The organism is Brevundimonas sp. ALps5 (genome assembly GCF_058681645.1).
The window spans coordinates 229,868-285,816 of the sequence record NZ_CM178744.1 but is presented as its reverse complement, the minus strand read 5'-3'; the positions used below and the strand labels follow the sequence as shown (position 1 = coordinate 285,816).

At 69.0% G+C, this 55,949-nt stretch carries 52 protein-coding genes, 1 tRNA gene and 1 pseudogene (2 of these 54 running past the window's edge); 22 read left to right on the top strand and 32 right to left on the bottom strand.

All coding sequences use genetic code 11. The features are described 5' to 3' along the window. The 6 genes from ACW172_RS01175 to ACW172_RS01150 form a co-directional block, all read right to left on the bottom strand. Positions 1–1,759: the 5' portion of an acyltransferase family protein gene (locus ACW172_RS01175; protein WP_492033373.1), read on the bottom strand. It extends 56 nt beyond the left edge of the window; 1,759 of the gene's 1,815 nt are visible here — the first part of the coding sequence; its start codon is at positions 1,757–1,759; its stop codon lies beyond the left edge, outside the window. Positions 1,760–1,837: 78 nt separating this feature from the next. After that, on the bottom strand, positions 1,838–2,353 hold the full coding sequence (locus ACW172_RS01170; protein WP_492033372.1) for a hypothetical protein: 516 nt from the start codon (positions 2,351–2,353) through the stop codon (positions 1,838–1,840). Further along, positions 2,353–5,094 (bottom strand): hypothetical protein, encoded by a 2,742-nt coding sequence (locus ACW172_RS01165; RefSeq protein WP_492033371.1) that lies wholly within the window; start codon positions 5,092–5,094, stop codon positions 2,353–2,355. Before ACW172_RS01165 ends, ACW172_RS01170 begins: the two co-directional genes overlap by 1 nt. Continuing rightward, positions 5,091–5,630: a hypothetical protein gene (locus ACW172_RS01160; protein WP_492033370.1), complete on the bottom strand. Its 540-nt coding sequence runs from the start codon at positions 5,628–5,630 to the stop codon at positions 5,091–5,093. Before ACW172_RS01160 ends, ACW172_RS01165 begins: the two co-directional genes overlap by 4 nt. A gap of 90 nt (positions 5,631–5,720) precedes the next feature. Next, on the bottom strand, positions 5,721–5,966 hold the full coding sequence (locus ACW172_RS01155; RefSeq protein ID WP_492033369.1) for a hypothetical protein: 246 nt from the start codon (positions 5,964–5,966) through the stop codon (positions 5,721–5,723). Positions 5,967–6,054: 88 nt separating this feature from the next. Continuing rightward, on the bottom strand, positions 6,055–6,585 hold the full coding sequence (locus tag ACW172_RS01150; protein ID WP_492033368.1) for a DUF4402 domain-containing protein: 531 nt from the start codon (positions 6,583–6,585) through the stop codon (positions 6,055–6,057). Between the two features lie 278 nt (positions 6,586–6,863). Here ACW172_RS01150 and ACW172_RS01145 point away from each other — a divergent pair, with 278 nt between their 5' ends. From ACW172_RS01145 to ACW172_RS01130, 4 genes are all read left to right on the top strand, one after another. Then, positions 6,864–7,514 (top strand): response regulator, encoded by a 651-nt coding sequence (locus ACW172_RS01145; RefSeq protein ID WP_492033367.1) that lies wholly within the window; start codon positions 6,864–6,866, stop codon positions 7,512–7,514. Between the two features lie 97 nt (positions 7,515–7,611). Beyond that, on the top strand, positions 7,612–8,100 hold the full coding sequence (gene coaD, locus ACW172_RS01140; protein ID WP_492033366.1) for a pantetheine-phosphate adenylyltransferase: 489 nt from the start codon (positions 7,612–7,614) through the stop codon (positions 8,098–8,100). Then, a complete protein-coding gene (locus tag ACW172_RS01135) occupies positions 8,097–9,017 on the top strand; it encodes a peptidylprolyl isomerase (RefSeq protein ID WP_492033365.1) in 921 nt (306 codons plus the stop codon). Before coaD ends, ACW172_RS01135 begins: the two co-directional genes overlap by 4 nt. A gap of 23 nt (positions 9,018–9,040) precedes the next feature. Next, entirely contained in the window at positions 9,041–10,033 is a 993-nt protein-coding gene (locus tag ACW172_RS01130; protein ID WP_492033364.1) for a peptidylprolyl isomerase, read from the top strand. Between the two features lie 4 nt (positions 10,034–10,037). Here ACW172_RS01130 and ACW172_RS01125 read toward each other — a convergent pair whose 3' ends face one another. Then, complete coding sequence (locus ACW172_RS01125) at positions 10,038–11,195, bottom strand: Ppx/GppA phosphatase family protein (RefSeq protein ID WP_492033363.1); 1,158 nt, start codon at positions 11,193–11,195, stop codon at positions 10,038–10,040. Between the two features lie 147 nt (positions 11,196–11,342). On the opposite strand from ACW172_RS01125, the gene hspQ reads away from it, so the two are divergent. Further along, positions 11,343–11,657 carry a heat shock protein HspQ gene (gene hspQ / locus ACW172_RS01120; RefSeq protein ID WP_492033362.1) on the top strand — a complete coding sequence of 105 codons (315 nt, stop codon included), beginning with the start codon at positions 11,343–11,345 and terminating at the stop codon, positions 11,655–11,657. A gap of 62 nt (positions 11,658–11,719) precedes the next feature. Next, a pseudogene (phhA, locus tag ACW172_RS01115) lies at positions 11,720–12,596 on the top strand (phenylalanine 4-monooxygenase). A 3-nt stretch (positions 12,597–12,599) separates the two neighbouring features. Here the strand turns inward: phhA and ACW172_RS01110 are convergent. Genes ACW172_RS01110 through ACW172_RS01085 form a run of 6 tightly spaced genes read right to left on the bottom strand, consistent with a single transcriptional unit; the run spans position 12,600 to position 19,271 of the window. Further along, complete coding sequence (locus ACW172_RS01110; protein WP_492033361.1) at positions 12,600–13,889, bottom strand: MFS transporter; 1,290 nt, start codon at positions 13,887–13,889, stop codon at positions 12,600–12,602. Positions 13,890–13,892: 3 nt separating this feature from the next. Continuing rightward, positions 13,893–15,230 carry an N-succinylarginine dihydrolase gene (gene astB, locus ACW172_RS01105; RefSeq protein ID WP_492033360.1) on the bottom strand — a complete coding sequence of 446 codons (1,338 nt, stop codon included), beginning with the start codon at positions 15,228–15,230 and terminating at the stop codon, positions 13,893–13,895. Next, positions 15,227–15,586: a hypothetical protein gene (locus tag ACW172_RS01100; protein ID WP_492033359.1), complete on the bottom strand. Its 360-nt coding sequence runs from the start codon at positions 15,584–15,586 to the stop codon at positions 15,227–15,229. The genes astB and ACW172_RS01100 overlap by 4 nt, the downstream gene beginning before the upstream one ends. Next, positions 15,583–17,001, bottom strand: coding sequence for a succinylglutamate-semialdehyde dehydrogenase (astD, locus tag ACW172_RS01095; protein ID WP_492033358.1), 1,419 nt, complete (start codon positions 16,999–17,001; stop codon positions 15,583–15,585). The genes ACW172_RS01100 and astD overlap by 4 nt, the downstream gene beginning before the upstream one ends. A gap of 8 nt (positions 17,002–17,009) precedes the next feature. Beyond that, on the bottom strand, positions 17,010–18,017 hold the full coding sequence (locus ACW172_RS01090; RefSeq protein ID WP_492033357.1) for an arginine N-succinyltransferase: 1,008 nt from the start codon (positions 18,015–18,017) through the stop codon (positions 17,010–17,012). Positions 18,018–18,020: 3 nt separating this feature from the next. Further along, a complete protein-coding gene (locus ACW172_RS01085) occupies positions 18,021–19,271 on the bottom strand; it encodes a hydrolase (RefSeq protein WP_492033356.1) in 1,251 nt (416 codons plus the stop codon). Positions 19,272–19,373: 102 nt separating this feature from the next. Here ACW172_RS01085 and ACW172_RS01080 point away from each other — a divergent pair, with 102 nt between their 5' ends. The 3 genes from ACW172_RS01080 to ACW172_RS01070 are packed head-to-tail and all read left to right on the top strand — an operon-like array spanning position 19,374 to position 20,714. Next, positions 19,374–19,916 (top strand): hypothetical protein, encoded by a 543-nt coding sequence (locus ACW172_RS01080; RefSeq protein ID WP_492033355.1) that lies wholly within the window; start codon positions 19,374–19,376, stop codon positions 19,914–19,916. Position 19,917: 1 nt separating this feature from the next. Further along, positions 19,918–20,256: an arsenate reductase (glutaredoxin) gene (arsC, locus tag ACW172_RS01075; RefSeq protein WP_492033354.1), complete on the top strand. Its 339-nt coding sequence runs from the start codon at positions 19,918–19,920 to the stop codon at positions 20,254–20,256. Next, a complete protein-coding gene (locus ACW172_RS01070; protein ID WP_492033353.1) occupies positions 20,253–20,714 on the top strand; it encodes an SMI1/KNR4 family protein in 462 nt (153 codons plus the stop codon). Before arsC ends, ACW172_RS01070 begins: the two co-directional genes overlap by 4 nt. A gap of 33 nt (positions 20,715–20,747) precedes the next feature. Here the strand turns inward: ACW172_RS01070 and ACW172_RS01065 are convergent, their stop codons facing one another. The 3 genes from ACW172_RS01065 to ACW172_RS01055 all read right to left on the bottom strand — a co-directional run bounded on the left by ACW172_RS01065 (position 20,748) and on the right by ACW172_RS01055 (position 27,173). Then, positions 20,748–24,983, bottom strand: a complete 4,236-nt coding sequence (locus tag ACW172_RS01065; RefSeq protein ID WP_492033352.1) for a translocation/assembly module TamB domain-containing protein — start codon at positions 24,981–24,983, stop codon at positions 20,748–20,750. Beyond that, positions 24,980–26,770, bottom strand: a complete 1,791-nt coding sequence (locus ACW172_RS01060; protein WP_492033351.1) for an autotransporter assembly complex protein TamA — start codon at positions 26,768–26,770, stop codon at positions 24,980–24,982. Before ACW172_RS01060 ends, ACW172_RS01065 begins: the two co-directional genes overlap by 4 nt. A gap of 145 nt (positions 26,771–26,915) precedes the next feature. Further along, positions 26,916–27,173, bottom strand: a complete 258-nt coding sequence (locus ACW172_RS01055) for a hypothetical protein (RefSeq protein ID WP_492033350.1) — start codon at positions 27,171–27,173, stop codon at positions 26,916–26,918. Between the two features lie 196 nt (positions 27,174–27,369). On the opposite strand from ACW172_RS01055, the gene ACW172_RS01050 reads away from it, so the two are divergent. Then, positions 27,370–27,446 (top strand) — tRNA-Lys (locus ACW172_RS01050). Between the two features lie 79 nt (positions 27,447–27,525). Here ACW172_RS01050 and ACW172_RS01045 read toward each other — a convergent pair. Then, on the bottom strand, positions 27,526–29,136 hold the full coding sequence (locus tag ACW172_RS01045) for a pectate lyase (protein WP_492033349.1): 1,611 nt from the start codon (positions 29,134–29,136) through the stop codon (positions 27,526–27,528). 111 nt (positions 29,137–29,247) lie between these two features. Then, positions 29,248–32,712, bottom strand: coding sequence for a trifunctional glycoside hydrolase family 18/polysaccharide deacetylase/glycosyltransferase family 2 protein (locus tag ACW172_RS01040; protein ID WP_492033348.1), 3,465 nt, complete (start codon positions 32,710–32,712; stop codon positions 29,248–29,250). Between the two features lie 185 nt (positions 32,713–32,897). Here ACW172_RS01040 and ACW172_RS01035 point away from each other — a divergent pair, with 185 nt between their 5' ends. Then, positions 32,898–33,065: a hypothetical protein gene (locus ACW172_RS01035; RefSeq protein WP_492033347.1), complete on the top strand. Its 168-nt coding sequence runs from the start codon at positions 32,898–32,900 to the stop codon at positions 33,063–33,065. Positions 33,066–33,070: 5 nt separating this feature from the next. On the opposite strand, the gene ACW172_RS01030 is transcribed toward ACW172_RS01035, so the two are convergent. The 4 genes from ACW172_RS01030 to uvrA all read right to left on the bottom strand — a co-directional run bounded on the left by ACW172_RS01030 (position 33,071) and on the right by uvrA (position 37,686). Continuing rightward, positions 33,071–33,604, bottom strand: a complete 534-nt coding sequence (locus ACW172_RS01030) for a hypothetical protein (RefSeq protein ID WP_492033346.1) — start codon at positions 33,602–33,604, stop codon at positions 33,071–33,073. Beyond that, positions 33,601–34,071 carry a hypothetical protein gene (locus ACW172_RS01025; RefSeq protein WP_492033345.1) on the bottom strand — a complete coding sequence of 157 codons (471 nt, stop codon included), beginning with the start codon at positions 34,069–34,071 and terminating at the stop codon, positions 33,601–33,603. The genes ACW172_RS01030 and ACW172_RS01025 overlap by 4 nt, the downstream gene beginning before the upstream one ends. A 52-nt stretch (positions 34,072–34,123) precedes the next feature. After that, on the bottom strand, positions 34,124–34,588 hold the full coding sequence (locus ACW172_RS01020; RefSeq protein ID WP_492033344.1) for a hypothetical protein: 465 nt from the start codon (positions 34,586–34,588) through the stop codon (positions 34,124–34,126). Between the two features lie 146 nt (positions 34,589–34,734). After that, positions 34,735–37,686 carry an excinuclease ABC subunit UvrA gene (gene uvrA / locus ACW172_RS01015; protein WP_492033343.1) on the bottom strand — a complete coding sequence of 984 codons (2,952 nt, stop codon included), beginning with the start codon at positions 37,684–37,686 and terminating at the stop codon, positions 34,735–34,737. Positions 37,687–37,816: 130 nt separating this feature from the next. Between uvrA and ACW172_RS01010 the strand changes: the two genes are divergently transcribed. Both ACW172_RS01010 and ACW172_RS01005 read left to right on the top strand, forming a co-directional pair. Continuing rightward, on the top strand, positions 37,817–38,065 hold the full coding sequence (locus ACW172_RS01010) for a hypothetical protein (RefSeq protein WP_492033342.1): 249 nt from the start codon (positions 37,817–37,819) through the stop codon (positions 38,063–38,065). Continuing rightward, positions 38,062–38,346 carry a type II toxin-antitoxin system RelE/ParE family toxin gene (locus tag ACW172_RS01005; RefSeq protein WP_492033341.1) on the top strand — a complete coding sequence of 95 codons (285 nt, stop codon included), beginning with the start codon at positions 38,062–38,064 and terminating at the stop codon, positions 38,344–38,346. The genes ACW172_RS01010 and ACW172_RS01005 overlap by 4 nt, the downstream gene beginning before the upstream one ends. Before the next feature lie 3 nt (positions 38,347–38,349). Here ACW172_RS01005 and ACW172_RS01000 read toward each other — a convergent pair whose 3' ends face one another. Next, complete coding sequence (locus ACW172_RS01000; protein WP_492033340.1) at positions 38,350–38,790, bottom strand: hypothetical protein; 441 nt, start codon at positions 38,788–38,790, stop codon at positions 38,350–38,352. Positions 38,791–38,918: 128 nt separating this feature from the next. Between ACW172_RS01000 and ACW172_RS00995 the strand changes: the two genes are divergently transcribed. Continuing rightward, positions 38,919–39,047, top strand: coding sequence for a hypothetical protein (locus ACW172_RS00995; protein WP_492033339.1), 129 nt, complete (start codon positions 38,919–38,921; stop codon positions 39,045–39,047). A 67-nt stretch (positions 39,048–39,114) separates the two neighbouring features. Then, positions 39,115–40,602: an ATP-binding cassette domain-containing protein gene (locus tag ACW172_RS00990; RefSeq protein ID WP_492033338.1), complete on the top strand. Its 1,488-nt coding sequence runs from the start codon at positions 39,115–39,117 to the stop codon at positions 40,600–40,602. Between the two features lie 280 nt (positions 40,603–40,882). Here ACW172_RS00990 and ACW172_RS00985 read toward each other — a convergent pair whose 3' ends face one another. The 4 genes from ACW172_RS00985 to ACW172_RS00970 form a co-directional block, all read right to left on the bottom strand. Then, complete coding sequence (locus ACW172_RS00985; RefSeq protein WP_492033337.1) at positions 40,883–42,466, bottom strand: EAL domain-containing protein; 1,584 nt, start codon at positions 42,464–42,466, stop codon at positions 40,883–40,885. Positions 42,467–42,572: 106 nt separating this feature from the next. Continuing rightward, complete coding sequence (locus tag ACW172_RS00980) at positions 42,573–43,010, bottom strand: flagellar basal-body protein FlbY (protein ID WP_492033336.1); 438 nt, start codon at positions 43,008–43,010, stop codon at positions 42,573–42,575. After that, positions 43,007–43,336, bottom strand: a complete 330-nt coding sequence (locus ACW172_RS00975; RefSeq protein ID WP_492033335.1) for a rod-binding protein — start codon at positions 43,334–43,336, stop codon at positions 43,007–43,009. Before ACW172_RS00975 ends, ACW172_RS00980 begins: the two co-directional genes overlap by 4 nt. 2 nt (positions 43,337–43,338) lie before the next feature. Then, the gene (locus ACW172_RS00970; RefSeq protein WP_492033334.1) at positions 43,339–44,454 is read right to left on the bottom strand and encodes a flagellar basal body P-ring protein FlgI; all 1,116 of its coding nucleotides are present in this window, start codon (positions 44,452–44,454) and stop codon (positions 43,339–43,341) included. Positions 44,455–44,634: 180 nt separating this feature from the next. Here ACW172_RS00970 and ACW172_RS00965 point away from each other — a divergent pair, with 180 nt between their 5' ends. The 3 genes from ACW172_RS00965 to gltX all read left to right on the top strand — a co-directional run bounded on the left by ACW172_RS00965 (position 44,635) and on the right by gltX (position 47,312). Next, positions 44,635–45,072 carry a flagellar assembly protein FliX gene (locus tag ACW172_RS00965; RefSeq protein WP_492033333.1) on the top strand — a complete coding sequence of 146 codons (438 nt, stop codon included), beginning with the start codon at positions 44,635–44,637 and terminating at the stop codon, positions 45,070–45,072. Positions 45,073–45,274: 202 nt separating this feature from the next. Next, entirely contained in the window at positions 45,275–45,691 is a 417-nt protein-coding gene (dksA, locus tag ACW172_RS00960; RefSeq protein ID WP_492033332.1) for an RNA polymerase-binding protein DksA, read from the top strand. A 286-nt stretch (positions 45,692–45,977) separates the two neighbouring features. Further along, entirely contained in the window at positions 45,978–47,312 is a 1,335-nt protein-coding gene (gltX, locus tag ACW172_RS00955) for a glutamate--tRNA ligase (protein ID WP_492033331.1), read from the top strand. A gap of 63 nt (positions 47,313–47,375) precedes the next feature. Here the strand turns inward: gltX and ACW172_RS00950 are convergent, their stop codons facing one another. Both ACW172_RS00950 and ACW172_RS00945 read right to left on the bottom strand, forming a co-directional pair. Next, positions 47,376–47,669, bottom strand: a complete 294-nt coding sequence (locus ACW172_RS00950) for a DUF8200 family protein (RefSeq protein WP_492033330.1) — start codon at positions 47,667–47,669, stop codon at positions 47,376–47,378. Between the two features lie 124 nt (positions 47,670–47,793). Then, positions 47,794–48,396, bottom strand: coding sequence for an LOG family protein (locus tag ACW172_RS00945; protein ID WP_492033329.1), 603 nt, complete (start codon positions 48,394–48,396; stop codon positions 47,794–47,796). A gap of 92 nt (positions 48,397–48,488) precedes the next feature. Between ACW172_RS00945 and ACW172_RS00940 the strand changes: the two genes are divergently transcribed. Then, on the top strand, positions 48,489–49,256 hold the full coding sequence (locus ACW172_RS00940; RefSeq protein ID WP_492033328.1) for a hypothetical protein: 768 nt from the start codon (positions 48,489–48,491) through the stop codon (positions 49,254–49,256). Positions 49,257–49,384: 128 nt separating this feature from the next. On the opposite strand, the gene ACW172_RS00935 is transcribed toward ACW172_RS00940, so the two are convergent. The 3 genes from ACW172_RS00935 to ACW172_RS00925 form a co-directional block, all read right to left on the bottom strand. Then, positions 49,385–50,632 (bottom strand): NAD(P)/FAD-dependent oxidoreductase, encoded by a 1,248-nt coding sequence (locus ACW172_RS00935; RefSeq protein ID WP_492033327.1) that lies wholly within the window; start codon positions 50,630–50,632, stop codon positions 49,385–49,387. 255 nt (positions 50,633–50,887) lie between these two features. After that, complete coding sequence (locus ACW172_RS00930) at positions 50,888–52,177, bottom strand: acetyl-CoA C-acyltransferase (RefSeq protein WP_492033326.1); 1,290 nt, start codon at positions 52,175–52,177, stop codon at positions 50,888–50,890. A gap of 36 nt (positions 52,178–52,213) precedes the next feature. After that, positions 52,214–53,827 carry a DHA2 family efflux MFS transporter permease subunit gene (locus tag ACW172_RS00925; protein ID WP_492033325.1) on the bottom strand — a complete coding sequence of 538 codons (1,614 nt, stop codon included), beginning with the start codon at positions 53,825–53,827 and terminating at the stop codon, positions 52,214–52,216. A gap of 53 nt (positions 53,828–53,880) precedes the next feature. Between ACW172_RS00925 and ACW172_RS00920 the strand changes: the two genes are divergently transcribed. The 3 genes in view from ACW172_RS00920 to ACW172_RS00910 are tightly spaced (at most 19 nt apart) and all read left to right on the top strand, a layout consistent with a single transcriptional unit that may run on beyond the window. Next, positions 53,881–54,531, top strand: coding sequence for a TetR/AcrR family transcriptional regulator (locus ACW172_RS00920; protein WP_492033324.1), 651 nt, complete (start codon positions 53,881–53,883; stop codon positions 54,529–54,531). Then, positions 54,528–55,640, top strand: a complete 1,113-nt coding sequence (locus ACW172_RS00915; RefSeq protein ID WP_492033323.1) for an HlyD family secretion protein — start codon at positions 54,528–54,530, stop codon at positions 55,638–55,640. Before ACW172_RS00920 ends, ACW172_RS00915 begins: the two co-directional genes overlap by 4 nt. A gap of 19 nt (positions 55,641–55,659) precedes the next feature. Further along, positions 55,660–55,949, top strand: partial view of a pectinesterase family protein gene (locus tag ACW172_RS00910; protein WP_492033322.1) — the 5' end (the start) only. The gene runs 835 nt beyond the window's last position; only the first 290 of its 1,125 coding nucleotides appear in the window; the start codon lies at positions 55,660–55,662; the stop codon falls past the right edge of the window.

Below are 55,949 nucleotides of genomic sequence, written 5' to 3'. Positions count from 1 at the left end.
CGACCCAGCCGACGAGGACGAGGGCGTAGACCCGCTCCCACCAGCCGACGTTGGACGGGTTCACCGTGCCCGGCAGAACCAGATGATAGGTCATGACGGTCAGACCTGTCATCACCACGAAAACCCCGATCAGGAAGGCTTTCAGCCGCGACAGCTCGCGGCTGCCGGCCAGGCCCCAGAGCAGCAGCAGGGGCGCGACCTGAATGCCCAGACCCATGTTGATGTACATGTGCCGGGGGTCCGGATAGGGGAACAGGGTCGACAGGGCGAGGCCCGTTCCGGCCAGGACGAAGACGATCGCCGTCAGCCAGCCGGCGATATGGGCCCGGGTGATGGCGATCACGGCCAGGCCGAAGCCGACGCCCGCGAACCCGGCCATCACGCCCGCGACGAAGACGCCCCAGTTGAAGATCCGGGGCATGGGCGACGAGGCGCCGCCCAGCTCGCTGAGATACTGTCGCGCATTGTCGAAGCCGGGGTAGGCGAGGATGGCCATGCCGACAACGGCCAGGGCCAGCAGGGGCGCGAAGACCCCGATCCCCAGCAGGATGCGGCGGCGGCGATAGCGGGTCACGGCCAGGCCCGAGAACAGGCCGCGGCCGGGCAGGGGCTTGAGACCCCAGATGGGACGCAGCAGGGGGACGCGGCGCACGATCTCATAGATCAGCAGGCTGCCGCCGATGGTGATCGCGATCAAGGTCGGGGCCTCGACCCAGACCGGCAGGCCCGCGGGCCTGATCAGCCAGATGGCGCAGACCAGTACCGTCTGGTGCGCCAGATACAGGGTGAAGACCGCCTCGTTCAGATAGGTCTGGACCGGACCGGTGGTGTTCCGAAGGTAGAGGCTGGCGAAGCCGAGGGCCGCGACGATCACCGACCACTGGTCCAGGGCCACGACCAGATTGCGCGGGATGCCCCAGAAGGCGCCGCCGCCGGGGTGGGCGACCTGAAGCATCATCAGGGGCAGGGCCACGGCCGCCACGCCCAGGCCGACCCAGCGGAACCGCTGGAAGTCGCGCCAGATCGATTCCTGCCGCACGGCCAGGAAGCCGAACAGGAAGGCGGCCAGGGACTGGGCGTGGTTGTACCAGTCCCAGACGATGTTGTTGGTCAGGCCGAAGTGCGGGAACAGCCAGCACCGCACCACCATCAGATAGAGGGCGGGCAGCGCCAGCAGCCGCCAGCCACTGAGCGCCGGGCCGATCTTCGCCTCGGCCCAGGCGATCCAGCCGGGCCGGTTGAGCAGGGCCACGACGATGAAGCTGTAGACGGTGATGTAGAGGACGAACCACAGATGGTTCAGCGGCACCCCGTCGGCGATCCCCGCGGGGCTGAACTCGTGCCACAGCCAGGCCGGATAGCTGATGGCCTCGTGCGACTTGTCCATCGCCTCGATCCACGACTGGATCGTGACCAGCACCAGCACCCCGAACACCAGCGGCGGGCCGAGACGGGCGAGGCGCAGCTTCGCGACCTCGGCGGGCGTCTTCCTCAGGGTCATGAAGCGCAGAGCCGCGCCGGAGACCAGGAACAGCAGGGTCAGCCGCCAGGGATTGGTGATCAACACCCCCTCGCGAATCCACTCCAGCGTATGGGCGCTGTGGACGTGCCAGTCGTAGGGGCCGTAGGCGAGGCCCACGTGATAGACGATCAGCAGGGCGAAGGCGGCGATGCGCAGCCAGTCCAGATCGTGCCGACGCGTGGACGCCGGGGCGGCCGAGGCGGGGCGGGAATCCGGACTTGGAGCGAGGGTGGTCACGGCCCCCCTATGAGCGAGCCGACCGGGCCTGTCCACGCGCCAGAATGTTTCGAGGGTTTGGCGGCTGCCGCGCGCCTTCTATTCGTAGTCGATGTTGACCGGGACGGCGGTTTGGACGTCGGTGATGATCATGCCGTGGGCGGTGGTCAGGACGCCGGAGATGCGCAGACGATCGTGGCCCTCGGCGTTCAGGCGGCCGGTCATGGTCTTCGAGACGTCGCCGACGGTCTCGCTCCAGACCTGAAAGCCGGAGATGACGCCTTCTGATAGCTGGGTGTCGATCGTCGCGGGCAGCTGGATCCGGTAGACGCGGCCAGGATCGCCGGTGATGTCGATCACCGCAGGGGCGTCGGAGGTGTCGCCGTCCGCGCCGGTGTTCGTCCCGTTGGGCGCCGCCGCCTCATCGACGTTGCGGCGGGTGGCCACGAAACTCATCGACTGGACGTTGCTGAGGGTCAGGGCGCGCTCCACCTGGATGGCGCCGGTCGCGGTTGCGCCGCGGCTCTGGGCCAGTACGGGGCCGGCCGGGATCACGAGGATCAGGCCCAGGGAAGCGATCAGGGCGCGGTTCGGGGTCTTGCAGGGCATGCGCATCAGGTTGTTCCTCCCTGGATGATACTGACCACGACGGCTCCGGCGCGGACGAAGCCGCCGTCGGCAGGCAAAACGACGACGGGCGCGTCGACCAGGGTCATCCCCAGATCGGCGGCCTGCTGCGGATCAAGCTGGATTCTGTAGCGGCCGGGCGGCACGTCTTCGATGAAGACGATCCCGGCGTGGTCGCTGCGGGCCACGATGGGCGCGCTGTTGGTGTCTGGGGCCGTTTCCGGAACGAGCTGAAGATTGACCGCCGCCAGAGGCCTGTCCTGCACGCCGTCGCGGCGTAACAGGACGGTCAGCTCGACCTCGCCCGACTGCTGCAGCGGCAGTTCGACCCGGGTGGTGCGGCCCGGACGCGGCACGGTGCGGATCACGTCCGCCTGGCCCAGCAGGAAGGGATCGTCGATCCCCTCCAGATTGACCCGCATGGAGGCGGCGGCCCCGTCGCCGAGACCCGAGACGAAGATCCGGCCGTCCGCGTCGGTCACGGCGGCGCCCGCCGGGGTTTGGACGATGATTTTAGGGACGCCTTTTTCTTCGGGCTGGCGGCGACCATCGCCGTTGGCGTCGACAAAGGCGTCGATGGCCATGGAGCCGCCTGCCGACACGCCCGGCCGGACCATGTGATATCCGCCGCGCGCCGGATCGAAGGCGAAGCCGAAGCCGAGCTGGAGGCCGACCTGCCATTCGCCGGACCGCGTCTCCCAGGCGCTGCTCAGGGCCACGTCGAAGTGGCGGGCGCGCCAGAAGGCGGCGGCCTGAAGGGTCGTGGCCTCCTGCTCGCCCAGACTCTGGACGGCGCTGAGGCGCAGGGTGCGGCGCTCCGACAGCTGGACGTCGGCGGTCATATAGGCGCTGTCCAGATCGGTCCGGGGGGAGATCGTCCAGGTCAGGCCGCCGCGAAACTGGGCGCGGGCGGCGACCAGGGTGGCGACGTCGGCGGCCCCGATGAGGGCCCTTTGCCGGGTCGCCGGGGTGGTGGCGTCCTGCCAGGCCAGGCTGGTCGAGAGGTAGTAGCGGTCGACGGGCGCCGAGGTGCGGAATTCGGCATTGGTCTCGCCCGTGCCGTCGATCCGCTCCAGTCGACGCAGGTCCAGCGACAGCGGCAGACTGAACGTGTCGCGCACCCGCCACTGCATATCGGCGCGAAAGTCCGTGGCGCGGCGCAGCAGGCTGTCCTGGGTGGCGCCGACCTGACGCGTCTCGTCGACGAAGCCGTCGCGGTATTCGGCGTGGCGGCTGACGATGGACACGCCGAACGGCCGCGCCGCCAGACCCAGCATGGCTGCCGAACCGCCCTGGCTGTCATGGGCCGCGTCCAGCTGGGCCGCGACGCCCCAAAGGGACCCGCGAACCCCGGCCAGACCAATGGAGCGCTCGTCAAAGCCGGCGGGGGCGTATCGGGCCAGACCGCCGCTGACGGTCAGGGCGGTGGTGATTCCGTAGTCGAACAGGGCCTCGAGCCGTGCCTCGCCCTGGCTGTCGTCGGGCATCGGGTCGGGCTTGATCTCGAACACGGACCGGTCCTGCTGGATGGCGGCCAGACGGACGACCAGCTTGCCCGGCTCCAACTGACCCGAGCCGAAGTTGATGCGGCGGACCTCTTCACGGGTCTGACCCTGCGGTCCGTAGAAGACCAGACGGATGGTGTTCAGCCCGAAGGTCAGGGGCACGTCGAGGAATTCGTAGCGGCCCTGATCCGGCGTGGACCGGGCGGCCTGAAGCACCTCGTTGACGTAGAGCTCGACTTCCTCGCCCAACGGCAGCTCACCGCGCAGGTTCAACGGGGTGGCCAGGTCGACCGTTTCCAGCGGCGCGGTGGAGTAGACGAAGCCCCGGCCGCCGTAGCTGCCGGCGCCGAGCGACATCGAGGGACTAAAGACGTCACCGAGCCCCGCCCGGGTGGCGCCGAGGCGGCCGAGGGCGTGCCCGTCCGGATCCTTGCGTTCGAACAGGATGCGGGCATTGGCCGGCTCGCCGTTCTGGTCCGAGCCCAGGAAGCCCTGGAAGCCCGCGTATGCCAGATCTCCGGCCATCCGGATGTCGAAGCTGTGGGTCTGGTCGACGCCGTCGCGGGCGACCTGGCCGCCCAGATTCACGTCGAAGGCGGGTGGGGTGAAGCGTTCATAGGGCGCCGGCGCCTCCTGCACGCGCAGGATCGGCTGGGGCTGGTTCAGGCCGGCGGCGCGGGCCTCACGTGCCAGACGCTGCTGGAAGGGCAGGGCCTCGGTGGGGCTGACGGTCAGGGTCTGGGCGTTGACGTCGGCGCGCAGCTTCACCGGAAACAGCTGCTCGGCCAGATCGGCGCGGACATAGAGGTCGTTGTCGAAGATCGCGGCCTGGCCGGGGGCGAAGGTGATCGGCTTGCCGTTGACGATGGCGACCCCCGTATTGAGGTCGAGGGTCAGCTTGCGGTCGCGCGATCCGATCCAGCCCTCGGCGCGGCGCTGGGCCGGGAAGACACCGACGGCGAAGTCCAGCACCCGCGCGAACTCGCCGACCGGTACATAAACGCCCGCGCGGGAGCCGTAGACGTTCATGGTCTCGGCCAATTGATAGCCGTCGGCCTGAACCTCCATGAACAGAAGGTCGTCGGCGTTGAAGGGGGCGGGCTCGGCGGCCACGACCAGATTGGTCACCACGTCCCTATTCGCGGTTTGCGCCAGGGCAGGCGCGGCCCCGCCGGCCGCCAGAACGGCCAGGGCGACCGCCGTGGCCTGGCGGGCGGGGGTCATCGCGATGCGGGAGCGGAGCCCAGGACCGTGCCGACGTGTGCGTCGTCATCGACATAGACGACCCGCACCGGTTCTCCGGCGCCGACCGGGATCGCCAGGGGGGCGACGACGGTTCTGCGTTCGATCTCGGGATAGACGGCGATGCCTCGCACCTGACCGACGACATGCTCGTCCGCGCCCGTTCCTGCCCGGATCTGCACGTCGCCATAGACGGAGTTGGCGCCGAGGCGGACGAGATCGAGGGTCACGGCGCCGTTCGGCGCGCCCTCGCTCGCCGGCAGGAGATGGGCGTTCTCGACCGCGGCGCGGGCGTCGACGGCGCCCTCGCGGACGATCAGGGGAATGCTGACGCTGAACAGGGCGGTGATCTGCAGCGCCACCCCGTTCGGATTGTTCTCGGCGGCCTGTTCGGCGGTGAAGCCGGTGGTCTCGGGCGGCAGGGCGGTGACGGTCAGGTGGGTGCGGTATTCGCCCGCCGCTTCCGGCGGGCGGACGCGAACCCGGATGACCTGGCTTTCCTTGGGCTGAAGGGTCACCCGTCGCGGGGTGTACTGGATCAGGTCCTGGGCCGAGGGCGAGCGGGCGGCGTCGGGCGCATCGGCGGCGGCGCGGATCTGGCCGTCCGGCTACATGACCCGGTCGACCAGTTCGACAGTGTAGGTGGCCGGGGCGTCGCCCTGGTTGAACACATAGACCGAGGCGGCGCGCTGGGTCGCGTCGAAGGTCACGCGGCGAGGCGAGATGTTCAGATCGGCCCCGGTCGGCGTCGCCGTGACCACCGGGGCGGGGGCCGGCGCCGTTTGTGTCTGGGCGGCTGCGGCGCCGGAAAAGGCGAGCGCCACGGCAATGAGGGGGGCGGCTGATCTGAGCATTGGTCTGGACCCGGGGGCGGCGTTCGACCCGCAGACTAGCGCCGAAGGGTTAACCCAACCTCGCGTTGTCGGCGTCCTGAATATGCCTTTAGTTATAGGCCGCCGAGACCGTGAAGGAGCCGCTGTAGGTGCCGGTCGGGGTGGTCGAGGCGATCGGCACGCTGCCACCGACGTTGAAGACCAGGGTGCCGGCGGCGCCCATGGCGTTGCTGAGCGTCTGGGCCGAGGCCGAGCCGGTCAGGTTGTTCGAGGTCGTGACCGTCAGGGTGTCCGGGCCGTTGGCCATCGAGAAGGTCGCCGGGATGGTGACCGAGATCGACTGCCCGCCTTCACCCGAGACGGTGAACTGGGCGGCGGCGGGCGTGGCGCCCGAGGACAGGCCGACGACGCCGCCGGTGACCGAACGGGCGCCCGCGGCGCTGACCACTGCCGTGCCCGAACCCGTCGCCGGGCGGACCACGGTGCCGAAGGCCAGGTCGGCGTTCTTGGTGATGGTCAGGGGGCGGACGATGGTGACCGAACCCGTGCCGGTGGTGGAGGCCGACGACTGGGCGAAGGCGGGGCTCGCGACGGCGGCGACAAGGGCGGCGGCGGCGGCGAAGAAAAGCTTGTTGGACATGACGTTCTCCCGAAGGGCGTTTGCAACCTGATGACGCGGTGATGACCCGTCTCAACTGTCGATGTCTACAACCGGGGCCCGCATAACGGGCCAAAACACACCAAGGTTATACGCTTTTGGCGAGATCAATACAGAAACGAATGGGATGGTTACTTGGAATTTACCAAGTCTATTGGCTTGCCGCAAAGTATTGGATAATCTTTCGGTAACCATGCCGTTCTTGTTTGCCTCACACCCCGGTTGTGGGAAAAGAGGGGAAGGAGGCCTGATTCATCGCCATGCAGTGGATTGTCCTGATCGTCGACGACCATCCCTTGGTCGGAGAAGCGTTCGAACTGTCGGTCGGCGCGGCCTATCCGCATCTGGAGGTCGGCCGGGTCACGACGGCGGCCGAGGCCGAGGCCTATGCCCGGACCAACGGCGCCCGCATCAAGCTGGTGCTGCTGGACCTGATGCTGCCCGACGCCACGGGGTTCAGCGCCCTGATCCGGCTGCAGCAGCTTCTGCCGGGCGTGCCCATCGCCATCGTCTCCTCGCGCGCGGACGCCCATACGGTGGCCCTGGCCCGGACCTTCGGGGTGTCGGCCTATCTGTCCAAGTCGGCGCCCGTGTCGTCACTGGTCAACGCGGTTGGGACCATCCTGCGCGGTGAGCAGCCGCCCTTCCCGGAGACCGCGGCGCCCACGCCGGCGGCGGTGGACTTCCAGCAGCGCATCTCGACCCTGTCGGCGGCCCAACTGCGCGTCCTGGTTGCCCTGGCCGACGGCCGGCTGAACAAGCAGATCGCCGGCGATATGAATCTGACCGAGGGGACGGTGAAACAGCACCTGTCGGCCATCTTCAGGAAGCTGGGCGTCGGTAACCGCAGCCAGGCCATCCTGGCCGCCCGGCCCTATCTGAAGGGCCTGGACGCGGGCGAGGCCGAGTGATCCGCCCGGTCTCGCGCCCCCTCTAGGCCGTGACTTTCGCACCTGCTAACACCGCCGTCTGAAGCGGGAAGGGCGACCCCTTATGCCAAGCGGAAAAATGCGCATCGGCCTGTATCCAGGCACCTTTGACCCGGTGACCAACGGCCATATGGACATCATCGGCCGGGCCACCAAACTGGTCGACCGGCTGGTCATCGGCGTGGCCCAGAACGACGACAAGGGGCCTCTGTTCTCGACCGCCGAGCGCGTCGAGATGGTCGCGGCCGAGGTGGCGCGCTTTGACGGCGACATCGTGGTCAAACCCTTCTCCAGCCTGTTGATGCATTTCGCCGAAGAGCTTGAGGCCAGCGTTATCGTGCGCGGCCTGCGCGCCGTCGCCGACTTTGAATATGAGTTCCAGATGACGGCGATGAATCAGCGCCTCAATCAGGACATCGAGACCGTGTTCCTGATGGCCGATCCGCGCCATCAGGCGATCGCCTCCCGCCTGGTCAAGGAGATCGCCCGTCTGGACGGGAATATCGACAGCTTCGTCAGCCCCGCCGTCGCCGCGCGCGTGCGGGAAAGGGTCAAGAAACACGCATGAACTCGCGTCCGCTCACCGTTCTCGCCGCCGCCGTCGCCGGCCTCATGGCGCTCGCCGCCGGTCCGTCCCAGGCGCAGCTCATGGCCCGCACCCCGCCCCAGGGGCCGGCTCCGGCCTCCACGCCCCTGCCGCCGGCGGACGCGGCGGACTGGCGCACGGTCTCGCCCGACAATCTGTTGGTCATCGACACCACCAAGGGCCGGGTCCTGGTGGAGCTTGAGCCGCGCGTGGCGCCGCAGAGCGTCGAGCGGATCCGCACCCTGACGGAGCGGGGCTTCTACAACGGGCTGAAGTTCCACCGTGTCATCGCCGGCTTCATGGCGCAGACGGGCGATCCCCTGGGCACCGGCGCGGGCAGCAGCGACCTGCCGAACGTGCCGGGTGAGTTCACCTTCCGCCGGGGACGCAATCCTGACTTCGCCGTGGTGCCCGGCGCCTCGCCCTCCGGCGTGCGCGGCATCCTGGGCTCCATGCCGATCCAGACCCAGCCCGACGCCCAGATGTTCGTCACCGCCGATATGAAGGTCGACGCCAACGGCATGTTCTGTCCGGGCGTGGCGGGCATGGCGCGGTCGGGCGACCCCAACAGCGCCAACAGCCAATTCTATCTGATGACCGGCGCCAACGCCAATCTGAACGGCAGCTACACCACCTTCGGCCGTATCGTCGGCGGGATCGAGGTGGTGCGCGCCCTGAACGCGGGGGCCAGCGACGGCGACGGCGCCGTGGCCAATCCGGACATCATGACCAAGGTCCAGATCGCCTCGACCATGCCCGAGGCCCAGCGCCCGACGGTCAAGGTGCTGTTGCCGACCAGCCCGGCCTTCGCCCTGCGCTATGAGGCGACCAAGGCCCGGCTGGGACTGAATTTCGGGATCTGCGACGTCGAGACCCCGACGCTCGTGACCGGCGGCTGAGACGGATCAGGGGAGGGGACGGCGTGATCAAATCCGTGACGGCGGGGGCGCTGGCCTCCCTCATCCTGGCGTCGGGCGCATTCGCGCAAACGGCGCCGGCCCATCCGACGCCGCATGCGCCGGCCGCTCCGGCGGCCGCGACCCAGACCCCCCCACCGCCGCCCGCCCCGCCGACCACGCCGCCGCCGTCCGAGTGGCGCACCGTGCCGCCCGAGAACCTGATGGTCATCGAGACCACCAAGGGCCGCATCCTGGTCGAGCTGGCCCCCGAGGTCGCGCCCCTGCACGTCGAGCGGATGCGGCTGCTGGCTCGCAACGGCTTCTTCGACAACCTGACCTGGCACCGGGTCATCGACCTGTTCATGGCCCAGACCGGCGATCCGCTGGGCACCGGCGATGGTCAGAGCGCCTATCCGGACCTGAAGGCCGAGTTCACCTTCCGGCGCGGGCCGGACCTGCCGTTTTCGCCCGTCGCGGCGCCCGCCGGCGCCGTCCTGGGCTTCGTTCACTCCCTGCCTATCCAGACCCAGCCCGACAGCTATATGGCCACCACGGCGGATCACATGGTGCACGGCTGGGGGGTCTATTGCCCGGGCGTCGCCGGCATGGCGCGCGACGACAATCCCGACAGCGCCAACAGCCAGTTCTTCCTGATGCGCCAGCCCTATCCCTCGCTGGACAAACGCTACACCGTCTGGGGCGCCGTCGTGTCGGGTCTCGACGTGGTGCGCAGCCTGAAGACCGGAGCCGAGGGCAGCGGCATCGTCACCGATCCCGACCGGATGACCTCGGTCCGCATCGCTTCAGACCTGCCCGAGGCCGACCGGCCGACGGTCCAGGTGCTGGATACCGGCTCGCCCCGCTTCCGCGCCCTGGCCGACCTGACGCGGGCGTCGAAGGGGGCCGACTTCTCGGTCTGCGACATCGTCCTGCCGGTGCAGGTTTCGGGCGGATCGGCAGCTGCGGCGGCGGCTCCGGCCGGAACGGCTGCGCCGGGCGCATCAGGCCCCCGCTAGGCCTCTATTCGGCGGCGGCGACGGCGCCCTTGCCACGTCCCCGGCGACGCCGACGGCGCGGCTTGCGGTCCTCGCGCATTCTCTGCAGCAACAGGCCTTCGCGCAGACCCCGATCGGCGACGCGCACGCGCTCGCACGGCCAGGCGCGTTGCACCGCCTCCAGGATGGCGGCGCCGGCCAGCACCAGATCGGCGCGGTCCGGCCCGATGCAGGCCTCGGCCGCGCGGCCGTCGGGGCCCAGGGCCTTGAGCCGATCCGCCGCCGCCTCGCATTGCTTGCGGGTCATCCACAGGCCGTCGATGCGGTCGCGCTGATAGCGGCGCAGGTTCAGGTGGATGCCGGCCAGGCTGGTGATCGCCCCGGACGTCCCGACCATATGGCCCCGACCGCGTCCGAACAGGTCGCGCATCTCGGCGTCGACGATCCCGCCGGCGGCGATGGCGGCGCCCATGTCGGCGACCATGGCCTCGTACCAGATCGCACCCGCGGACCCGAGGGCGTCCTCGGGCTCCGGATGGCGTTCGGCCAGGGTGACCACGCCCAGCGGCGCCGACATCCAGGCCACGGTCTTCATCTCGCGGCCCTGCTTCCTCAGCCAGGACAGTTCGGTCGAACCGCCGCCGACATCGATGACCAGCACCGCCTCGGCGCGGGGATCGAACAGGTTCAGGCAGCCCTCGACCGACAGCCGGGCCTCTTCGGCCGGATCGATGATGCGCAGTTTCAGCCCCGTGCCCGCCCGGACGCGTTCGATGAAGGCGGCGCCGTTCTCGGCCTGACGGCAGGCCTGGGTGGCGACGGCGGTCAGACGCTCCGATTCGAGGCCCTTGCGCATCACCCGCTCGGCGCAGGAGGCCAGGGCGTCATAGGCGCGGTCCATGGCGGCCTCATCCAGCCTGCCGGTGTGGCTGAGACCTTCGCCCAGGCGCACGATGCGGCTGAAGCTATCGACCACGCGAAAGCCTTCCCGCGCCGGGCGGGCGATCAGCAGGCGGCAGTTGTTGGTCCCCAGATCGAGCGCGCCATACAGCGGCGCATCCCGACTGGACGCTCCATGGCCCTGTGCGCCGCCGCGGGACTTGCCCGGGGCCGAAGCGCGGTCGGACCTCTGTCGCTGGGACCGGTCGTCGCGCCCCGAAGGCGCGCCGTCTGGTTCCGGCATGGGCCGAACTTTCATATGGGCGCAACCGATGCCGGCGCCCGTCACGGGCAACCTAGCCTCAGGATTCGTCGCGCGCCAAGCGAATATGACGGCCGCATGAACGGCTCGGATGGATCTGGCTCAGGCTGGGTGACGTAGCTTGATGGTATGACCCAGGAGCACACAGCCAAATTCGGCCTCGGCCAGATCGTCCGCCACCGGGAGCAGGCCTTCCGCGGCCTGATCGTCGATGTGGACGCCGTCTATGCCGGGCCGATCGATCAGCCCGGCCCGGAGCACCGCGACCAGCCCTTCTATCGGGTTCTGGCCATGGGTGAGGATTCGGGCTTCCTCGTCTACGCCGCCGAGGGGGTGCTCGAGATCGACACCGATGTCGAACCGCTGACGCCGGATGACGAGGCCCATTGGTTCACCGTCGATGCGGCGGGTCACCACGCGCCAGCGAAGCAGCCGATCCACTAGTCGGACGTTTCGGCTCGGCCTAGATAGGGCATCAAGAAGACGGCTTCCCGAGGAGCGCGCCCATGTCCGACTTTGAACACGTCTTCGACGCCCCTCCGCCGGGCGCCGCCGCCGACTGGACCATCAGCCAGAACTGGCGCGCCTATACCGAGGTCGAGCACGACACCTGGGACACCCTGTACGAGCGGCAGATGAAGATCCTGCCGGGCCGGGCCTCGGACGCTTTCATGAACGGGCTCAAGGCGCTGGACCTGAACACCGGCGGCATCCCCGACTTCGCCGTACTCAATCCCAAGCTGAAGACCCTGACCGGCTGGACGGGTGGAGTGCGTGCCGGGCCTGGTGCCCGACGACGTCTTCTTCGACCACCTGGCCAACCGCCGCTTCGTCTCGGGCCAGTTCATCCGCAAGCCGGACCAGCTGGATTACCTGCAGGAGCCGGACATCTTCCACGACGTCTTCGGCCATGTGCCGATGCTGACCGACCCCGACTTCGCCGACTATATGCAGGCCTATGGCAAGGGCGGGCAGCGCGCCGCCTCGCTGGGCATGCTGCCCCAGCTGGCCCGGCTCTACTGGTACACGGTCGAGTTCGGCCTGATGGAATCCGCCAAGGGCCTGAAGATTTACGGCGCAGGCATCGTCTCCTCGGCGACCGAGAGCGTCTTCGCGCTGGAAGACCCGTCGCCGAACCGCATCGGCTTCGAGCTGGAGCGGGTCATGCGCACCCTCTACCGCATCGACGACTTCCAGCAGGTCTATTTCGTCATCCCCTCGATCGAGGCGTTGAAGGAAGTGACACTGAAGGACTTCGGCCCGGTCTATGACGCCGTGAAGGGCCAGCCCGACATCGCCGTCGACGCCGTCCTGCCGGGCGACCGGGTGATCACGCGTGGGACCCAGAGCTACGCGGCGCGGGGCGGCCGGTTCGCGGCGTGACCCCTATTCGTGCGTGATCAGCGTCTTGTGCTTCGTGTCTCGCATGAAGACGAAGACCAGAAGCGACACGCCGACCATGACGGTGACGTACCAGAAATAGCGGCTCTCGTTTCCGTCCAGCTTGAACCACAGGGCGACGTACTCCGCCGTGCCGCCGAACAGGGCGTTGGCGATGGCGTAAGGCAGGGCGACGCCCAGCGCGCGGATGTGGGCCGGGAACAGCTCGGCCTTCACCACCGCATTGATGGCCGTATAGCCCGAGACGATGACCAGCGCTGACAGGGCCAGGGCGAAGGCCGCGAAGGCGTTGGTGGTCACGGCCAGCGTCGACATGATCGGCACGGTGCAGAGCACGCCCAGCACGCCAAAGGCGATCATCACCGGCCGACGTCCGATCCGGTCCGACAGGGCCCCGACGGCGGGCTGAAGCAGCATATAGATCAGCAGGGCGCCGGCGCTGATCTCCGTCGCCGTGGTCTTGGAGAAGCCCGAGGTATTGACCAGGAATTTCTGCAGGTAGGTCGTGTAGGTATAGAAGGCGAGGGTGCCGCCGGCCGTCAGGCCCAGCACCATCAGCGCCTCTTTCGGATGCTTCAGGATCAGCTGCAGGGCGCTGGACTTCGGCTCGGTGCGCACGCCCTCGGCCTTGAAGGCAGCGGTCTCGTCCAGTCGACGGCGCAGCCAGAAGACGACCACGGCCAGAAGGGCGCCCACGAAGAAGGGGATGCGCCAGCCCCAGCTTTCCAGGGCTTCGGTGTTCAGCGTCCTTTGCAGGACGATCAGCAGCAGCAGGGCCAGAAGCTGGCCCGAGATCAGGGTCACATACTGGAAGCTGGACCAGAAGCCGCGATGCTTCGGCGTGGCCATCTCCGACAGATAGGTGGCCGAGGAGCCGTATTCCCCGCCGACGCTGATCCCCTGCAGCAGCCGGGCGAACAGCAGCAGGATCGGGGCGGCGATGCCGATCTGGGCGTATCCGGGCGCGCAGCCGATGATCAGCGACCCGGCGCACATCAGGCTGACCGACAGGGTCAGACCGGCCTTGCGCCCCTTGTGGTCGGCATAGACCCCCATGACCCAGGCCCCGATCGGCCGCATCAGGAAGCCCACGGCGAAGACGGCGGCGGCGCTCAGCAGCTGGGCCGTCGGATCCTCGTCCGGGAAGAAGACCGGCGCGAAATACAGGGTGAAGGCCGCATAGGCGTACCAGTCGAACCACTCCACCAGATTGCCGGCCGAACCGCCGATGATGTTCCGGAGGCGGCGTGCCGGGGTCATGGCTTCGGCGGTCATGGGTCAGTCCCTCTGGAACGGATAGAAGCCGGAGCCGAGGCCCAGGATGCCGGTCAGCTCATCCAGCGCGCCGCGGCTCTCGTCGAGCAGGGCCGGGTCGGCGAGATCGGCCGGGGTCAGGCGGTCGCGATACCAGTTGACGGCCCAGACGCTGAGCGCCCCGTGCAGCCCCTCGGTCAGCCGCATGTCGGCATTGGTCGCCGCCAGCTCGTCGTCGGTCAGGACGACGCGGAGTCTCAGACAGGCCGGGCCGCCGCCGTTGCGCATCGACTGGCGCACGTCGACATATTCGACCCGCCCGATGGGGCCGTTCGACGCCGCCAACCCTTGGGCGACCGCATGGGCGCGGGCGTTGTCGCGGGTCTCCGTCGGACAGATCAGGGTCAGGCGGTCCTCGCCCGGAACCTGGATCAGCATGGAGTTGAACAGGTAGCTGGCGATGGCGTCGGCCAGAGGCAGGTCGGCCTCGGCGATCTCGACGAAGATCGGGTCGAACAGACCTTCGGCGGCGGCGCGGATGTTGGCCTTGGTCTTGGCCGTGTCCTCGAAGGCCAGCTCGTGGAAGAGCAAGGTGTCCAGCGACCCGACGCAGACGACATCATTGTGGAACGTACCTCCAGCAATGGCGGCCCGACCCTGACGCGGGAAGACGGGGCGGCCCGCCTGATGCCGTCGCGCGACGGCTTGCGAGGCCTCCAGCGTCTGGCGAGCAGGGAAGGCGCCGTCCCACGGCTCGTGCGCCTCGCGGCCCCAGACCAGCAGATTGACCCCCGGCGCCCCGTGCCCGGCGCACAGGCGGACGTGGTTGGCGGCGCCCTCGTCGGCGAACTGTGCATGGGCGGGCAGGGCGTCGTGAACCGCGAACCGGGCCGGATCGGGGAAAAGGGCGTCCAGCGCCCGCTTCGTCTGCCGGTGCTCCAGCGACCGGTGCAGATTGGTGTGCAGATTGGCCGGGGTGAAGTGGACGCGGCCGTCGGCGCTGTCGGCCGAGGGCGTCACCGTCGCGGCGTTGGCGGCCCACATCGGCGAGGCCGAGGCGGCGGCGGCGACATAGGCCGGCGCGTCCTTCCACGCCTTCTCCAGCACCTGGGCGTCCGTGCCGCCGAAGCCGAGGCTCCTCAGGAAGCCGATATCGGGCCGCTCATGCGGCGGCAGCACGAACTGAGGCAGACCCAGGTCCGCCAGCCGCTTCATCTTGTCGAGCCCCTGCAGCACGGCCGCCCGCGGGTTCGACGCCTCGCCCTTCGACAGGCTGGCCGCGAGGTTGCCGGGGCTCAGGCCCGCATAGGAGTGAGTGGGGCCGATCAGACCGTCGGCATTGGCTTCGACGGCGGAGGTCACGGGGCCACCGGGATAATCATCACCACGCCGAGTGCGGTCAGGAGGGGCAGGGCGAGGAACCATACGGCTGCAAGCAGGGCGGCGCCTACCAAAGCAAAGGCCAAGGCGCGTGGCTTGTTGGGCCCAAACAGCCCGGTGATCGCCATGATGCCGCCGGGGAGACCGAAAGAGATGCACCAAAGACGGCTCCACCCGAACCAGTCGATCGGATGGCCCCAGACCTGGATCGCAACGCCAGTTGCTGAGACGACCGTCATCAGGCCGACCCAGATCAGACCGAAGCGCAAGGGATCGGCCCAGCGCTCCCAAAGGGTCGGCGAACCGATCCGTCTGTCGCCGCGCCAGCCGGAGATCACGTCCGCAACCCCCTGATCTCGCCCTCGATGTTCTTCACCGCCCCGGCTTCGAAGCTGGCGACCGGATAAGCGCAGTAGTCGGCGGCGTACCAGGCGCTGGGGCGGTGGTTGCCGCTGTCGCCGAGGCCGCCGAAGGGCATGTCGCCGGCGGCGCCGGTGGTCGGCCGGTTGAAGTTGACCACGCCCGCGCGGATGCGGCGGATGAAGTGATCCCAGTTCGCCGGATTGTCGGACACCAGACCGGCGGAGAGGCCATAGCGGGTGTCGTTGGCGGCGGCGACGGCGGCCTCGAAGCTCGGGACGCGGATCACCTGCAGGAACGGCGCGAACATCTCCTCGTCCAGCACCTTCAGGCCCGTGACGTCGATGATGGCCGGCTTCACAAACGCGCCCGGCAGGTTGTCCACCGGACCGCTCGCGCGGATCACCTTCGCGCCCAGATCGATGCGCTGCTGCAGGGCCTGAAGCGCCGCGTTGGCGGCCTTCTCCGAGATCAGCGGCCCGGCATAGGGCTCGGGCGACGAATCCCACGGCGCGAAGACCAGCCGGTCCGACAGCGCCGCCACGGCCTCGACGATGGCGTCGCCCTGCGGCCCCTCGGGCACGACCAGACGCCGGGCGCAGGAGCAGCGTTGACCGGTGGTGACGAAGGCCGACTGGACCACGATCCCGGCGGCGGCTTCGGCGTCGGCCGCGTCCCAGACCACCAGCGGATTGTTGCCGCCCAGCTCCAGCGCCAGGATCACATGCGGATCGTCGGCGAACTTCTTCCTGAAATACGCCCCCGCCGCGCCCGAGCCGGTGAACATCAGGGCGTCGATCTTCTGGTCCAGCAGGGCCGCGCCCGTGTCGCGTCCGCCCTGGATCAGGTTGAACACCCCGGTCGGCAGGTCCGCCTCGGCCAGGCATTCGGCCATCAGCTGGCCGGTCAGGGGCGTCTCCTCCGACGGCTTGAAGACGACGGTGTCGCCCGCCAGCAGGGCGGGGACGATGTGACCGTTGGGCAGGTGGCCGGGGAAGTTGAACGGACCCAGCACCGCCGCCACCCCGTGCGGACGGTGGCGCAGGGTGGCGTGACCGAAGGCGGTCTCGGTCGTCCGTTCGCCGGTGCGCTCGTCATAGGCGCGGATCGAGATGTCGACCTTGCCGGCCATGGAGGCCAGCTCGGTATTGGTCTCCCACAGGGCCTTGCCGGTTTCGCGACTGATCGCCTCGGCCATCTCGGGCGCGCGGCGTTTCAGGATGGCCTGATAGCGCTTCACCGCGTCGATGCGGTCCTGACGCGGCCGGTCGGCCCAGTCGGGGAAGGCGGCGCGCGCGGCATCGACCGCGGCGGCGGCGTCAGCGGCGGAGGCGGCCTCGCCCTCCCAGACGGTTTCGCCGGTGGCGGGGTCGGTCGACTGGAACACGGTCATGATTGCACTCAGGCCTTGATACGTACGGTGTCGCCCGCCCGGACCTTCAGGGCGTCGGCGGTTTCAGTCGAGACGGTGGCGACGTCGCCGTCGAGGGCGACACGCTGACGCACGGCGCGGAAGGCGCCGACGCTGTTCGTCGAGATCAGGGACGGCAGTTCGGCCTCGACCTCGGCGGCGATGGCCACGGTCAGGGGGCGGGCGTCGCGGACGGTGCGGATGTTGTCGCGGCCGCAGGTCACGGTCGGACCGGCGTCGAAGATGTCGATCAGGCCGTTGGGGCGGAAGCCCTCGCTCTCCAGCAGGGCCATGGCCGGCACCCCTTGCGGGTGGACCTTGCCGATCACCGCCCGCGCCGGCTCGGGCAGGAGGTCGACATAGATGGGGTGGCGCGGGGCCAGGTCGAGGATGAACTGCTTGTCCGTCGAGCCCGTCATCATGTCCGCCTGGTCGAACGGCATGGGGAAGAACTTATGGGCCACATGGTCCCAGAAGGGGCAGGCGCCGTCGGGCGTAAAGACCCCGCGCAGCTCGGCCAGCACCGTATCGGCGAACAGGTCGGGCTCGGCCCCGATCAGCATGTAGCGCGACTGGCTGAGCAGCCGACCCGCGCCGCCCTTGCGCCGATCCGCCTTGAGGAACAGGGACCCGACCTCGGTCCAGCCGGTGCATTCATTGACCAGCACCAGGGTCTGGTGCTCGAGCCGGATATTCAGCGACGGCGAGGAGGAGGCGTTGTTGACCACGCGGTAGGAGAAAAAGGGCCGCTTCAGCCCCACCGCCGCCTTGACGCTGCCGATGCCGTCGATGTCGCCGGTGTCGCTCTCCTCAAGCATCAATGTGTACCAGCGCTGCTCGGGCGGCAGGGCGCCCGCGAAGCTGTCGCGGCTGAGGTCCAGCCGCTCGGTCAGTTGGTCCGGGTCCTCCGGCAGGCTTGTGAAGCCCGGGCCGGACAGGATGGCCAGCTCCAGCAAATGGTCGAGGTCGGCGGGCAGGGCAGGGCGGACGACGAGCATTTCTTACATCGTCTCCAGACGCAGGGACTTCAGGCGGTGGGCGTCGATCTCGCCGCTCGCCAGCTTACAAAGGATCAGGGCCGAGAGCTGCGCGCGCTCGACGAAGCTGTCGGGCCAGGCGAACTCGCGGTCCGAATGGATGTCGCCGCCGCGGACACCCAGGGTGTCGATATTGGGCAGGCCCGCGGCGTGCAGGTTGTTGCCCTCGCACACCCCGCCCGACGGCGTCCAGGCGAGGGTCTGGCCCAGCAGGGCGCCGGTCTCGCGCACGGCTTCAAACAAGGCGGTCTGGCTGGCGTCCATCGGTTTGGGCGCGCGGGTCATGCCGCCGTGCAGATCCAGCGTGAGCCCCTCGAACGGCGGCGTCGCGGCGATTTCGCGCACGGCGTCGGTGACCCAGGCGGCGGATTGCGCATCGGGGACGCGGACGTTGAACCGCACCACGGCGTTGTCGGCGACGACGTTCAGGGCGCCGCCGCCCGAGATCTTGGCGACATTGACCGTCACCCCCTCGCGGCGGCCGTTCAGGGCGTGCAGGGCGGCGGCGATGATGGCCGCCCCGGCGACGGCGTTGGCGCCCTCATGGAAGGCCCGGCCCGCATGCGCCGCCTTGCCCGTGACGATCAGGTGGAAGTTGCCGCTGCCCTTGCGCTCCCCGGCCAGCGTCCCGTCGGCCAGCGCCGGCTCATAGGTCATGCCGACATGACCGGCGGCGCCCAGCTTCGCCAGCAGGGGCGCCGACGCAGGCGACCCGATCTCCTCGTCCGGCGACAGCAGGACGGTCCAGCCGACATTGGCGTGGTCGGAATGGGTCTCGAACGCCTCCAGCGCCGCCAACATCACCGAGATGCCGCCCTTCATATCGGCGACGCCTGGCCCGTTCAGGGCGCCGTCGGCGCGCACCGCGACCGACCGGAAGCCGCTCTCGGCGGGGAAGACGGTGTCGTAGTGGCCGGTGAGGACGACCTGCACAGGCGCCTCGGGACGGGCGGTGATCTGAAGGGCGTCGGCATGGGCCTCGGCCCTGACCGAACCGTCGTCGCCGACGGTCGTGGAGCCCTGGGTCGGAATGCGCACGACCTCGGCGGGCAGGCGGCGCGATTCGCCCTCCAGCACGTCCAGCATGGCGTTCAGTCCGGGCGCGTTGCGGCTGCCCGAGTTGATCCCGGCCCAGTCCACGGCACGGCCGATGATCGTGGCTTCCCGCGCCGCCACATGGTCCAGCACGGTCTGATCGGGGGCAAGAATCCGCATCGGCCGGACCCTAGGCGTCTTGTATGAAAAGGTGAAGGTCGGCGGTTTCGCCGCGTCGTTCGGCAAGCTAGGGTTGCCCTCTGTCAGCTTGAGGAAGCACCCATGACCTATCTGTTGCCGACCACTCCGATCACCAACGAGGCCGAGGCCACGAAGGCCGCGCGCGCGAGCGCCATCGCCATTCTCATCGGCGTCATCTACGGCGTTTTCAGCATTATCCTGACCTGGACGAGCATGGCCGCGATCAAGGCGGCGGCGACCGCCTCGGCCGCGGCGAGCGCCCAGCCCGGCGGGCCGGACGCCGCCATGGTCGCCGAGGTGGCGGTCCAGAGCGCCCTGTGGATGGGCGTCGGCTTCACCGTGATCCAGGCGATCCTGGCCTTCGTGCAATGGCGCCGGCCCAACAAGATCATCGCCATCATCTTCCTGTGCCTGATCGCCTTCGGCATTCTCAGCACCCTGGCTTCGGTCGCGATGATGAGCTCGGGCGCGATCCCGACCGGCAGCGCCCCGACCACGCCGATGTGGCAGATCGTCCTGGGTCTGGTGGTCATGGTCGTCGAGGCCGTGCTGCATATCACCGGCCTGAAGGGCATCTCGAAGCTCGACAAGATCCAGATGGAAGCCGCCAACGCGGCCTACTGATTTGCCCGTTACGCTGTTCCACAATCCCCGCTGCAGCACCTCGCGCAATGCGCTGGCGCTGCTGCGGGAGCGGGGCGTCGAGCCCGAGATCGTCGAATATCTGAAGACCGGTTGGGACGCGGCGACGCTGAACCGGCTGTCGGCGGAGACGGGCGGGCTGCGCGGCCTGCTGCGGACCAGGGAGGAGGGCGCCAAGGCCCTCCTCGCCGCCGACGCCAGTGACGCCGCCATCCTGAAGGCCATGATCGCCGAGCCGATCCTGGTCGAACGCCCCATCGTCGAGACCGGCAAGGGCGCCCGCATCGGCCGTCCGATCGAACGGGTGCTGGAGGTCCTTTGAGCGGCGACCCTCTGGCCGCCTTCATCGGAAAATGGACCCACCCCGGGTCTTCGCCTGAGCCGATGCCCGAAGGATGGCGGTCGGAGGTGGAAGCCGCCTTGGGCGTCCGCCTCCCCGATGCGCTCGCTGCCAGCCTGTCCCGGTACGGCAGGCCCGCGCCGACCATCGCCCTGCTTCACAGCATCACCGAGAACGATCTCTATCTTTCAGACGTCGCTGATTTCCTCGTCCCGGAGGACATGATCTCTTCGACGCAAAGCGGGCGCGAGATGGGGCTGGCGCCGGAGTTCGCGGCCTTCGCCAACGACTGCATGGGCAATCTGTTCTGCGTGCGCAGCGACGACGCGGCGATCTGGCGGTTCGACCACGACCTCGGCGACACGCGCCAGGAGACGGATTCGTTCGACGCCTGGATCGAGGCTTTCAACGCGGTCCCGTTCGTCGACCCGGACGAGTGATCGCCCGGACGATCGAGCAGGCCCATCGCCCGGTCAGTTCCGGTTCGGCCGACTGTCCGTCCGGCCGCCCGGATTGCGGCTCTGCCGGCGCCAGCGAATCGACAGGGTGGCGTCGCCCGTGCCCCCGACCTTGGAACTGACCGCCAGGTTGCGGCGGATCTGCCATTCGACATTGACCGCCGCCCCGCCTTCGCCGCCGCCGATGATCTCCAGATAGACGTTGTCGGTAATGTAGCGGCCGCCGGCTACCGTCAGGGCCGAAGCCTGCCCGCCGAACGACAGCCGGTCCAGCCCGGCCAGCTCGCGCAGGTTGCCGACCACATCGAAGCCGCCGCCGCCCGCGAGCGAGGCGACCCCCGAGGCCAGCTGGGCCGCCTCGAACGGCGACAGCTGCGAGGCCGAGCGGCCGAACAGCACCTGGGACAGGATTTCGTCCTGGGGCAGGGCGGGGGTGGAGGTCAGTTCGATCTTGGGCGTGTCCGCCGTGCCCGTGACCTTGATCGTCGCCGTCAGGGTCGGGTCGTCCCGCGTCGCCGACAGGTTCAGTCGGATCAGCTTGGGATCGGTCGACAGGGCCACCGTGCCCTGATCGTCGAATACGAACCGCTTGCCCGCGAACTCATAGTCGCCGCGCACGACGTTGGCGTTCCCGGTCAGGACCGGTTGGGCGATGGTGCCCGTGACCTGGGCGTTGACGCGCATCTCGACGTTCAGCCCCCGGCCGACCACGCGGATATCGCCGCCCGGTGAGGTCAGCCGGATGTTCAGCCCGAACTGCGGACCACGCTGTTTGGCCGTATCCGCTTCGGGCGGATCGCCGCCGGGCCGGTTGATCTCGACCACATCCATGCCGACCACGCCGTTCACGCCCGGCGGATTGGCCTCGATCTTCGCATCGTCGACGGCGATCTGGCCGGTCAGGGTGATGTTGCCGTCGGCGCCGCGCACCACGGTGATCGGGCCGGAGGCATGGGCCTCGGCGATGTCGTTGTCGATGATCTTGAATTTCGTCAGGGCCAGCTCGAAGCTGGAGCCCGAGCCCTCGCGCAGCCCGATCCGGCCGTCGCCGGTGACGGTGCCCTTGTCGCCGTCGTTGGCGCTGAAGGTCTCGATCAGGGCGGTGGTGTCGTCAAAACGGCTGGCCATGGTCAGGGCGTTCAGCCTCAGGCCCGTGGCGTTGTCGCGGAAGGCGCCCTCCTTGACATCCAGCCGGCCGTTGATGCGCGGCTCGGCGATGGTGCCGGCGATGGTCGCATTGCCGTTGACCTGACCGGCCAGGGAGCGTTCGCCGCCCAGGAACAGGTCCCAGATCGGCTGGATCTGGCCCTGGATCGACACCGTGCCCGACATCGGGCGGGTCCGTACCACAGCCAGCCGCAGCGGCGCGGCCGAGGCCTCGACCGGCAGAGTCAGGTCGACATTGGCCCGCACCTCTGTGTCGTCATTGGCGGCGGCGACCACGTGCAGGACATCGTTGTTCAGGGTGGCGTTCAGCGTTCCGTCCACGGCCAGGCCGCGCGGGGCGTCGACGCTGCGGATCTGCTTCAGGGTCACATTGGCCGTGCCGTCCAGATTGTCGCCGGCGCCGCGCAGCGAGACCTTGCCGGTGATCTGACCGCGCAGGTCGGAGACCAGCGAGCCCAGCTCGACGGCGCTGAGATCGGCCTCGATCACCGCCGCGTTGGAATCCTGACGCAGCTCGCCCAGCAGGACGCCGCCGCCGACGTTCAGGTCGACGCGCGCCACCTTGCCGTCCCCGGCCAGGGCGATGACCGCCGGATTGCGGGTTGTGAAGCTGATCTCGCGCACCCGGCCGCCGCCCCTCAGGGTGACACTCTGATCGGAGCTGTTCGGGCGGGAATAGACGCCGGAGCCGTTGAACTGGATCGGCACGTCGCCGCCGACGTCCAGCGCCAGGGTGAAGGGCAGGCGGGACAGGGTTCCGTGACCCTTCAGATCCAGACTGCGGATCGTATAGGTCGAGCCCGTCAGGCGGGCGTTCTTGGCCGTGACATCGAGGATGGCCGTGTCGTCTCCACTGCCTTCGGTCAGGCGCACGCGGCCCTCGGCGCTGCCCGAGGCGATGAAGGCGCCGGGCCGGGCGCTGAAGGTCAGGTCGGCGCTGGACGGAATGCTGTCGGACAGGGAGATCGCCCCTTGCGCCTTCACCCCGCCCGCATCGACATCGACGTCGGTCAGGCGGATGGCCTTGCCACCCAGGAAGAAGCTGCCCGATGCGGCGGCGGGGCCGTAGTTGGAGGCGCTGGTGATCGTCACCCGGCCGTCGGAGGCATCCAGGCCTTTCCGGAAGCTCAGGATCAGCTGGGTCTGGGTCAGCTTCAGCGGCCCGGCGTCGACCTTGTCGAAGCCCGCCGTCAGATCCACGCGCGGTTGGGCCAGGGTGCCGGTCAGGGCGCCGTTGCCGACCATGGCGCCGTCGATGGCCACCGGCCCGACGCCGAACGGCCCACGGGCGTTCCAGTTGAGCGCCAGCCTCAGCGTGCCGTCGAAGCCCATCAGGCCCCGGGCCGCGGCCTCGCCCATGGTCCCGGTGACCAGCAGCTTGTCGACCGTCAGCTCATGCTCCATCCGCCCGTCGAACTGGACGCGCGGGGTCGGACCCAGCAAGCGATCGAGTTCGGCGAGGCCCGTCAGCACCTTCACCCCGCGCCCGTCGAAGCCCAGCCGCCAAGGCTGGCCCGAACGGTTGGAGGCGGTGATGGTCCCGGCCAGCTGGCCGCTGGCGCCCTTCTGCACCCGGCCGATGTCGGTGATCCGCGCCGAGCCCCGGAAGCCCAGGCCGCCTGTCAGGTTGCGCGAGCCTGTGCCGTTCACAAGCAATCCCTGACCGACCAGATTGAGTTTCTCGAACAGGATGGCGCCGTCCTTCATCCGCGCCGCCTCGACCTTCAGGTGCGGGGTCGCGCCGAACAGGGCGCCGATGACGCCCTCGGTGGAGCCGCCGTTGGTGACCAGGTCGCTGTCCAGATCCATCCGGCCGTTCTTGACCTGGATGTTCAGGGGGCCGGTCATCCGCGTCGCCTTGTAGCTGGCGATGTCGGCGGCCAGCATGGTGGCGCGGCCGGTCAGGGTCCAGGTCGCCGCGTCGCCGCGGAAGACGCCGCTCCAGGCCGTGCGCCCGCCCAGGGTCAGGCCCAGCAACCGGGTCAGGGAGCCGGTCTCGACCTCCAGCTGGACCCCGTCGGGCGCGGACCGGTCCGACATCCGGATCAGGCCCCGGGCATTGGAGTTGAAGTTCTCGGAGATGAAGCGCCAGCCGACGCCCTGATAGCCCTTGCGGGTCGCGTCCGGCACGGCGGCGAAGCCGAAGCGGGCGGTGCGGCCGATCCGGCGCACGAAGGGCTCCAGCAGGTCCGAGCCGCTGAAGTCGGCGAAGCCCGAAATCCGGGCGCCCGCCTTGCCGTAGTGGCCCTTGACCACCAGAGGAACGAACTGGCCGGTCTTCACCGTCGCATCGACGATCTCGCCGTTGATGATCGCGACGGCCGAGAAGGGCTGGTCGGGCGAATAACCCAGCGAGCCGGCGATGGGGCCTCCTTGAGCCTCATTGGCGCGCAGGTTCAGGCGCAGGTCCTCAGGCTTGCCGCCGAAGGTCGCGGTCAGCCGCAGATAGTCGCCCTGCCGGTTCAGGCTGTAGGCATTGACCTCGGCGTCCTTGTTCCCGAAGCGCGGGATCTTGGCCGAGCCCGTCAGCCGCCACTTGCCGTATTCCTTGGAGAAGCCCTCCAGCAGTTCGATATTGGCGGCGAACCGGTCGATGTCGACGCTGATCGGCATGGGCTGGGACGGCTTGCCGTCCGGCGGATCGATCTCGGGGCGACGGATCAGGGTGATCCTGTCGGCGCTGATCTCATCGGCATGGAAACGGCGCGTCAGCAGCGGCAGATAGGACCAGTCGACGCGCACGTTGCGGGCCTCCAGCCAGACGCCCTTCTTGTCGGTGATGGTGACCCGGTCCAGGGTGAAGTCGTTGAACAGGTCGCCCTTCAGCCCCTCGACATTGATGCGGCCATAGCGGCTGATCTTGGTCCCCGCGACGAAACTGGTCACCAGTCCGCGCCCCGAGTCCGACAGCAGATACATCCGCCCGCCGATCAGGCCGAGCAGCAGGATGACCACCAGCGACGCCGTCACGATCCCGGCGACGAAGGCCGCCAGTTGCAGCCGGGTGCGCTTGCGCACCTCATGCTTGGCCGGGGTGTCCGGATCGGCCTTGAAGGCCTCGACGATGTCGGGTTCCTCGGTCAAAACGCCTGACCGATGCTGATGTAGATCTGGAAGTTGCTGTCGCCCTCACGCGGGGACAGGGGGAAGGCGAGGTCTGCGCGGACCGGGCCGAACGGCAGTTTGAACCGCGCCCCGACGCCCGCGCCATAGCGCATATTGGTCAGGTTGGGCGTCTCCTGGAAGCCGACGGCGCCGGCGTCGAGGAAGGCCACCGCCTGCCAGCTCTCGCCGATGTCGCGCCGCACCTCGATAGAGCCCTCGAACAGCGACAGGCCGCCGCGCGGGGTGTTGTCGGGCAGGCGCGGGTTGACGCCCTGGTACTCATAGCCGCGCACCGAGCCGCCGCCGCCCGAGTAGAACAGACGGTCCGACGGCACCGTCAGCTCCTGACCGCCCAGGATCGAGCCGATACGGACCCGTCCGGCCAGAACCGTGTGGGCGTTCTTCTCGACCGGGACATACATCGTCCCCTGCATCTCGGTGCGCAGGAACAGCACCGTGTCCTCGCCCGCCACCGCCGTCGGCTGGACGTTCAGGGTGACGCGATATCCCTGCGTCGGGTTCAGCGGATTGTTCGACTGGTCCAGATAGGCGCTGGCCCGGCCCGTCAGGATCGCCAGGTCGCGGTCGAAGCTCAGCGGCGCCTGGGTGATCGGGTCGTAGCGGTTTTCGAAGTACCGGCCCGCGTCCAGACCGACGCCGTAGCTGTAGTATGACGTTCGGCCGATGCGCTGCTGCAGGTCCGCCGCCGTCGCCAGGGCGGTGCGGCGGTAGGCGTTGGTGTCTTCGTTGACCGCGGCGACGGACAGCTTCAGCGTCTGCCCCGGATGGCGCCAGTGGGGCAGGGACAGGTCGACGCCCAGCCGGCTGTCGATGTTGGCGGCCCGCGCCTGGAATTTGATCGTGTCGGCGCGGTTGTAGTGGTTGAACCAGGTCCAGATCAGATCGACGCCGGAGCCTTCGGCGGTCGAGAAGCTGGCGCCGGCCTCCAGGGTGCGGCGCGGCCGGTCGTTCAGGCTGACGATCACCGGACGGTGGCCGTCGGCGTTGATCTGGTCGGCCGGGGCCAGGGCCACGCCGACGCCGTCATAGACGCCGGTGTCCAGCAGGCGCCGCTCCAGCTCGGCGACCTGATCCGGATCGAAGACGTCGCCCTCCTTCCAGGGGGCCAGGCCCGCGACCCAGTTCGGATTGGTCGAGCCCTCGGTGTCCAGCTTGACCCCGTCCAGCCGAACAAGATCGCCCGAGACGATGTTGTAGGTCGGCTGCACCGTGAAGGTCGCATGATCGACCACGACGCGGCGCGGCTGGGTCTTGGCGTCGGCATAGCCCCGGCGGGTCAGGCCGGCGACGATGCGGCCCTCGGCGGCGATGACGTCCACGGCGCGGCCCGGCTCGCCGACCGTCAGGCCCATCTCGTCCGAGACGGCGCTCTCGACGGCCGGTGTCGGCGCCGGGGCGGCCCAGGCGATCATCGGGCCGCTGATCAGGAAACGCGGGCCGGGGATGACGTTGATCGCGGCGATGGGGTTGTCCTCGCCCTCGACCACATCCTCGACCGTCGCCTGATAATAGCCTTCGGAGCGCAGCAGGGCCTGGGCCAGCTCAACCGACGACCGGGCCCGGCGCCGGGCCTCGAAACGGTTGGCGGGCGCGTCGTTGACGTCGCCCACGGCGCGGACCAGCTGGGCCCGCAGCGCGCTGTCGATCTCGCCGCGAATCTGGGCCTTGGGTTCGGCGAGGGCAGGGGAGGTCAGGCCGGCGACGAGGCCAGAGGCGAGGACGGCGCCGATGAACGCGAGCCGCACGGCTTCAGTCCGGAACGGGCCCTTCCGACACCGGGGTCGGTCGGCCGGCTGGAGAGGCCGTGGAATCAAACTGGAGCCTTCGTCTGCCTGAAGCTCGCCCCCGGGATGCGAAGATCACCCCCTGATGGCGAGCATGTGGCGCGGATCAGTAGAACAGGGTTTCGCTTTCCGGCTTCACCGTCTCTTCGGACGGGCGCTGGTCGGGCGGCAGGGTTCCGTCGGTCGGCGGCGGAGGCGTGGGGACGGTGTCCGAAGCCGGCGCCGTATGATCGGGAGCGGCCGGAGCGGCCGGAACCGGCTCGGGCGGCGGCGGGGCGGTTTCGGTCTGGGGCTGACGATAGTCGTCGCAGCTGGCCAGAGCCGCCGCGCCACAGATGGCCATCGCCAGAATCAGTCGTTTCATCGCCGTCCTCCCCCGTCCGGCGAAAACGCGCCCCGGACAGACCCGTTCCATATCGCTCATCCGGCCCCCGGTCACCCCTGCCGTGGCGATTCCATGCGCCTGTTCTGCGACTTTCGGATCATTTCCTGCGTTGGAGATGCGATCACGGGCTTGACCCGAATGGCGCGATGCAACAGAAGGCCCCCCACCCCACGGCGCGTCCTTAGCTCAGTTGGTTAGAGCATCTGACTTTTAATCAGAGGGTCCTCGGTTCGAGCCCGAGAGGACGTACCATGGGGGAGTTCGCCGACAGCGATCTCTCCCTCATTCCCGGACATTGATAGACGGTCGACCTGAAGCCCCGGGCGGCGCCTCAACTCGCCCCCCTGTGAGCCTCCAGATAGCGGATCAGCCGGCTCATGTTGTTGATGTAGGTCCCGGTCGAGATCCCCATCGGCCCTGATGGCTCGGTGAAAGGGGAGGTGTCCCAGTCGTCGCCGACCTGGCCGCGGTCGACGAAACCCGGCGGCGGGCTGGCCGGACCGTCGCCCTGATACGGATGGCTGGTGGTGCGCAGCTCCAGCGGCCAGTAGCCCTCGGCGTTCAACTCTCCGACCAGCAGGGTCGCGTCGTCCGCCGCCTGCCGCGTCTCGGTGACGTTCAGGTCCGAGCCGCCGACGTCCGAGGTGATCATGTAGCGGGGCAGCAGCGACGGCCCGCGTCCCAGCAATGCCGAGTCGCGCGTCGCCTGTTCGGGCGTCATGGCCGCGACCCGCTCATAATGCTGGCGCAGGGCGGCGACATTGATGTGCTTCTCCGGCTTCGTGTGCTCGGTGTCGAAGTCCGACCAGTATTCGCCGTTCTGGGCGTTCGAGCCGCGCCGGTGGGTGCCGATCAGCCGGCCCGTGCCGGGTTCGTAGTTTCGATAGAAGTTGCGGCCGTCGGAGGCGCGCTTCTCGGGCGGCAGCTCGACGCTGGCGATCCAGTCGATGGCCTCGGGGACCCGGGCCAGATACTTCCGCTCCCCGGTCAGCCGGTAGTAGTCGAGCAGCTGCTCCACCGCCGCCGCCGTGCCGTGCGGGGTGATCGAGGCGGGCTCATAGGTCCGGGCCGTCGCGGGCTTCAGGTCCGGCGTATACTGCATGGCCCAGCCCGGCGTCGGCTGCGGCTGCTGCAGGGCGATGATCAGCTCCATCGCCTTGATCAGCGGCGCGCGAACCCGCTCGTCCTTCAGCTGCTGCAAAACCACCAGCAGGAAGCTGATGTTCTCCTCCGCAACCTCGTCGTTCAGGGTGATGAAGCCGGTGTAGTCGGGCCGGCCGTGGTTCGAGAACTGGCCCATGCGCGGGAAGCGCTGCGGCCAGCCGCCGTTGGGATACTGGGCGTCCAGGATGAAGCCGACCGCCTTGTCGACCGCGGCCCGATACTTCGGATCGCCCTTCTCCATATGCAGGCGCAGCAGGAAGCGGCCGCACTCGACCGTGGCGTGGTCGTCGAAGGTGGCGTTGCCGTAGTAGTGCTGGAATTCCTCCAGCCGCCAGCCGTTCTTGCCGATGGTCTCATACCAGCGCTTCAGCGAGTCCTCGCCGGCGAAGTCGATGATGTAGTTCCAGCCGCCGGCCGGATGCTGGCCCGCGATCAGGGCGTCGGCGGCCTGTTCGGCGGCGCGGTAGTACTGCTCGTCGCCGGTCGCGTGGTACGAGTCGAGGAAGATCTGGCCCATCTCCGGCGTGCCCGGGGCCTGGGTCCAGATCATGGTCGGATACGCCTCCATCTCGCCCCAGCGGCGCGAGCCGTCGGCCAGATAGGACCAGACATAGCCGCCGTGGACGGCGACCTTGTCGGTCATGAAGGCGGTGGCGCGGCTCATGGCCGTCTTCACCGTCTCAGGAGTGGCGGCCTCGGCGAAGGCCAGGGTGGGAACGAGATGGGCGGCAACAGGCAGGGCGGCCGCGCTCAGCAGCCACCGACGACGGGTCAGCATGGGTCTTCCTCCGGGGGACGCCGCGGGTTGGACGGAGCGTCGTCCCGGGGCCGATCTCTTGGGAAGATTTGTATGACTAATCCGGTCTGACCGGCAAGATGTCCATCGGTGTCATTTCCCGGCTTCCAGCACCACGTCTCCGGTCCGGCGCAGCTTGCCCCAGGCCTGGCCCAGGCCGGTCAAGGCCCGTTCCAGCGCCCGCCAGACGACCACGTACATGATCTGGCGATAGACCAGACGCTGGGTCGGCAAGAGCCACAGGTCGCGCCGGTTCTCGCGGTCGAAGCCATAGGCGATCCAGCTCGCCGCCAGCTCCAGCACGGTGAAGGCGGCATAGACGGTCAGGGTCAGCCACAGGGTGGTGTCCGGGCTGGCGCTGATGTCGGCGTGCTGCATCGCGGCCCACCACGACAGCAGGCGGATCAGGAGGGCGATCAGCAACTGCAGGTCGATCAGGGGCGCCAGCACCTGACCCGCGATCTGGAACAGCCACAGGCTGGGCAGGGCCAGGCCGCCGAACCAGCCGTGCTTGCCGACCGACCGGCGGTGCTTCCACAGGCACTGCAGCGTGCCGAAGCTCCAGCGGAAGCGCTGTTTCAGCAGGCCGCCGAGGGTGTCCGGGGCCTCGGTGAAGGCCAGGGCCTCGGGCTCGTTGGCGATGACCCAGCCGGCCTCGCGCACCCGCCAGGTCAGGTCCATATCCTCGGCCAGGGTGTCGGAGCGATAGCCGCCGACGGCGCGCAGCACCTCGGTGCGCCAGCCGCCGATGGCCCCGGGCACCACGGTGACGGCGTTCAGGCGGGCGAGCGCCCGACGGTCGACGTTCTGGCTGGTGATATACTCCAGCGCCTGCCAGCGGGTGACGATGTTGCGGCGGTTGCCGACCTTGACGTTGCCGGCGACGGCGCCGACGCTCGGATCGGCGAACCAGGCGGCCAGCTTCGACAGGGCGTCGGGCGACAGCTGGGTGTCGGCATCGACCCCGACCACGATGGGCGCCGTCGCCTCGGCCAGGGCCACGTTCAGGGCCGAGGCCTTGCCGCCGTTGGGCTTGCGCCGCAGCAGGACGCGCGGGTCCTGACCGAAGGCCGCCTTGACCGCGTCCCAGGTGCCGTCGGTCGAGCCGTCGTCGATGACCAGCACCCGCACATCGACGTCGCGGCTGGTCAGCAGGCTGTCGATGGTCCGGTTGATGACCTCGACCTCATTGTAGGCCGCGACCATGACGTCGAGGCGCGGCAAGGCGGCGCCTTCAACGGCCAGCGGCCGCGCACGCTTGCCGGACGCCAGCCACAGCATCAGCACGATCCGCAGCAGCCCCAGGCCGATGGCCAGGCTGAAGCCCCAGAACAGGATGACGCCCAGCAGATGGGTGAAGCCGAAGGCCGCCTGATCCGCTGCGATCAGAGACTGCTCGTCCCTGGGCAGGGCGGGCATGGTCTGGTCCGGCGTCTGGCCGACCAGTCCGCCGATGGTGGTCAGGGTGTAACCGCGCGCTCTCAGCCCATCGATGATGGCGGGCAGGGCGGCGACGGTCGCGGACCGGTCGCCGCCGGCGTCATGCAGCAGGATGGCGTGGCCCTTGTCGGCCTGGGCCAGGACCGAGGCGACGATCTCCTGCGGTGTCAGGCGGTGGGTTCCACCACCTGCACTGGCGCGGGTCAGGTCCCAGTCATTGGGGTCGATCGACTCGCCGGCCGTCGAGTAGCCGAGGCGCGAGGCCACGGCGATCGGCGCAATCTCACCGTAGGAGTCCGGCTCGGAGTCGGCGTTGTAGGGCGGGCGGAACAGGGTGATCTGGCGGCCGGTCAGGCTCTCCAGCGCCCGGTCGGCGGCGGTCAGCTCCAGCCGCACCCGCTCGTCCCCGACATGGGCCATGTTGGGGTGGGTGAAGGAGTGGTTGCCGATCTCATGTCCCTCGGCCTGAACCCGGCGGACCAGATCGGGATGGCCCACGGCTTCGTCGCCGATCATGAAGAAGGTGGCCTTGGCCCCCTTGGCCTTGAGGATGTCGAGGATCTTCGGCGTCCATTCCGGGTCGGGGCCGTCGTCGAAGGTCAGGGCCAGGACGTGGTCGGGCGCGCCGCGACGGCGGATGGTCCAGGCCGAGGGCCAGGCGCTCCAACTCTCGTCGGTGATCAGGCCGCTGTTGGGATCGCGCTCCAGCGTCCGTTGCCCGGCCCGGGGCTCGTGGGTGACGGTCAGCAACTCGCCGTCGCCGGTGAAGGCGATGGCCTGGGCCAGGGTGACGGTGCGCATGGCCGCGTCGGCCTGCGGGGCGGGGACGGCGTGCTTGCCGAACACCTTCCAGCTGGTCGGATCCTCCTCGCCGAGCGCCCACAGGGAGGCGCCGCGCAGGCCACGCCCGCGCGCCATGGTCATGGCGTTGGCGACCGAGGCCGCGTCCTGGAACCAGACCTCGTGCATCCGGCCCTGATCGTCGCGGTAGCTGAAGGTCGGCTGCAGGGCGACGGGGTCGAAGTCGATGACGTCGGCGGGGGCGTCCTCGGGGCGATAGCCTTGCGCCGTCGTCAGGGCGGCGGTGTTGGTGATCGAGTCGGCCGCCTCGGTCCCGACCTTCCAGTCGTAGCCATAGACGCCGACGCCGAGGATCAGCTTGCCCGCGGGGACCAGGCGGGTGAACCGGTCCAGAGACTTGTTGACGAAGCCGGCCGAGGAGATGGGGCCGGGGACGCTGGTCTCGCCGTGCTCGTCATAGGCCATGACCGCGGCGTAATCGACGGTCGAGGCCAGGGTCCGGATGTCGGCGTCCGACAGGCTGACCTCCAGCGCGATCGACAGCTCCTTGCCCTGGCTCTGCAGCCGGGCGTGCAGCCGATTCAGCCAGGGGGTGACGCGGCGGATCTGCTCGGGCGTCAGCTGCTCGAAGTCGATCTGGAGGCCCGCGAAGTCGTGCTGATCCACGAAGCCGACCAGCTGGTTGAGCACCGCGTCGGCGTTGGGGCCGTCCAGCATCCGGTCGATGCGGTGCGGGTCGAACAGGCCCTCGGTGGCGTTGCCGACGACGGGGACGATGCGGACCCCGTTAGCCCGCGCGGCCTGCACCAGAGGCGCGGTGGTCGGGTTCTTCGCGGGGTCGTAGTCCTTCGTAAGGACGCCCGAGCCGTCGGGACTCAGCTCCAGCCAGGTCGGATAGACGTGGGTCAGGTCGGCGGCGTGGTGGCGGAAGCTGTCCAGCGCCCCGTCCTCCCACGGCGCGAACCAGGCGCCCGAGATGGCGCCGGCGGCCGCGACGGGCTTCGCCCGGTTGCGACGGTCGTCCAGGGCGATGCGGCGAAGCAGGGCGTTCCCGGCATGGCGGCCGCCGTGCTTCACATGGCCGGAGTAGGCCGGGCTGGAGACCGCCAGATGGGTCAGGCGCGGCAGGATCACCAGACTGGCGACGAAGCTGGCCAGGACCACGGCCGCCACAGCCGCCACCACGATGGCCGCCCAGCGCAGCCGCCGCGCCCGCGTCCCCGTGGCGTCGAGGAAGATCGGCTTGCCGCCTCCACCGTGACCATGACCCCCGTCGTTGCCGTGAGGGGAGGGCGAGGCGTCGGGGGCGTCGGTCATGGATATCGGCGATCGGTGCGGGAAGTCGCGTCTGGCGCTGTGATCCTGATCCTTGTCAGAACGGCGCCCGAACCCGGACATTCCTACGGCCAAGGTCCCGGAGCCACATGTCTTTGGTGGGAGAGCCGGTCAGGCAACCCTCCCGGGTGGTCGGCGTTGGCTTGGGGTAGCTTCGGAGAGCCGCCATGCAGACCTTCATCGTCGGACTGGGCGTCCTGATCCTGGCCGGCGTCCTGTTCACCATGGCCTTCAGGCCCGGCCGGACGCAGCCGACTCACTTCATCGACGCCGACGCCGATGGGGAGCCGGACGAGACGCCCGAGGAGAAGCAGCGCGAGCTTGAAGGCCAGTAGAGGCGTCAGCCGCAGAAGGTGAAGAAGCGCTCGATGTCCGGGGCCGAGGCCGTGTGGGGGACATAGGTCTCGCGGCGCGCGCCCTGCCACTGGGCCAGCCAGCCGACGCGGCGGAAGCGCTGGAACACCGGGGTCGAGGTCGCGGCCTCGGCGGTCAGGAAGTCGCCGTCGGCCAGCTCCGAGGCCTCGCCCTGGGCGCGGAAACGTTCGGTCTCGCCGCCCGACTCCAGATGGATCTCGCGGGTCCCGTGCGGGGCATTGGTGGTGATCTCCAGCCGGCCCGCGCCCTTCTGGCACGTCAGGCCCAGGCGCAGATCGTCGGAGGTCTCGACCCCGTAGACCAGCTTCGCCTCGCCCGCGTCGGGGTGGTAGAACCAGTCCATCCCGGCGACCGGCTGCGGCGACCCGCTGGAGGCGCCCGACACCGGCGCGGCGTCGCGGGTGGTCGAACAGGCGGCGGCCAGGGCGGCGAGGCTCGCGACGATCAGCAGTCTTGTGGTCTTCACGCGGCGGTCCCGGTTGCGGTCATGGTCGGTCATCCACTGCAAAGGTCCGCGAAGCGGCGCAGCTTGGCAAGGTGGGCGGCTTCGATGTCGACGTCCTGATGCTGGTCGCCGACAGCCACGGTCAGGTCGCCCGACGCTACGAACTGGCCGAAGACCGGGTGGTCGGTTCTGAGGGCGAGGCTGAGCTTGCCGCCGCGACCCGCCTGGGCCTCGGTCTGGGCCTGACCCGAGCCGCCCTGCGAGGTGACGGTGGCGATGCCGGCGCCGAGCGGGCCGCCATAGACGGAGACGCGGGCGACGCCGGAGCCCGGCGTGCACTCCAGCGTGGCCTTGAGCTGGGGCGTGTCGGGCACCTCATTGGCCAGCACCACGGGACCCTCGCCCTCATAGAGGGTCCAGGTCCAGGCGGCGGCCTGGACAGTCGTGCCGGACAGCAGGGCGAACGCCAGATGCGTCGCCGCCGTCAGGGCCGCCGTCAGGGCGGTCAGGGTGGTGGTCATGGCTCAGCCCCCGCTGATGTCGTGAACCCCGAATGGTCAGGCTTGCAGATGGTCAGGCGTGGGCCTGGTCGCAATAGGACAGAAAGCCCGAGACGACGCGGCGTTCCGCGTCGCTGGCGTGGATACGGGTCGGGCCGGCCTCGCCGACGACCGGCATGACGCCGTTGCGGGCCAGGCTCTGCAGGGCCGGGTCGCTGACCGGGATGCGCGCCTCGTCCTCCAGCGAACCCATGGAGGCCTGGGCCAGACGCGGCGAGGCGGGCAGAACATCGCCATAGACCGCCGCCGAGCGGTCGCCCGGGGCGCAGGTGACCATCATGGCCAGCTGGTCGGAGTTCTCGACCCCATAGGCCAGCTTGGCCATCGGCCCCTCATAGCTGAGGTGCCAGCCCATGACCGGCGCGGCCATCGTGCTGACGGCGGCGGGCTGGGCGTCTTCGTGAGACCAGTCCTGGGTCTTGGCCGCGAAGGCGACCAGACCGAGGGCGGCGACAGCAGGGACAAGGACCTTGAACATCATAGGGCTCGCATTCGAGAGACCAACGCGAGAGCTACGCGGCGGTTCACGGTCGAGCTTCACGGCCGTTAACGATTGTTCGTCCTGTGATGAATTTAACGCGCGTTCGGCGAACCCCGGCCGAGGCGAGCCCCGGCCGGTGAAGATCAGGCGGTCTTGCGGACCTTGGCGGGCTTGGCCTTGGCCTCCGAGGTAGAGGCTCCTGAGGTAAGAGCCGCAACGCGGGCCTTGCGGCGGGTCTCGTGGCGGTCGAGGACCTCCTTGAGATATTTGCCGGTCCAGCTGCGCTCATTGTGGGCGACCTCTTCCGGCGTGCCGACCGCGACGATCTCGCCGCCGCCGTCGCCGCCCTCGGGACCGAAGTCGAGCAGGTAGTCGGCGACCTTGATGACATCCAGGTTGTGCTCGATGACCACGATGGTGTTGCCGTTGTCGACCAGCTCCTGAAGCACCTCGAGCAGCTTGCGCGTGTCCTCGAAGTGCAGGCCGGTGGTCGGCTCGTCGAGGATGTAGAGGGTCTTGCCGGTAGCGCGCTTGCTGAGCTCCTTGGACAGCTTGACCCGCTGGGCCTCGCCGCCCGAGAGGGTCGTCGCCGACTGGCCGACCTTGACGTAGTCCAGACCGACGCGGCTGAGGGTCAGCATCTTGTCGCGGATGGGCGGCACGGCCTTGAAGAACTGGCCGGCCTCCTCGACCGTCATGTCCAGGACGTCACTGATCGACTTGCCCTTGAAGACGATCTCCAGCGTCTCGCGGTTGTAGCGCTTGCCCTTGCAGACGTCGCAGGTGACGTAGACGTCCGGCAGGAAGTGCATCTCGATCTTGATCAGGCCGTCGCCCTGACAGGCCTCGCAGCGCCCGCCCTTGACGTTGAAGCTGAACCGGCCGGGGCCGTAACCGCGCGCCTTGGACTCCGGCAGGCCCGCGTACCAGTCGCGGATGGGACCGAAGGCGCCGGTGTAGGTCGCCGGGTTCGAGCGCGGGGTGCGGCCGATCGGCGACTGGTCGATGTCGATGACCTTGTCGAAATTCTCCAGCCCCTCGATGCGGTCATGAGGGGCCGGAGCGTCGGAGGCCTGATGCAGGCGGCGCGCGGCGGCCTTGTACAGGGTCTCGATGGTGAAGGTCGACTTGCCGCCGCCTGACACCCCGGTCACGCAGGTGAAAAGGCCCACGGGGATCTCGCCGGTCACAGCCTTCAGGTTGTTGCCGGTCGCGCCCGAGATCTTGAGCATCTTCTTGCGGTTGACCGGACGGCGGCCCTCGGGCGGCAGTTCGATCTCGCGCTCGCCGGTCAGGTATTTGCCGGTCAGGGACTTCGGATTGGCCATGACCTCGGCCGGGGTGCCCTCGGCGCAGATCTCGCCGCCGTGGACGCCGGCGGCCGGACCCATGTCGATGACATAGTCGGCGGTCATGATCGCCTCCTCGTCATGCTCGACCACCAGGACCGAGTTGCCGAGGTCGCGCAGGCCCATGAGGCTTTCCAGCAGTCGGGTGTTGTCGCGTTGGTGCAGGCCGATGGACGGTTCGTCGAGCACGTACAGCACGCCGGTCAGGCCCGAGCCGATCTGGCTGGCCAGACGGATGCGCTGGCTCTCGCCGCCTGACAGGGTGCCCGACGACCGGGCCAGCGAGAGGTAGTCGAGGCCGACGTTGTTCAGGAAGCGCAGCCGGTCGCCGATCTCCTTCAGGATACGACGGCCGATCTCCATCTGCTTTTCGGTCAGGGCGTCGGGCAGGGCCTGGACCCAGTCATAGGCCTTCTTGATCGACAGGGTGGAGATGTCGGCGATGTCCGAGCCGTCGATCTTGACCGCCAGCGCCTCGGGCTTGAGGCGCTTGCCGTGGCAGGCGTCGCAGGGCGTTTCGGACTGGAACCGGCCCAGCTCCTCGCGGACCCAGGCGCTGTCGGTCTCTCGCCAGCGACGTTCGAGATTGGGCAGGACCCCCTCGAAGGTCTTCACCGTCTCATACTTCCGGGCGTTGTCGTCATAGACGAACTTGATCTTGTCGCCGCCCGAGCCGTTCAGGATGACGCCCTGCGCCTTCGCCGGCAGTTCGCGCCAGGGCTTGTCCATCGAGAAGCCGTAGTGGAGCGCCAGCGCCTGCAGCGTCTGGGTGTAGAGCGGCGAGGGGCCGCGCGACCAGGGCGCGACAGCGCCGGCGTGCAGGGTCTTGTCGCGGTCCGGGATCACCAGATCGGCGTCGAAGGCCAGCTTGACCCCCAGGCCGTCGCACACCGGACAGGCGCCGAAGGGGTTGTTGAACGAGAACAGCCGGGGCTCGATCTCCGAGATCGTGAAGCCCGAGACAGGGCAGGCGAACTTCTCGGAGAAGGTGATGCGGCGGGGCTCCTGACCCTCTTCGGCGTTGGCCCATTCCGCCACGGCGATACCGTCGGCGAGGCCGAGCGCGGTCTGGATCGAGTCAGCGTAACGGCCCTCGAGACCCGCCTTGGTGACGATCCGGTCCACGACGATGTCGATGTCGTGCTTGAACTTCTTGTCGAGTACGGGTGCGTCCTCGATGGCGTAGAATTGGCCGTCGATCTTGAGCCGCTGGTAGCCCGAGCGCTGCCACTCGGCGATCTCCTTCCTGTACTCGCCCTTGCGGCCGCGCACGACCGGGGCCAGCAGCAGCAGGCGCTCGCCGTCCGGCAGGGCCGTCAGCTTGTCGACCATCTGCGAGACAGTCTGGCTCTCGATCGGCAGGCCTGTGGCGGGGGAGTAGGGCACGCCGACGCGCGCCCAGAGCAGGCGCATATAGTCGTGGATCTCGGTCACCGTGCCGACGGTCGAGCGCGGGTTCTTGGACGTCGTCTTCTGCTCGATGGAAATCGCCGGCGACAGGCCTTCGATCAGGTCGACGTCCGGCTTGCCCATCAGCTCCAGGAACTGGCGGGCGTAGGCGCTCAGGCTCTCCACATAGCGGCGCTGACCCTCGGCATAGATGGTGTCGAAGGCGAGCGAGGATTTGCCCGAGCCCGACAGGCCGGTCATCACGACCAGCTTCTCGCGCGGGATGTCGACATCCACGCCCTTGAGATTGTGCTCGCGGGCGCCACGCACGCGGATGAAGTTGTGCTTTTCGGTCATGGATCCGGGGAAACGCGGGAGGGCCGGACAGGGTCCGGTGCAACGGGAGTATATGGGGACTGATCCGGCGGTTTCAGCAAGAACAATATGGGAACATTGCGGCTCCTGACAAGGCGGGGTATCGTCGGGCATGGCCGACGGGTTCGACGTGCGCATCGAAGGGGAGCAGGCGGAGCGCCTGCGGGCGGCGGCTGAGGCCGCGGGGCAAGACGTCGTCGCCTATACGCGCGACCTCCTCGCCCAGAGCATGCCGGATTTCGAAGAGGATGACCGCCGCTGGGGGGAGTATCTGCGGACCGGCGAGACCGTCTCGGTCGAAGAAGCCTTTGCAGCGTTCGACGCCGAGATCGCACGCATTCGGGCCGACAAGGCGGGATGAGGTTCAGGGTCCGACTGACCCGGGCCGCTGAGTATGACCTGATCCGGCTGGCCGGCTTCCTCGAGGAGTTCTCCAGCGAGACCGCCGACAAGGGACGGAGCGTTTTGCGCGGGGCGATCGACTCCCTGGCGGAGATGCCGGAACGGGTGAGCCGGATTCCGGGCGGCGAGTACCGCGATCTGATCGTACCCTTTGGGGCGGCGGGTTATGTGATCCGGTTCCGGATCGACGAAGAGACGGTCGTGATCGTGGGCATCTTCCACACCCGCGAGGATCGCTGAGCCTCACGGGGCCGACAGGAAGGTCCCGACGTTCAGGGTGATGGTGCAGCGGTAGTCGCCGGCGCCGTCGGTGGAGCAGTCGTCGAGGCCGTAGGGGTTGCGGACGATCTTCTGGGTGTAGCGCCAGGTGCGGCCCTCGGCGACGACCTCCGAGCCGCCGCCGGTCGAGGCCCAGGCGGCGAGGGCGTCGTAGAAGGCATGGGCCGGGGCGCCGGCGCAGGTCAGGCGCAGCAGATCGATGCCCGGCTCCTTCTCATAGGTCCCGGCCACGGCCGAGGCGGCGAGGCAGTCGGCGTAGAGCTTCGCATGGGGCGGGGCCGGTTCGCCCGGGGTGCGGATGACCGTCGGCGGCCCCGTTGGCGCGTCATCGTCGCCGCCGAGGGTGATGCAGCCGCTCATCGTCAGACCGATGGCGAGGCAGGCGATCAGGGGCGTCAGGCGCATGGCGAAGTCCTCCAATGGCTTAGCCTGTCACAGAGCCGTGTTCGCCGCCAGTCGGGCGCCGCACTTGCGTAACGGGGCCGGACGCGCCATCCTTCAGTCTTCGAGTTTGTGCAGGAGGCCTGACCACAATGATCATCGCGCTGGAAATCGGTACCGCCCTTTCCCTCGTCGCCATGATCGCGGTCTATGTCTCGAACCTCCCCAAGCCCAAGCGCGTGCCTGTCAGGGCTCGCAACCGCGGACCGCATCAGCGCTGATACGCCTGACGGCCGCCGTCTCTTCGACAATCTGAGCCTCGCCTTCGGGCGTGAGCGCACCGGGCTGGTGGGCCGCAACGGCGTGGGCAAGTCCACCCTGTTGCGCATCGTCGCGGGTCAGCAGCCGCCGTCCGGCGGGACGCTGGCGCGCGTCGGCACGGTGGGGATGCTGGACCAGAGGCATGAGCCGGGACCGAACGAGCGGGTGGCGCAGACGCTGGGCGTCGGGGCGGGCGTGGCGGTGCTGGAACGGGTGCTGGCCGGGGAGGGGACCGAAGCGGACCTCGCCGAGGCCGACTGGACCCTGAGCGAGCGGATCGAGGATGCGCTGGCCGATGTGGGGTTGACCGCACTGGCGCTGGACCGGCTGTCCTCAGGCCTCAGCGGCGGGGAGCTGACGCGGCTGAGGCTGGCGGGGCTGCTGATCGCCCGGCCGGACCTGCTGCTGCTCGATGAGCCGACCAACCATCTGGACGCCGACGCCCGTCGGATCGTCGCCGAGGTGCTGGGCCGCTGGAAGGGCGGGGCGGTGGTGGTCAGCCACGACCGCGAACTGCTGCGCCGGATGGACCGGATCGTTGAGCTGTCGAGCCTGGGCGCGGCCGTCTACGGCGGGAACTACGACCTCTATGCCGAGCGCAAGGCGGCCGAGCGGGCGGCGGCGGCGCGGGACCTGGCCTCGGCGGAGCGCGAGGTCGACCGGGCCGCGCGCGAAGGGCAGAAGGCGGTCGAGCGGAAGGCGCGGCGCGACCGGGCCGGACGGGCCTATGCCGCCAGCGGCTCGGCGCCGAAGATCGTCCTGGGCATGATGGCCGAGCGGGCCGAGGTCTCCGGCGCCCGCGAGGGGCAGCTGGCGGAACGCCGGGCCGAGGCGGCCGGGGCGGCTCTGGATGAGGCGCAGGCGCGGGTCGAGCGGGTTCGCGAACTGTCCATTCCCCTGCCGCCGACCGGACTGGCGGCGGGCCGGACGGTGCTGACGATGACGGGCGTGGCGTGGGATGCGCCAGACGGCCGGCGCATCGTCGGGCCGGTGGACCTGAGCTTGATCGGGCCCCGGCGCGTAGCGATCACGGGGCCGAACGGGGCGGGCAAGACGACCCTGCTGAAGTTGGCCTCAGGCCTGCTGGCTCCGACGGCGGGGACGGTGGATCGGCCGGTCCGGGCGGCCCTGCTGGATCAGGAGACCAGTCTGCTGCGCGCCGACGAGACGGTGGTCGAGGCCTTCCTGAGGCTCAATGCCGGGGCGACGCCCAATGCGGCGCGGGCCGCCCTGGCGCGCTTCCTGTTCCGCAACACGGCGGGCGACCGCGTGGTCGGGACCCTGTCGGGCGGCGAGCGGCTGCGGGCGGGACTGGCATGCGTGATGGGCGGCGAGCGTCCGAGTCAACTGTTGATTCTGGACGAGCCGACCAACCATCTGGACCTCGACGCCGTGACGGCGGTGGAGGCGGCGCTGGCGGCGTACGACGGCGCCCTGCTGGTGGTCAGCCACGACCCGGCCTTCCTGGAGGCGATCGGGGTGGAGGAGGAGATCAGGCTCTCGCACCCACGGTGAGGGTGGAAAAAAGTTTTGCACTCGAGTGCAAAAGCGGAAGTCCAACATCAGGTATTACGGATATGAATCTGATATAGAACGATTTTCTTCCCAGAGAAATTCCGTGAGCGCTTTGCACTCGCGTGCAACGGCGTGCACGCAGTCTCTTCCTCGCCAGCGATGTCAAAGACCCGAGACGGCAGTCTACACCCGCTACGGACGGTGCTGAGCCGAATGCGGCCGTGATCGTTCAGGGCGTTGAAAGCGAAGGGCTTCCCGCCGCGATCTATGCGAGGTCGGGTCAGCCCCAGCTGGCGACCGTGCCCTTGCGGCGGACGGGCGCCGAGGTGGTCTGGAGGATGGTGCGCGGTTCGGCCTCGGCCTTGCCGTACAGCCAGCCCTGGGCGTAGTCGACGCCCAGACCGCGCAGGATCTCGGCGGTGCTCTCGGTCTCGACGAACTCGGCGATGGTGGTCAGGTTCAGCGAACCGCACAGCTCGACCAGATGGCTGACCACGGTGCGGGCCTTGGGATCCTGATCCAGGGCCTGGATGAACTTGCCGTCGATCTTGACCGTGTCGACCGCCAGGCCGTGGATGTATTCGAAGGAGGCGGCGCCGGCGCCGAAGTCGTCGATGCACAGCTTGATGCCGGCCTCGCGCAGGGCGCCCAGACGACGGTTGGCTGCGGCGAGGTCGGCCATAGCCGCAGTTTCGGTGATCTCGACGATCAGGCGGCGGCGCTCGTCCGGCGCGGCGGCGGTCATCTTGAGCAGGGCGTCGACATAGGCGTCGTTGGCGAGCGAGGCGCCCGAGACGTTGATGGCGATCTTGAGCAGGCCCGAGCCCGGCTTGCGCAGCCGCTGCAGGGCCTTTTCGGCGACGGCGAGGTCGAAGCCCTCGATCAGGCCGAGCTCCTCGGCCATGCGGATGGTGTTGACCGGGCTGGCGTCCGCGTTGAAGCGCGACAGGGCCTCGAAATGGTGCACGGCGCCGGTCTTGAGATCGACGATCGGCTGGTAGTGCAGGTGGAAGGCGCGGGCCTTGACCAGGGCGCGGAAGCTCTCGGCCTCCTGCATGGTGCGGGCCATGGCGGAGTTGAACGCGGTGTCGGGATTGTCGAGGCCGCCTTCGGCCAGACAGCCCTCGACGGTGAAGCGCAGGGCCCGCAGGGCGTTGACCGGCGGACAGGGCGGCATGTTCGAGGTGGAGCCGGACACGGTCAGCTCCAGACCCTCGCTGCGCACGGCCTCGCGCACCTCGCCGACCAGGTCGCGCTTGTCGTCGCGTTCGCGCAGCAGGGCATAGCGTTCGGGCGTCAGGCGGGCGGCGGAGGCGCCGTCGAGGGAGGCGGACTGCAGGGTGGCCTCGACGCGGGCGGTCGCGCGCAGGGCGTCGGGGCCCAGCGCCGCCAGGCCGCCGATGTCGATGAAGGAGACGGAGAAGGGGCCGCCGTCGGGATCGCTGAGCAGGCCCCTGGCGCTGTCGAGGAAGCCGGCGGAATCGAGAACCGGCGGCACCTCGTCCGGCACGCTGGAGAAGACCGGCCCTTCATAGTTGATCGAGCAGGAGATGTTCGGCGCCAGGTCCGGCAGCATGAAGGCGCGGAAGGTGGCGCGGCGCACCTTGCCGTCGCCGCAGGCCAGAAGCAGGGGCACCGCGCTGGTGCGGGCGCCGGGCTTGAGGGCCTCCATGGCGCGGCCCAGAATCTTGCCGCCGCCGGGCGCCAGACGGTCGGCGAACGGGCGGCCCTGGAAGATTTCGGGGCCCATGCCGACGACCGGGCCCATACCCAGGGCCATCATGACGCGGCCGTCCGGCGACAGCTCGATCAGGAGATCGGCCGAGGCGAAGGCGAAGCCGAGGAGGCGCTGGCGGATGGACATGACGCCACCCTGTCACAGCAGCCCTTAAAGCTTCGCCGCATGGGTACGGTTAATGAGGCGCGAACGCCGATATTCCGGGGGTTTGAGGCCCGATGCCGGCCCGGGTTCAGGCGCTTCGGTTAAGGGTGATCGCGCGGCCGTCGCCGGCGGTGGCGCGACCGCTCGCGCCATAGCCCGTGCCCATGGCGCGCGAGGCGGCGACCTCACCCGCGATGGTCTGGACGAGGCCCTCGGAAATGATGCGGGCGGCCTCGACCGCGACCGCGTGTTTGGCCAGCACGGTGTTGAAGCGTTCGGTCGCCTTGACCAGGCGGATGCGTTCGCTGGACGGGGCGGCGGCGAGGATGGCCGGGTTGGCCTTCACCTGGGCCGACTCGCGGCGGTACTGGTTGGCCAGCTCCTGGGTGATCGGCAGGCTGGCGACGACGTCATGAGGGCGGCGCTCGGCGAAGGCGCGGGTCTCGGCCTCCAGCCGGCCGGTCAGGGTCTCGGTCAGTTCGGTCAGGTGACGGGCGGCGGCGGTGGCGGTCTGGGGATCGGTCATTGCCGGCCCTCCTGCATCTTGATCATTTCGGACATGACGACGTTGGACAGGCCGATGCCGCCGGCCTTGACCGTCTGTTTGGCCATGGCGTCGATCATGAAGCTGCGCCAGGTGCCCTCGGCCTCGCCTCCGCCGAAGGGGCCGTCGGTCGACAGGCCCTCGAACATCGGTTTGAACATCTCGGACAGGAAGGAGGCCTCGAAGTCGTCGGCGGTCTTCTTGATCCGGGCGCGTTGGGCGTCGCTGAGGGTCGAACCCGCGCCGGTCGCGGTCGGCGCCGTGGGCGTCGGGGTCAGGAGGCTGGTCGGGGCGGAGAGGTCGCTCATGTTCACATCACCTCGATTTCGGCCTGGAGGGCGCCGGCCGACTTGATGGCCTGGAGGATGGAGATCATGTCGCGCGGCGAGACGCCCAGGGCGTTCAGGCCGTTGACCAGGGTCGAGAGGGAGGTCGAACCGTTGATGATGCGCATCTCGCGGCCCAGCTCTTCCTCGACATTGACGGTGGAGGAGGGGACGACGGCGGTCTGGCCCTGGCTGAAGGGCGCCGGCTGGCTGACCTGGGGGTTTTCCTGCACCGAGATGGTCAGGTTGCCCTGGGCGATGGCCACGGTGGAGATGCGGACCGCCTCGCCCATGACGATGACGCCGTTGACCTCGTCGATGATGACCTTGGCCGGGGTGTCGACGGTGACCGGAATGTTCTCGACCCGGCTGATATAGCCGGCCATGCCCAGCTGGGCCGGGGCGCGCAGGGAGACGACCGAGCCGTTCTCGGCCAGGGCCGACTGCGGGAAGCTCTGGTTGATGGCGGCGGCGATGCGCTGGGCGGTGGTGAAGTCCGGGTTGCGCAGGGTCAGGCGAACCTCGGGCAGGGAGTCGAGGTTGAAGCCGGTCTCGCGCTCGACCGTGGCGCCCGAGGCGATGCGGCCGGCGGTCGGGACGCCGCGCGTCACCGAGGAGCCCGAGGCCCCGCCGCCCGAGACGGCGCCGGTCTGGACCGAGCCTTGCGCCACCGCATAGACCTCGCCGTCCGCGCCCTGGAGGCTGGTGACCAGAAGGGTGCCGCCCAGCAGGCTCTTGGCGTCGCACATGCTGGAGACGGCGACGTCGATGCGCGAGCCGGGGGTGGAGAAGGGCGGCAACTCGGCAGTCACCATGATGGCGGCCATGTTCTTGGAGTTGGCGTTGGCGCCGCGGATGTTCACGCCGAGGCGCTCGGTCATGCCTTCCAGCGACTGGCGGGTGAAGGGGCAGTTGCGAAGGCTGTCGCCCGTGCCGTTCAGGCCGACGACCAGGCCATAGCCGACCAGCTGGTTGGAACGGACGCCCTCGATGGAGGCGATGTCCTTGATCCGCGACTGGGCGTCGGCGGCGGTCGCGCCCGTCAGCGCGGCCAGTCCGATCAGGACGGGAGCGAAGAGGGCGGCAAGACGTTTCGACATCGAGGGTAATCCTGACTGTGGCCCGAAACGGGATGCGAGGATCGTGCCGAAGAAAAAGGCCAATGATTTCAGTTGCGGAACGGTAGCGCTTGCCGTTCAGGGCGGCAGATTCTGCCCGCCCGTTAACCAAACAGTGACGGTGATCCGGCGAGAGTCGGTCATGTTCCGGAGCGTTCGCCCATGAAGGTCACAGGCCCCTCAGGTCCGACATCCACATCCAGCGCGCGTCCGAGCCAGGCCGCGGGCGGCTTCAGCCTGTCCCAGACAGGCGGATCCGCGCCGGCGTCGGCGACCACGGCGGCGGCCAGCACGGCTGGGCCGGCCGGGCTCTCGGCGCTGATGGCCCTGCAAGGGGTGGAGAGCGCCACCGAACGCCGGAAGCGCTCGATTCGCCGTGGGCGGGGACTGCTGGACCGGCTCGACGAGCTGAAACTGGCCATGCTGGGCGGGGAAAACGACACCGAGGCCCTGGAGCGGCTGAGCCGGTCGCTGCGTGAGGAACGGCCCGAAGATGCACCTGGGGCGCAAAACGACGGCCTCAGGGGTCTGCTGGACCAGATCGACCTGCGCGCCGCGGTCGAGCTGGCCAAGGCAGAGGCGCGCCGCAGCGCACCATAAAACCGCCGAATCCTTGAACTTTTCGCCTCGTGGCAGAGCGGTGTGATGACTAAATGTCACGCTCCTCACGCTGAGCGGGTTTTCCCTGATCACGGACGCGCGAACCGCGTTGCTCCGACTCTCGCCTGCGCCTAAAGGCGGTGTGCGCCACAGGGGGGCGTTTTAGTTGAAGAGCGTGAGTGCGATGAACGCAGTTGCGTCCATGGTTGCTGAAGAACCGGTCGCCTATCGGCCGACCGACGACGAGCCGTTCATGAATGAGCGGCAACTGGCCTACTTCAAACACAAGCTGATGGCCTGGCGGGATGACATCCTGCGCGAGTCCAAGGGCACGGTGCTCAATCTGAAGGCCGAGACCGAGAACCACCCCGATCTGGTGGACCGGGCCTCGTCCGAATCCGATCGGGCGCTGGAACTGCGGACCCGGGACCGTCAGCGCAAGCTGATCTCCAAGATCGAAGACGCCCTGCGTCGGATCGAGGACGGTTCGTACGGCTATTGCGAAGACACAGGCGAACCGATCGGCCTTGGCCGTCTGGAAGCCCGCCCGACGGCGACCCTGTCGGTCGAGGCCCAGGAGCGGCACGAGCGCCGCGAACGCGTCCACCGCGACGACTAGCTCGCGGGCGGCTGATCCGGGATTGTTTCGGCGTCTTGTTCGGCTCTCAGTTGGGCAAGTCGCCGGGCGACGAGATCACCGACAGTGTCGGTAAGCGTCTTTCCGCTCTCTTTCGCGGTGTTGCGTATCCATGCGCAAACGACCGGATCGGAGAGATAGACGGATTTCGGGTTCGACCAACGCGGCATGGCCAGAGCTTGCCACGTCTCGGCAGGATCGCAACCACGCCTTGACTTCGCCACCGCCGTGACCGACCTACGCGCCTCGTTTTCAAGGTCGCCTCTCCATGTCCGTCAAGGTCCGTTTCGCTCCGTCGCCCACCGGCAAGCTGCACGTCGGCAATGTCCGCACGGCCCTGGTCAACTGGATGTTCGCGAAAGGGCAGGGCGGTTCGTTTGTGCTGCGCATCGACGACACCGACCTGGCGCGCTCGACCGCCGAGTTCGAACAGGGGATCGAGGACGACCTGACCTGGCTGGGGATGCTCTGGGACGAGCGGTACAACCAGTCCAAGCGCTTCGACCGCTATGAGGAGGCCGCCGAGCGGCTGAAGGCCTCGGGGCGTCTGTATCCGGCCTATGAGACCGGCGAGGAGCTGGACCGCCGCCGCAAGGTGCAGCTGGCCCGCGGCCTGCCGCCGATCTACGACCGTTCGGCCCTGAACCTGACCGACGAAGAGAAGGCCGCGTTCGAGGCCGAGGGGCGTAAACCCCACTGGCGCTTCAAGCTCGAAGGCAAGCGTGTCGCCTGGGAGGATTTGGCGCGCGGTCACGCCGAGGTCGACACGGCCTCGATGTCGGACCCGGTGCTGATCCGCGAGGACGGGCTGTTCCTTTACACCCTGCCGTCGGTGGTCGACGACATCGACATGGGCATCACCCACATCATCCGGGGCGAAGACCACGTCACGAACACGGGCGCCCAGATCGAGATCTTCGAGGCGCTCGGCGCGACCGTGCCCGGCTTCGCCCACATGCCCCTGCTGGTCGGCGAGGACGGCTCGGCCCTGTCCAAGCGTCTGGGGTCGCTGTCGATCTCGGAGATGCGCGACCTGGGCTATGAGCCGATCGCCATCACCAGCCATCTGGGCCGCATCGGCACCTCGGACCCGCTGGAAGTCGGCGCCTCGGTCGAGGCGCTCGGCGAAAGCTTCGCCTTCACCAAGATGGGCCGATCGCCGGCGCGCTATGACACCGCCGATCTGGACCGTCTGAACGCCCAGGCCCTGCACGCCATGGACTATGCGACGGCCAAGCCCCGTCTGGAGGCTCTGGGCGTCGATCTGGGCGAGGCCTTCTGGGCCGTGGTGCGTCCGAACCTGCAGAAATTCGCCGATGTGGTCGAGCTGGCCAGGATCGTCCAGGGGCCGGTGACGCCGGTGGTCGAGGACGCGGGCTTTGCGGCGGCGGCGCTGGAACTGTTGCCCGAGACCATCGACGAGACGGCCTGGTCGGCCTGGACGACGGCGATCAAGGACAAGACCGGCGCCAAGGGCAAGGCCCTGTTCATGCCGCTGCGCCTGATCCTGACCGGTCAGCCACACGGACCGGATATGGCGGCCATGGCGCCCCTGATCGGCCGCGAGCGGATGATCCGGCGCCTGAACGGCGAAACCGCCTGAATAGAAAAGACCGCCTGAAGCGGGGCTTCAGGCGGTCCGATCTGCGTCAGGTTTTAGAACGTCTCAAGCGGCGTTGCAGGTCGCCAGCTGTTCAGCGCTGAGGGCGACGCCCTTGTACGAGAAGGCGCTGACCTGACCGACGCGGGCCACGACGCGGCGGCAGGCGCGCGGGGCGGGCTGGTTGGCGCCGCCCGTGGCGGTGCAGCTGGCGCCGTCGCAGCGCCACGAGGCGCCGTCGATGATCAGGGTGGCGGCCGGGGCCTTGGCGGCGTCGGCGAGGGTCAGGCTGGTGGCCGGGGTGTCGGCCAGGGCAGGGGCGGCGGCGAACAGGGCGGCCGCGAGCACGAGAGCGCGCATGGGATGTCTCCGGGAACGGGTCGGAGCCACAGGACTGCGCTCCTGAAACGCCAATGTCAGTTTCATTAGAAAACTGTCAAGGGCGAAACAGCGGCGCGATGCACTTTTTATGATCGATGATCAGTTATCTCTGATCATGTTGCACGACGGGCGCATCGCCCTGGACCATCATTTCAACGGCTTGCTCGACGCTGTCGGCGACGGAATAGGCTTGGAGGAAGGTGGGCGGGCTGAAGCCGCGGGCGACGCTGTCTTCCAGCACGGCGAGCAGGGGGGCCCAGAAGCCGTCGATGTTCAGGAAGATGATCGGCTTGTGGTGCAGGTCCAGCCGCTTCCACGACAGGAGTTCGATGACCTCCTCCAGGGTGCCGACGCCGCCGGGGGCGACGACGAAGGCGTCGGACTGGTCGTACATCAGCGTCTTGCGCTCGTGCATGGAGGTGACGACGATGGTCTCCACGTCGTCGAACAGCCGTTCGCGGCTGCGCAGGAAGGCCGGCATGATGCCGACGACGCGGCCGCCCGCCTCATGCGCGGCCCGGGCGGAGGCGCCCATCAGGCCCACGCCGCCGCCGCCATAGACCAGCCGCCAGCCCGCCCGGGCCGTCGCCGCGCCGAAGGCCGTCGCGGCCTCGATATAGGCGGGGTCGTTGCCGGGGGCCGAGCCGCAGAACAGGCAGACGGACTTGCCGTCGAAGGGGGCGATGGCGGTGGCGGGCAGGGACATGAATCCTCGAACGAAAAGCGGATAACAGGCCGAGACAAATCGGAACGGGCCGCGCTATCTGGGCCGACAGTCCTACAGACACGGCGAGCAGGATGAAACGGCGTATCTTCGCCATCGGCATGGCGGTTGCGGGCGCCCTCGGCGGCGCCGGCGCCTGTTCGCGTGCGCCCGAGGCCGGCGCGCCCCAGACCCAGGCGGGCTCCGACTGGGTCACGCCGCCGCAGGTCGAGAGCATCGAGCGCACCGGCTCGGGCCTGATGGTGCGGGGGCGGGCGGCGCCCGGAGGTCGTGTGGTGCTGCGCGCGGCGGGCGGTGTGGCCTATGCCGTCGGCGCCGACGCCAACGGGCGTTTCGACCTGCAGATTCGGTCGCCCGCCAATGACACCCTGTTCCTGGTCGAGACCCAGGCCGGTCAGGACGCCGCCCCGGCGCCGTATCGGATGCTGGTCTCGCGCGATCCAGTCGGGCCCACGGCCCTGCTGGGCGGAGGCGGCCCGACGAAGCGGCTGGACCGGGCCGGACCCCTGGACGTGGTGGATTCGGACGGCCACGCCCTTCTGGCCTCGGGGCGGGCGACGCCCGGGACGACGGTCCAGGTCTCGGTCGCCGGGCGCGAGCCGAGGCCGGTCCGGGTCGGGATGGACGGCCGCTGGAGCCTGATGCTGACCAATGAGGGCGCGGGCGGGGCCGAGATCGTCGTCGGCGGGCGGCGCTACGCCTATCCGGGGCCTGCGATGGGCAGCAGCGGAAACGCCGGGGCGGGCGATGGTCTGGCCATGGTCTCCAATCCGCAGGGCTGGTCGGTGTCCTGGCCGGTGCCGCCCCGCTCTCGTCAGAGCAGCTGGTTCCCGGCGAGCTGATGGCGTTTACCCCTCGTTAAGCAAAACGGCCGATGGAGGAATCGTCTTCTTTTTTGGGGACACCACCATCACCGAACTTCTTCAGCCCGGCGCCCGCGTCGGGCTTTTTTCTTGTCAGACGATCCCGATCAGGCCGCGACCTCCTTCATCGAGACGGCGGGGTCGGCCAGTTTGTCGGGGGCGACCGGGGTGGCGCGGCCGATCAGCAGGCGGCCGGCCATGAACTCGGGCGGGGCGTTGACGGCCTCGACGCAGACGACCTTATCGCCCGACAGGTGGAAGACGGCGAAACGGCCTTCGGAGACATCGCCGCGCAGGATCTGGCGGTCGGCGTCGAAGGGCAGGCCGGCGATCTGGAGCTTGATCTCATACTGGTCGGACCAGAACCACGGGACCTCGGGCGCCGGGGCGGGGCGGCCGGTGATGGCGCTGGCCGCCTGTTTGGCCTGTTCAAGGGCGTTGGGCACGCTCTCCAGCCGCATGACGCGACCGCCCATGACCGGGATCGGCCGGTGGGTCATGTCGCCGAGGGCGTAGATGGACGGGTCGGAGGTGCGGGCGGCCTCGTCGACCACCACGCCCCCCGAACTGACGGTGTCGCAGGTCAGGCCGGCGGTGCGGGCGAGGGCGTCGCAGGCCAGGGCGCCGACGCCCACCAGGATGACGTCGGCGGCGATCAGCTCGCCGTCGGCGAGGCGGACGCCCCCAACCTTCCCGTCAATGGCCTCGAAGCCGGAGACCTCGGCGCCGGTGCGGATCTCGACGCCGTGCGAGCGGTGGTGGTCGGTGAAGAAGGCCGAGAGGGTCTCGGACGCCACCCGCTGCAGCACCCGGTCCATCCGCTCCAGCACCACGACCTCGGCGCCCAGTTTGCGGGCCGAGGCGGCGGCCTCGAGGCCCACATAGCCGCCGCCGACCACGGCCATGCGCTTACCGGGCCCGAGGGCGCCCTTGAGGCGTTCGGCGTCCTGAAGCGTGCGAAGTTCGATCAGTTCGGGCCGGTCGGCGCCGGGGATGGGGAGCTTGCGGGCGACGGAGCCGGTAGCGAGGATCAGGATGTCATAGGGTTCGACCGCGCCGCCCTCGAAGGTCACGGTCTTCGCGGCCGCGTCGATGGCGGTGGCGGTGACGCCGGTGCGAAGCTCGATCTTCTGCTCGGCGTAGAAACTTTCGGGGCGGAGCAACAGGGCGTCGAGGTCGGCCTCGCCCTTCAGCCAGGCCTTGGAGAGGGGCGGGCGCTGGTAGGGCGGGGCGGTTTCCGTCCCGGCGAGGACGATTTGCCCTTCAAAGCCGTACTGACGCAGAAGGGCCGCCGCCGAGCCGCCCGCATGGCCCGCGCCAATGATCAGGACCTGGGTGTCGTCAGAAATTTCCACTTGGAAACAGGGCCTTATCGTAAGCGGCTGCGGGGTGTCCGCCCTATTTAGGATGGTTCGCGGTCGGACGCCACGGGCGGCTCCCTTTGTAACTTTAGGCCACGAAGTGTTTCAAAACCGCATGTCGCACTTGCGAAATTGTGCGTCGCAACATAGATTGCTCCTCGACGCTTCGGCGTCATGCCCTTTCCTGGGCGTTTCCTCCCAAATAAACTTTTTATGGCCGCGTCCTCGGACGCGGCCTTTTTTTCGTGCCTAGGCGGCTTCGAGCAGAGCCATGGTGCCGAGGCCGCCGTCGGCGCAGATGCTGACGATGGCGCGCGTGCCCGAGGGACGGCTGGCCAGCTCCTTGACCGCCTGGGAGAGAATGCGGGCGCCGGTGGCGCCGAACGGGTGGCCCAGCGCCGTCGAGCCGCCGTTCGGGTTCACGCGATCGACCGGGAAGGCGCCGAGGTCGGCGGTGACGCCCGCCTTGTCGCGCAGGAAGGTCGGGTCCTGCCAGGCCTTGATGTGGAACAGGACCTGGGCGGCGAAGGCCTCGTGGATCTCCCACAGGTCGATGTCGGCATAGGTCAGGCCGTTGCGGACCAGCATGCGCGGCACCCCATAAGCCGGGGCCATGAGCAGGCCCTCGTGCTTCAGGTCGATGGAGGTGACCTCATAGTCGATCAGCTTCACCCGCGGCGTCTCGGCGGGCAGCCGCTTCAGCCCCTCGTCGGAGGCGACCCAGATGGCGGCGGCGCCGTCGGTCAGGGGCGAGGAGTTGCCGGCCGTCAGGGTGCCCTGGCCGCTGGTCTTGTCGAAGGCGGGCTTGAGCTTCGCCAGTCGCTCCAGCGAGGTGTCGGGGCGGGGCAGGTTGTCCTTCCTGAACTCCCCGACCGGGATGACGAGGTCGTCGAAGAAGCCCCGGTTCCAGGCGGCGACGGCGGTCTGGTGGCTGGCGAGGGCCACGCGATCCTGATCCTCGCGAGAGATTTGCCAGTCCTTCGCCGTGATCTCGGTGTGCTCGCCCATGCTCATGCCGGTGGTGCGGTTGACCACCTTGGGGATGAACAGGGACAGGGGCTTGAGGGCCGACAGCAGGCCGATGCGCTGGCCGAGGGTCTTCGCCTGCAGGAACTTCCGCAAGCCGTCGGACAGGCCGGGGCTGAGGCCGATCTGGACCCGGCTCATGGCCTCGACGCCGCCGACGAGGGCCAGATCGCGCCCGCGGCCGTCGATCATCCCCGCCGCCTCGAACACCCCGATCATCGAGGTCGAACAGGCCATGACGGTGGAAAAGGCCGGGATGGTCGGGTCGAGGCCGGCGTCGAGCAGGACCTCGCGGGCCAGATTGCTCCAGGTCAGGTTGGGGATGACCGTGCCCCAGACGGCGAAGTCGGGCTTTGCGCCGTTCAGCTTCGCGACCATGGCCTGGGCGACGGGGACCGAGAGGGCGATGGCGTCATAGGCGGACAGCGGGCCGTCGACCTTGGCGAAGGGCGTTCGCACGCCCGCCGCCAGCCAGACCGGAGCCTTTGAAGAGGTCTTGGGAGTGCGGGCCATCACACGTCTCTCATTCGGGGGAGGAGAAGCTTCACCCTAGTGCTCATTGGCGACCGGCGCCGCGTTTTTCGGCGGGCGGCAGAAGGGGACCATGATCAGGGCGAAGAGGAAGATCCAGGCCATCAGGCGGAAGACGTCGTTGAAGGCCAGGGTCAGGGACTGACGCGCCACCACTCTGGCCAGCTCGCTCTGGGCCATCAGCAGGGCCTGTGTGCTGTCGGAGGTGACGCGACCGATCTGGGCGGCGAGGCCGGTGACCAGTTCGGCGGCATGGCTGTGCGGCTGGCCCATGGCCTCGCCGAAGCGCTGGACATGCAGGCGGGCATTGTCGCCGAGCCAGGTGTTGACCATGGCGATGCCCACGGCGCCGCCGAGGTTTCTCATCAGGTTGAACAGGCCCGAGGCGTAGCGCAGGTCGGGCCCCGCGAAGCCGGCCAGGGCGAACTGCACGCTCGGCACGATGCACAGCATGATCGAGAAGCCGCGCAGGACCTGGGGCCAGAAGAAGCTGGCGAAGCCCCAGTCGGGCGTCAGGTGCGACGTCAGGAAGAGGCTGAAGGCGAACAGGCTGAGGCCCACGCCGATGATGATCCTCTGGTCCACGGTCTGGGAGGCGCGGGCGGCGACGATGACGCTGAACAACTGGGCGCAGCCGGTGACCACGACCGTCGTGCCGATCTCCAGCGAGTTGTAGCCGCGCACCCGGCCGAGGAAGACCGGGATCAGATAGGTGGCGGCATAGATGCCGAAGCCGATTGTCAGGTTGAAGACGCAGGCGAAGACGAAGGTCGGCTTTTTGAACGGCGTCAGGCGCACGATCGGCCCGCCGGAGTTGAAGGATCGCTCGAGGAACAGGACGAAGCCGACGAGGGACGCCCAGGCGGCGATGGCGATGGCCGGGTCCTGGAACCAGTCGTTCTTCGGCCCTTCCTCGAGGACGTATTCCAGCCCGCCGAGGAAGACGGCCATGGCGGCGAGGTGGGAGTAGTCGATCCGCTTCAGCATGGCGAAGTTCGGCAGGTCGACCTTGATCAGGCGCAGGGCGAAGACGGTGACCAGCGCGCCGGGCACGATGTTGACGTAGAAGATCCAGCGCCAGCCGGCCGCGTCGGTGATCCAGCCGCCGACGGTGGGGCCGAGCGTCGGCGCCAGCACCGAGACCATGCCGAGGATGGCCGGGATCATGGCTCTCTGCTTGCCCTCGAACATGGCGAAGCCGGTGGCGAAGACGGTCGGCACCATGGCTCCGCCGACGAAGCCCTGGATGACCCGGAAGACGATCATCGACTCGATGTCCCAGGCCATCCCGCACAGGGCGCTGGAGACGGTGAACAGCCCCGCCGACAGGGCGAACAGGTAGCGGGTCGAAAGCGACTGGGCGAGGAAGGCCGCGAAGGGGATCATGATCAGCTCGGCGATCAGATAGCCGGTCTGGATCCAGCTGATCTCGTCAGGACCCGCCGACAGGCCCGCCTGGACGTCGTTCAGTGAGGCGGCGACGATCTGGATGTCGATCAGGGCCATGAACTGGCCGAAGGCCATGACCCCGAAGATCAGGAACTTCACCGGCGTGGGCAGGGCCAGCGGGTTCGGCGGCGCCTGGGTGGGGCGGGCCGGGGCGGGAAGGCTGTCGGCGGTGGCGTCGGTCATCGGAGGCGTCCTGTCGGGGCGGCCCCTTGCGGCAGCGCCGGCCTTTATATTACATGCGTCATATAAAGGAGGCCCGCAAGGCCATGCGCTATGACGCCGAACACAAGGCCCGGACCCGGCAGAAGGTCCTGACCGTCGCCAAACAGGCCATCCGCCAGAACGGGCTCGCCAATCTCGGCGTGGCCGCGGTGATGAAGGACGCCGGCCTGACCCACGGTGGCTTCTATGCCCACTTCCCGTCGCGCGACGCCCTGATCGATGCGGCGCTTGAGGAGATGCTGGAGGGGGCGAAGGCGCGGTTCCAGCGGATCACCGACGGCCTGCCGCTGCCGGTCGCGCTCTCAACCTATCTCGACATGTATCTGTCCGCCGGGCACCGCGATTCCGGGACCTTCCTGTGTCCACTGCCGATCCTGTCGACCGACATGACGCGGCTGGAGCCGGCCCAGCGGGCGGCCTATGCCGTGACCGCCGACCGTCTGGCGTCGCTGATGCGGCCGATGATCGAGGCGGCCGATCCGTCGCTCGACCCCGAGGAAGCCGTGCTGGTCTCGCGCTCGGTGGTGTCGGAGGCCGTGGGGGCCCTGTCCCTGGCCCGCGCCATCGGCCCGACCGAACAGTCCGACGCCATTCTCGATGCTTCGCGCACCGCCCTGAAACGCCGCCTCGGCCTCCCCGCCGTCGCGACCGGAGCCGTCCAATGACCGCCACCACGCCTGACGCCGTCGCCGTTCCTGCGAAGAAGGCGGGTCTGCCCTTCTCGAAGCGGACCCTGATCATGGTCTCGGCGGCGGTGGTCGTCGCCCTCGGCGGGGCGGCGGTGGTGCTGATGCCCCGCAACACCGTCTCGACCGAGGCGGCCTATGTGCAGGCGGATTCGTCGTCTGTCGCGCCCCGGGTGCGCGGCCTGATCGCCGAGGTGCTGGTCGCCCACAATCAGGCGGTCAAGAAGGGCGATCCTCTGGTCCGCATCGACCCCGAGGAGTTCGACGCCCGCGTCGCCGCCGCCGAGGCCGATCTGGCCGACGCGGAGGCCGCGCTTCTGGCCGCCCATGCCGCCCTGACCTCGCTGGGGGCTGACGAGGCCCTGGCCGCCGCCAACATCCGCTCGGCGCGGACCTCCATCGCCTCGGCCGACGCCCAGAACGCCCGGGCCCAGGCCGACCGCCAGAGGTTCGACGACCTGCTGGCCTCGGGCACGGTGGCGCGCCGGGACGCGGAGGAGCGCCGCGCCGCCGCCGTCAGCGCCCAGTCGACCGCCGACAAGACCCGCGCCGATCTGGAGGTCACCCGCAATCAGGCGGGAGTCGTCGGCGCCCGCCGTGAGGTCCTGACCGCCGCCGTCGCCCGCGCCGAGGCCTCGGTCGCCCGGGCCCAGGCCGCGCTCGATCTGGCGCGCCAGGATCAGGCGAATACGATCGTCCGCGCCCCCATCGACGGCATCGTCGGCGACCGGCAGGCCGAGCCCGGCGACTATGTCCAGGCGGGCACGCGGCTGCTGACCGTGGTCCCGGCGACCGGCCTCTATGTCACCGCCAACTTCAAGGAGACCCAGACGGGCCGGATGCGGGTCGGCCAGCGCGCCGACATCGAGATCGACGCCCTGCCGGGCGCGCATCTGCACGGCGTCGTGGACAGTTTCGCCCCGGGCTCGGGCTCGACCTTCTCCCTGCTGCCGTTCGAGCCGGGGACGGGCAACTTCACCAAGGTGGTCCAGCGGGTGCCGGTCCGCATCCGCCTCGACCCCGGCCAGCCGGCGCTGGACCAACTGCGCAGCGGCCTGTCGACCACGGTCAAGGTGACGCTGAAATAGGGTCTGGTAGAAGGGGCGGATGAGCGTCGCCCCGTCCCGCCGTCTGATCCTTGCCGCGCTCGCCGCGAGCGGGCTGGCGTCGGCGGTACGTGCCGCGTCCGGCACGTTCGACGCGGCGGTCATGCGGTCCGGGCAGGGCAGGGCGCCGGCGGGGGTGCGCGTCTATCCCGACCTGACCTCGGCCATCGCGGCGGCGCCCGCCGACGGGACGCGGCCGTTCCGCATCTGGATCGGGCCGGGCAGTCATGAGGGGCAGGTCGTGGTCGACAGGCCCTTCGTCCATCTGGTCGGGGCGAGCCGGACGGGGTC

Excerpts from the sequence above, each read along its gene's own strand:
- ACW172_RS00980 (WP_492033336.1), bottom strand. The coding sequence starts at position 43,010 with ATGACCGATCCCCAGACCGCCACCGCCGCCGCCCGTCACCTGACCGAA.
- ACW172_RS01145 (WP_492033367.1), top strand. The coding sequence starts at position 6,864 with ATGCAGTGGATTGTCCTGATCGTCGACGACCATCCCTTGGTCGGAGAA.
- coaD (WP_492033366.1), top strand. The coding sequence starts at position 7,612 with ATGCGCATCGGCCTGTATCCAGGCACCTTTGACCCGGTGACCAACGGC.
- ACW172_RS00965 (WP_492033333.1), top strand. The coding sequence starts at position 44,635 with ATGAAGGTCACAGGCCCCTCAGGTCCGACATCCACATCCAGCGCGCGT.
- ACW172_RS00940 (WP_492033328.1), top strand. The coding sequence starts at position 48,489 with ATGAAACGGCGTATCTTCGCCATCGGCATGGCGGTTGCGGGCGCCCTC.
- ACW172_RS01025 (WP_492033345.1), bottom strand. The coding sequence starts at position 34,071 with ATGACCACCACCCTGACCGCCCTGACGGCGGCCCTGACGGCGGCGACG.
- ACW172_RS01080 (WP_492033355.1), top strand. The coding sequence starts at position 19,374 with ATGACCTATCTGTTGCCGACCACTCCGATCACCAACGAGGCCGAGGCC.
- ACW172_RS01125 (WP_492033363.1), bottom strand. The coding sequence starts at position 11,195 with ATGCCGGAACCAGACGGCGCGCCTTCGGGGCGCGACGACCGGTCCCAG.
- hspQ (WP_492033362.1), top strand. The coding sequence starts at position 11,343 with ATGACCCAGGAGCACACAGCCAAATTCGGCCTCGGCCAGATCGTCCGC.
- ACW172_RS01000 (WP_492033340.1), bottom strand. The coding sequence starts at position 38,790 with ATGCGCCTGACGCCCCTGATCGCCTGCCTCGCCATCGGTCTGACGATG.
- ACW172_RS01020 (WP_492033344.1), bottom strand. The coding sequence starts at position 34,588 with ATGTTCAAGGTCCTTGTCCCTGCTGTCGCCGCCCTCGGTCTGGTCGCC.
- ACW172_RS01165 (WP_492033371.1), bottom strand. The coding sequence starts at position 5,094 with ATGACCCCCGCCCGCCAGGCCACGGCGGTCGCCCTGGCCGTTCTGGCG.
- ACW172_RS01035 (WP_492033347.1), top strand. The coding sequence starts at position 32,898 with ATGCAGACCTTCATCGTCGGACTGGGCGTCCTGATCCTGGCCGGCGTC.
- dksA (WP_492033332.1), top strand. The coding sequence starts at position 45,275 with ATGGTTGCTGAAGAACCGGTCGCCTATCGGCCGACCGACGACGAGCCG.
- ACW172_RS01030 (WP_492033346.1), bottom strand. The coding sequence starts at position 33,604 with ATGACCGACCATGACCGCAACCGGGACCGCCGCGTGAAGACCACAAGA.
- ACW172_RS00950 (WP_492033330.1), bottom strand. The coding sequence starts at position 47,669 with ATGCGCGCTCTCGTGCTCGCGGCCGCCCTGTTCGCCGCCGCCCCTGCC.
- ACW172_RS01055 (WP_492033350.1), bottom strand. The coding sequence starts at position 27,173 with ATGAAACGACTGATTCTGGCGATGGCCATCTGTGGCGCGGCGGCTCTG.
- uvrA (WP_492033343.1), bottom strand. The coding sequence starts at position 37,686 with ATGACCGAAAAGCACAACTTCATCCGCGTGCGTGGCGCCCGCGAGCAC.
- astD (WP_492033358.1), bottom strand. The coding sequence starts at position 17,001 with ATGACCGTGTTCCAGTCGACCGACCCCGCCACCGGCGAAACCGTCTGG.
- ACW172_RS01155 (WP_492033369.1), bottom strand. The coding sequence starts at position 5,966 with ATGCTCAGATCAGCCGCCCCCCTCATTGCCGTGGCGCTCGCCTTTTCC.
- ACW172_RS00970 (WP_492033334.1), bottom strand. The coding sequence starts at position 44,454 with ATGTCGAAACGTCTTGCCGCCCTCTTCGCTCCCGTCCTGATCGGACTG.
- ACW172_RS00920 (WP_492033324.1), top strand. The coding sequence starts at position 53,881 with ATGCGTCATATAAAGGAGGCCCGCAAGGCCATGCGCTATGACGCCGAA.
- ACW172_RS00945 (WP_492033329.1), bottom strand. The coding sequence starts at position 48,396 with ATGTCCCTGCCCGCCACCGCCATCGCCCCCTTCGACGGCAAGTCCGTC.
- ACW172_RS01005 (WP_492033341.1), top strand. The coding sequence starts at position 38,062 with ATGAGGTTCAGGGTCCGACTGACCCGGGCCGCTGAGTATGACCTGATC.
- ACW172_RS01170 (WP_492033372.1), bottom strand. The coding sequence starts at position 2,353 with ATGCGCATGCCCTGCAAGACCCCGAACCGCGCCCTGATCGCTTCCCTG.
- gltX (WP_492033331.1), top strand. The coding sequence starts at position 45,978 with ATGTCCGTCAAGGTCCGTTTCGCTCCGTCGCCCACCGGCAAGCTGCAC.
- ACW172_RS00925 (WP_492033325.1), bottom strand. The coding sequence starts at position 53,827 with ATGACCGACGCCACCGCCGACAGCCTTCCCGCCCCGGCCCGCCCCACC.
- ACW172_RS01085 (WP_492033356.1), bottom strand. The coding sequence starts at position 19,271 with ATGCGGATTCTTGCCCCCGATCAGACCGTGCTGGACCATGTGGCGGCG.
- ACW172_RS01040 (WP_492033348.1), bottom strand. The coding sequence starts at position 32,712 with ATGACCGACGCCCCCGACGCCTCGCCCTCCCCTCACGGCAACGACGGG.
- ACW172_RS01010 (WP_492033342.1), top strand. The coding sequence starts at position 37,817 with ATGGCCGACGGGTTCGACGTGCGCATCGAAGGGGAGCAGGCGGAGCGC.
- ACW172_RS01135 (WP_492033365.1), top strand. The coding sequence starts at position 8,097 with ATGAACTCGCGTCCGCTCACCGTTCTCGCCGCCGCCGTCGCCGGCCTC.
- ACW172_RS01045 (WP_492033349.1), bottom strand. The coding sequence starts at position 29,136 with ATGCTGACCCGTCGTCGGTGGCTGCTGAGCGCGGCCGCCCTGCCTGTT.
- ACW172_RS00915 (WP_492033323.1), top strand. The coding sequence starts at position 54,528 with ATGACCGCCACCACGCCTGACGCCGTCGCCGTTCCTGCGAAGAAGGCG.
- ACW172_RS00985 (WP_492033337.1), bottom strand. The coding sequence starts at position 42,466 with ATGTCCATCCGCCAGCGCCTCCTCGGCTTCGCCTTCGCCTCGGCCGAT.
- ACW172_RS01110 (WP_492033361.1), bottom strand. The coding sequence starts at position 13,889 with ATGACCGCCGAAGCCATGACCCCGGCACGCCGCCTCCGGAACATCATC.
- ACW172_RS00930 (WP_492033326.1), bottom strand. The coding sequence starts at position 52,177 with ATGGCCCGCACTCCCAAGACCTCTTCAAAGGCTCCGGTCTGGCTGGCG.
- ACW172_RS00975 (WP_492033335.1), bottom strand. The coding sequence starts at position 43,336 with ATGAGCGACCTCTCCGCCCCGACCAGCCTCCTGACCCCGACGCCCACG.
- ACW172_RS01150 (WP_492033368.1), bottom strand. The coding sequence starts at position 6,585 with ATGTCCAACAAGCTTTTCTTCGCCGCCGCCGCCGCCCTTGTCGCCGCC.
- ACW172_RS00995 (WP_492033339.1), top strand. The coding sequence starts at position 38,919 with ATGATCATCGCGCTGGAAATCGGTACCGCCCTTTCCCTCGTCGCCATG.
- ACW172_RS01090 (WP_492033357.1), bottom strand. The coding sequence starts at position 18,017 with ATGCTCGTCGTCCGCCCTGCCCTGCCCGCCGACCTCGACCATTTGCTG.